The sequence below is a fragment of the Variovorax sp. OAS795 genome (assembly GCF_040546685.1).
Classification (GTDB): Bacteria; Pseudomonadota; Gammaproteobacteria; order Burkholderiales; family Burkholderiaceae_C; genus Variovorax.
In genome coordinates this window covers 4,018,004-4,074,739 of sequence record NZ_JBEPOH010000001.1, presented here as the reverse complement: position 1 = coordinate 4,074,739, position 56,736 = coordinate 4,018,004, and the positions used below count along the sequence as shown (strand labels likewise).

The window sequence follows — 56,736 nt, the reverse complement described above, 5'->3', positions numbered from 1 at the left end:
GCCGCTGGTGGTCGACTTGCTCGACGGCTGCGGCCTGTTCGGCCGCGTGGCGGGATCGGTCAACGTGGTGCGCCGCATCGAGAACAACGAGCTCGAGGGCGACCTGTTCGACGGCGAAGGCTTGCTGGGCGCGCTCGACCACTTCAACATTCCGTTCCGCGGCAAGCGGGTGCTGATCCTGGGCGCGGGCGTGAGCGCGGCGGCCATTGGCGTCGCGCTGGCCGAAGGCGGCACGGTCGATGGCGCCGAGCACATCGCCTTCTATGACACTTCCGCCGGCAGGGCCGCGGGCGTCGCAGCCAAGCTCGACGCATTCTTCGACGCCGGCGTGTCGGTGGTCGACAGCAACGCACCCGAAGGCTACGACCTCGTGATCAACGCCACGCCGCAGGGCCTGGACGAGAGCGACCCCTTGCCGGTGGACGTCGCTCGCATGGACCCCCATGCCGCCCTGTTCGACATCCTGCTGCGCAACCAGCCGACGCCGCTGGTGCGGGCGGCGCGCGCGCGGGGCCTCAACGCGCAGGCCGGCTTCGAGATGCTGATCCAGCAGATGCCGCACTACCTGGCGTACTTCGGGCATGCCGACGCGGCGCAGGGCGTGCGCGACGACGCCGGCTTCCTGCGCGAGATCGTCTATCCGCCGGCCATGCACGCGGAGATCGCAGCGCCATTGCGCTATCACTCCGACAACGTCGCCTGACAGCGCAGTCGCAACACGGCCGAGCCGAACGCATTCAACAGGAATACAAGCAATGACAAGAATCTTCTCGTGGTACCGCCGCGGACTCGAAGGGCTCATGGCGCTGATGCTGGCCATCAAGCATCCGCAGGAAGGCGTGCGGAGCACAGCATGATCACCGGCAAGACCACCCTCGTCGCGCACCTTGGCTTTCCCACCGAAAGCTTCAAGGCGCCGATGATCTACAACCCCTGGTTCGAGAAGCAGGGCATCGATGCGGTCGTCGTGCCGATGGGCGTGAAACCCGAGGACTATCCCGCGGCTTTCGCCGCGCTGTTCCGGCTCACCAACATCCGTGGCGCGCTGGTGACCATGCCGCACAAGATCACCACCATGGGCCTGGTCGACGAGGTCACGCCCACGGCCCGGATCGCCGGTGCCTGCAATGCGGTGCTCAAGCGCGCCGACGGCACGCTGCTGGGCGACCAGTTCGACGGCGCCGGCTTCGTGCGCGGCGTGCTGCGCAAGGGCTGCGCGCTCGAGGGCGCGCGCGTGCTGGTCTCCGGCAGCGGCGGCGTCGGCTCGGCCATCGCGGCGTCGCTGGCCGCCGCCGGCGTGGCGCACCTTGCGCTCTTCGATGCGCACGCGGCCTCGGCCGATGCGCTGGCCGGGCGGCTGCGCGCGCACTATCCGGCGCTGGGCGTGTCCACGGGCTCGAAGGACCCGGCGGGTTTCGACGTGATCGTCAATGCCACGCCGCTGGGCATGAAGGAAGGCGACCCGCTGCCTTTCGACGTGGAGCGCATCGCGCCCTCGGCCTTCGTCGGCGAGGTGGTGATGAAATCCGAGTACACACCGCTGCTGCGCGCCGCGCTGGACAAGGGCTGCGCGGTGCAGGTGGGCACCGACATGCTCTTCGAGATGATTCCCGCGTACCTGGAATTCTTCGGCTTCGGAACCGCGACGGCCGACGCACTGCGCGCCGCAGCGAAGATCAGCTATTGAGGCGTTCACCATGAGTATTTTCGAAGGCTTTCTCTCCACGTCCGAAACCCTCTCCGCCTTCAGCGACCACAATTTCGTCGACGCCATGCTGCGCTTCGAGGCGGCGCTGACGCGCGCACAGGCCGCGCTCGGGCTGGTGCCGGAATCGGCAGCCCATTCGATCGTCGGCAGCTGCAAGGTCGAGCTGTTCGACGTGGCCAAGATCGTGCGCGACAGCGGCCGTGCCGGCAGTGTCGCGATCCCGCTCGTCAAGGCCCTGAAGGAGGCCGTGGGCGTGTTCAATCCGCAGGCCGTGCCCTTCGTGCATTTCGGCAGCACCAGCCAGGACGTGATCGACACGGCCATGGCGCTGGTCACGCGCGAAGGCATCGCGCTGATCGAGACCGATGTCGACCGCGCCATCGAGGCGCTGCTGCAGCATGCCACCCGGCACGCAGCCACGCCGATCCTGGCACGCACGCTGATGCAGCCGGCGTCGGTCACCAGCTTCGGCCTCAAGTGCGCCGGCTGGGCCGCGCCCCTGGTCCGCAGCCGCGAGCGGCTGCGAAGCGCGGCGCGCCACGCATTGAACGTGCAGCTGGGCGGCGCCGTCGGCACGCTCGCGCAAATGAAGGGGCAGGGCCCCGCCGTGGTGCAGCGCGTGGCCGACGAACTCGGCCTCGGCAATGCCGGCGCCACCTGGCACACACAGCGCGACGAATGGGTCGCGCTCGGCTGCGAACTGGGCCTGCTCACGGGCAGCCTCGGCAAGATCGCACGCGACATCTCGCTCATGGGCCAGTACGAGGTCGGCGAGGCGGCGGAACCCACCGAGCCGGGCCGCGGCGGTTCCTCGGCGATGCCGCACAAGCGCAATCCCGTGGCCGCGATGGTGGCGCTGGCCGCAGCCCAGCGCGCGCCCCAGCGCGTGGCCGCGCTGCTGGCCGCCATGCCGCAGGAGCACGAGCGCGCCCTCGGCGGATGGCAGGCCGAACTGGCCGAATGGCCGCAACTGCTGATGTCGGCGCACGGCAGCGCACGCGCGCTGGCCGGTGCATTGCCGGGCCTGCAGATCGACGCGGCGCGCATGCGTGCCAACATCGACACCCTGCGCGCCGAACTGCCGCGCGACGCCGCCGACGAATGGTTCGACCCGGCGCTGGCCGGGCCCGCCGGCGAAACGGCGCTCCGGCAAGTGGCGGGCCTGCGCGCCCAACTGACCGCGAAAGACACCTCCCGATGACCGATCAACAGCCAGGCACCCCGCCCGCGAACGACTACGAAGCCGGCCTCGTCAACCGCCGCCGCGTGCTGGGCGACCCATGGGTCGACAAGTCGCTGGCCAACCGCAACGAGTTCAACGCCGAGTTCCAGGAACTCATCACTCGCCATGCCTGGAACGACATCTGGGGCCGGCCCGCGCTGGGCGACAAGACGCGCCGCTACATGGTGCTGTCGATGATGCTGGGCATCCACGCCTACGAAGAGTTCGCGATGCACGTGCGCGCCGCACTCGACGGCCCGCCCGAGTCGCGCCTCACGCCCGACGACATCAAGGAAGTCATCATGATGGCGGCCATCTACTGCGGCGTGCCGGTGGCCAACCATGCCTTCGGCATTGCCACCAGCATCCTGCGCGAGAAGGGCCTGCTGCCTGCGGCGGGGAAGTGACGCCGCAGGGGTTGCCCGAGCGGCGCCGGTTCGAGGCCGGCTTTGGCCTGCTGTTGCCGCTGCTGCTCGCTGCGCAGCCCGTGGCCACCGACAGCTACCTGCCGGCGCTGCCCGCCATCGCCAGCGAACTGGGCTCGGCCAGTACCAGCCTCACGCTGTTCGTGCTGGCCTTCGGCTTTGCGCAACTGCTCTGCGGTCCGCTGGCCGATCGCTTCGGCCGCCGGCCCGTGCTGCTGGCGGGCCTCGGCTGCTACGTGGCGGCCGCGCTCGGCGGTGCTCTCGCCGGCAGCGTGCCGGTGCTTGCGGGCTGGCGCACGCTGCAGGGTTTTTCGATGGCCGCCATCCTCGTCTGCGCGCGCGCCGCGGTGCGCGACCTGTACCCCGCGCACGAAGGACCGCACGTGATGGCGCGCGGGCTCACGGGGCTCGGCGTGGTGGGTCTGCTGGCGCCATTGGTGGGTGCCTGGCTGGTGCAGGGCGCCGGCTGGCGCTGGGTGATGGCGTCGATGGCGCTCTATGCGCTGGTGCTCCTTGCGCTCTGCTGGCATTCGTTCGGCGAAACGCGCCGGCCGCTGTCCGGTGACGTCTCCGCGCCGCGCGGCAGTGCACGCGCCGTGTTCGCGAGCCGCAGCTTCCGCGCCTGGGCTTCGTTGGCTGCCACCACCTACGGCGGCCTGTTCTGCTTCCTGCTGCTGTCGCCGATGGTCTATATCGGCTACCTGGGCTGGTCGCCCGCGATGTACGGCTGGATCCCTGCGGGCGGCTCGCTGGTCTACATCTTCAGCACCACGATGTGCCGGCGCCTGCTTCGCAAATACGGGCCCGTGCATACCGTCCAGCTGGGCGCCACGCTGAGCCTTGCGGGCGCAACGATCCAGGCGCTGGGCTGCTGGCTCGCGCCGCACAGCGCGGTGCCGCTGCTCGCGGGCCACGCGGTCTATTGCCTGGGCCACGGCATCCACCAGCCCTGCGGGCAGGCCGGCGCGGTAGGCGACCTGCCGCACCTGGCAGGTCGGGCCGTGTCGTGGTCGGGCTTCGGCATGATGATGGTGGCGTTCTGCGCCGGGCAACTTGCGGCACAGTTCGTCGACGAGGGTTTTTCGAACGGAGCCTGGCCGATGGTCGCGCCGCTGCTGCTCGCGGGTGGCGTGCTGCTGGCGATCGCGTTCCTCTGGCTGCCGCGTCTTCAACATCCAATCAAGAAGGAATCACCATGACCCGCCTGAATGTCGTCCGCGAAGGCAGCGGCCCCTTCGTCGTGCTGAGCCATGCGCTGGGCTGCGACCTGCACATGTGGGACGGCGTGGCCGAGCAGCTGTCGCGCGGCCATACCGTGATCCGCTACGACCACCGCAACCACGGTGGCTCCGAGGTGGTGCCCGGCGCGCTGCGTGTCGAGACGCTGGCGCAGGACGTGGCCGGGCTCATCCAGCGCGAGGCGGGCGGGGAGCCGGTGCACTTCGTCGGCCTGTCGATGGGCGGGATGACGGCCCAGGCGCTGGCGGTGCGGCATCCTGAACTGCTGCGCAGCGTGGTGATCGCGAACTCGTCGGCCCACTATCCCGACGCGTCGCCCTGGCGCGCCCGGGTCGAAACCGTTGCCGCCAAGGGCGTGGCCGCCATTGCGCCGGGCGCGGTGGCGCGCTGGCTCACGCACGGCTTCGTCACCACCGGGGAGGGCAAGGCCGCGGCCCAGGCGCTGCACGACGTGCTGGTGCGTACCGATCCGCAGGGCTACATCGAGAGTTGCAACGCCGTGGCCGCCATCGATTTTCGCGACAGCAACCGCCGCATCGCCGTGCCGACGCTGGTTATAGCCGGGCTGCAGGACGAAGCGACGCCGCCGGCGATGTCAGAAGCCATCGTGGCCGCCATTCCCGGCGCCCGCCTCGCCACCATCGACGCGGCGCACCTCAGCGCGGTGGAGCGGCCGGTGGAGTTTGCTCAGCTGCTGATCGATTACTGGCGCAGCCTCTGAAAAAGCGTGTTCCGCGACGCGGCGTCGGGCCTAGGTCTAACCCCTGTTTCGTGCGAACAATGAACGTAAGCGTTCGATGATCGAACGCGGGCGCGGCGCAAAGCATTGTGGCGGGCGGTCGGGGTTCCTACAGTCACCCCCATGCATCGCTCCATTGCCACCGTCTCCCTCAGCGGCACGCTGCGCCAGAAGCTCGAAGCCGTCGCGGCCGCGGGGTTCGACGGCATCGAGTTGTTCGAGGCCGACTTCGTCAACTTCAAGGGCACCGCTGCCGAGCTGGGCCGCATTGCCGCGGACCTGGGCCTCTCGATCGACCTGTACCAGCCGTTCCGCGATTTCGAGGCCATGCCCGAGCCGCAGTTCCGCCGCAGCCTGGAGCGCGCCGAGCGCAAGTTCGACCTGATGGAGGCGATGGGCGCACCGATGGTGCTGTGCTGCTCGAACACCTCGCCGCTGGCCATCGACGACCCGGCGCTGGCCGCGGCCCAGTTGCATGAACTGGCGGAGCGCGCCGCCCGGCGCAACCTGCGCGTGGGCTTCGAGGCGCTGGCCTGGGGCCGCTTCACCTCGCTCTACGGCCAGGCCTGGAACATCGTGCGCGAGGCCGCTCATCCGAACCTCGGCCTGATCCTCGACAGCTTCCACACGCTGTCGCTGAAGGACGATCCCGCAGGGATCGCGGCCATTCCGGGCGACAGGATCTTCTTCCTGCAGATGGCCGACGCGCCGCTGCTGGCGATGGACGTGCTGCAGTGGGCGCGCCACCACCGCTCGTTCCCGGGGCAGGGCGACCTGGATGTGATCGGCTTCTTTGCGCAGGTGCTGCGCGCCGGTTACACCGGGCCGCTGTCGCTCGAGATCTTCAACGACATCTTCCGCGAGACGCCCAACCGCCGCACCGCGGTGGATGCGATGCGCTCGCTGCTGTACCTGGAGAGCGAAGCCCGGCTTCGGGTGGCAGCGGCCGCCGCTGCCCCTGCGCATGCGCGGCCTGTCGCGCTGTTCAGCCCGCCCGCCGCGCCGGCGCTGTCGGGCCTGTCGTTCATCGAATTCGCCGCCGACGAGGCCTCGGCCCTCACGCTCGGAACGCTGCTCGGGCAACTCGGTTTCCGCCGCGCGGGCCGCCACCGCTCCAAGGCCGTGGTGCTGTACCGCCAGGGAGAGATCAACCTGATCGTCAATGCGCAGCCCGATTCGTTCGCGCGCAGCCGCTTCGACGCGCACGGCACCTCGGTCTGCGCGCTGGGCGTGCGCTGCGCCGATCCGCAGGCCGCCGTCGACCGTGCCACCGCCATGCGTTCGCAGCGCCACGACAGCCCCGTCGGCCCCGACGAATTGCGCGTGCCCGCCATCGTGGCGCCGGGCGGCAACCTCATCCATTTCGTTGCAGAGTCGCTGGGCACCAATGGGCTCCATGAGGCCGACTTCATCCTCGAGGAACAGGCACCGGATGCTGCCCCGGACGTCGGCTTGATGCGGATCGACCATGTGGCACTGGGCCTTGCGGTGGACCAGCTCGACACCTGGGTGCTGTTCACGCGTGCCGTGCTGGGGCTGGAGCCGGGCGAAAGCCTGGAGCTCGCCGATCCCTTCGGGCTCATCCGCAGCCGGGGCGTGGCCAATGCCGACCGCAGCGTGCGGCTGGTGCTCAACGTGTCGCTGAGCCAGCGCACCCGCACCGCGCGCACGCTCAGCGTGACCGGCGGCGGCGCGGTGCACCACATTGCGCTGTGCTGCGACGACATATTCGACAGCGTGGCGCGGCTGCGCGCCGCGGGCACGCGCTTCGTGCCCATTTCGGACAACTACTACGACGACCTGGCCACGCGCATCGACCTGGACCCGGCGCTGCTCGCACGACTTCGCGCATCGGGCGTGCTGTTCGACCGCTCGCCCGCGGGCGACTACCTGCACATCTACACCGAGAACATCGAAGGCGGGCTTTTCTTCGAACTCGCACAGCGCACCGCGGGCTACGACGCCTACGGCGCACTCAACGCACCTGCGCGCATGGCATCGCAGGCGCAGGCATAGATTTTTTTTCGTCAACCCTGGAGACAAACCATGGCATCCATCACGGCCCACGAGCCGAAAGGCAGGCACCAGTCGAAGAAGGCCACCGCGAGCGGCTGGATCGGCTCGGCGCTGGAGTACTACGACTTCTTCATCTACGCCACGGCGGCGGCGCTGATCTTCCCGCAGATCTTCTTCCCCAAGGGCGACCCGCAGATCGCGATCATCGCGTCGCTCGCAACCTACGGCGTGGGCTATGTCGCGCGGCCGATCGGCGCACTGCTGCTGGGCCACTGGGGCGACACGCACGGCCGCAAGACGGTGCTGATCGTCTGCATGTTCCTGATGGGCTTCTCGACCATCGCCGTGGGCCTGCTGCCGACCTACGACCAGGTCGGCCTGTGGGCGCCTGCGCTGCTGGTGGTGCTGCGCCTGATCCAGGGCTTTGCCGTGGCCGGCGAGATTTCGGGCGCAAGCTCGATGATCCTGGAGCACGCGCCTTTCGGGCGGCGCGGCTTCTTCGCGAGCTTCACGCTGCAGGGCGTGCAGGCCGGCCAGATCATGGCGGCCGCCGTGTTCCTGCCACTCGCGCACTACATGGACAAGGACGCCTTCAACGCATGGGGCTGGCGCATTCCGTTCCTGCTGAGCTTCATCGTCATCGTGGCCGGCTACATCATCCGCAAGGAAGTGGACGAGACACCGGCCTTCACCGAGGTCGACAAGAGCGGCAAGGTGCCGAAGGCGCCGGTGATCCAGGCCGTGACCGAGAGCTGGCGCGACATGCTGCGCGTGCTGCTGTGCTCGCTGATGAACGTGATCCCGGTGGTCGCGACCATCTTCGGCGCCGCCTATGCGGTGCAGCCGGGCTACGGGATCAACTTCGAGAAGGACATCTACCTCTGGATCCCGGTGATGGGCAACATCCTGGCCGTGATCGTGATCCCGTTCGTGGGCAACCTGTCGGACAAGGTCGGGCGCCGCCTGCCGATCGCCGTGGGCGCCATCGGTTCGGGCCTGCTGTCGTTCGGCTACCTGTACGCCATCAGCATCCACAACGTGCCGCTGGCCATCGTGATGTCGCTGCTCATGTGGGGCGTGGTCTACCAGGGCTACAACGCCGTGTTCCCGAGCTTCTATCCGGAAATGTTCCCCACGCGCACCCGCGTCTCGGGCATGGCGATCTCGCAGAACATCGGCACCGCGATCACCGCGCTGCTGCCGGCGCTGTTCGTGGCCGTCGCGCCCCCCGGTGCGGCCAACATCCCGCTGACCGTCGGTGCCATCACGCTGGCGATCTGCGCCATTGCCGCGGTCTCGGCCCTGACCGCGCGCGAAACCTACCGCGTGCACATGAACGACCTGGGCAAGCCCGATGCGGTGCCGGTCGACAAGCCCGAGTACGACCGGCTGCGCGAGCAGACGCTGGTGGACGCCCGCCTTGCCAAGGCAGCCGCCTGAAGACCTTGCGCGCACAAAGGGCGTCGGCGCCATGAAAAATGGCGCCCATGACTTCCCATCTCAAGATCGATTTCGTCTCCGATGTCTCCTGCCCCTGGTGTGCCGTGGGCCTCGGCTCGCTCGAGGCGGCGCTGCGGCGCGTGGCGCCCGACGTCACGGCGGAACTGCACTTCCAGCCCTTCGAGCTGAATCCGCAGATGCCGGCCGAAGGGCAGGACACCTTCGAGCACCTGAACCAGAAGTACGGCTCGACCCGCGAGCAGCAGGAACAGTCGCGCGAGATGATCCGCCAGCGCGGCGCCGAGGTGGGCTTCGAGTTCAGCCCCGAAGGCCGGCCGCGCATCTACAACACCTTCGATGCCCATCGCCTGCTGCACTGGGCCGGGCTCGAAAACCCCGCCGCGCAGGTCGCGCTCAAGAAGCTGCTGCTAAAGGCCTACTTCACCGAGCGGCAGAACCCCTCGGACCCGGAGGTGCTGGTGCGCGCAGCGGCCGAGGCGGGGCTCGATGCGGCGCGTGCCCGCGAGATCCTGGCGAGCGGCGAGTTCGCCCGTGAAACCCGCGAGCGCGAACGCATGTACACCGATGCGGGCATCCACTCGGTGCCCGCCATCATCATCAACGACCACCACCTGATCTCGGGCGGGCAGCCCGTCGAGGTGTTCGAGAGGGCGCTGCGCCAGATCGCCGGCGCGGAGCCCAGCGCTGTGGCCGCCGCCTGATCGGGGAGCGAGGGGGCGCAATGCGGAAGGGCGGGCTGAACGTCGCAAAATAGCGTTCGCGCGCACGCACACCGACAAGGAATTCATCCCATGGCATCCTCATTGCAGCACCTCCTCGGCATCGAATTGCCGCTGATCCAGTCGCCCATGGCGGGCGTTCAGGGCAGCGCCATGGCCATTGCGGTCAGCAACGCGGGTGGGCTCGGCTCGCTGCCCTGCGCCATGCTCGGCCCCGATGCGATGCGCAGCGAACTGGCGGCGATCCGCACCGCCACCGGCAAGCCCTACAACGTCAACTTCTTCTGCCACACGCCGCCCGAGCCCAGCGCCCAGCGCGAGGCGGCATGGCGCGCCGCGCTGGCGCCGTACTACGCCGAATTCGGCATCGATGCGGCGGCCATCCCCACCGGTCCGGGCCGCAACCCCTTCAGCGCCGAGGTGGCCGGGGTGCTGGCCGAATTCAGCCCGCCGGTCGTGAGCTTCCATTTCGGCCTGCCGCCCGAGCCGCTGCTGGCGCAGGTGCGCGGATGGGGCGCGAAGATCCTCGCGTCGGCCACCACGGTCGAGGAAGCCCTGTGGCTCGAGTCCCGGGGCGTGGACGCGGTCATTGCCCAGGGCCTGGAGGCGGGCGGCCATCGAGGCCACTTTCTCTCGCACGATCTCACGGCGCAGCTCGGCACCTTTGCGCTGTTGCCGCAAGTGGTGCGCGCGCTGCGGGTGCCGGTGATCGCCGCGGGCGGCATCGCCGATGCGCAAGGCGTGGCGGCCGCCATGGCCCTGGGGGCTGCCGGCGTGCAGGTTGGCACTGCCTACATGCTGTCGCGCGAAGCCACCACCAGCGCGCTGCATCGCGCCGCGCTCAAGAGCGAGGCCGCGCGCCACACCGCGTTGACCAATCTTTTCACGGGCCGGCCCGCGCGCGGCATCGTGAACCGCGTGATGCGCGAGCTCGGGCCCATCGGTCCGGCCGCGCCCGAATTCCCGCTCGCCACCTCGGGCATCGCGCCGCTGCGCGCCAAGGCCGAGGCAGCGGGCAGCGGCGATTTTTCGCCGCTGTGGTCGGGGCAGAACGCGACCGGCTGCCGGGAGCTGCCGGCCGCCGAGATCACGCGCGCGTTGGCGCAGGGCTTCAAGCCGCTTGCCGGTTGAAGACGCCATGGCGCACCAACAACTCCACCTGCCTTTCAAGTTTCTCGAGCAGCCCGCCGGCCCCGGCGTCCGCGAGCCCTGGCTGATGGTGCTGATGCACGGCGTCGGCAGCAACGAGCAGGACCTGTTCGGTCTCGCGCGTCTCATGCCGCCGCAGTTCCATGTGCTGAGCCTGCGCGCGCCCTACGTGCTCTCGCCCGATGCGTATGCGTGGTTCGAATTCCAGGTGCTGGCCGATGGCGAGCGGCGCATCGATGAAGAGCAGGAGCGCGAAAGCCGCTTCCTGGTCGGCGAGATGATCGCCTCGGCATCGCAGCAGCTGGGCGTGCCGCCGGAGCGCGTGGTGGTCGGCGGCTTCAGCCAGGGCGGCATCATGGCGCTGTCGCTGCTGCTCACGCAACCTTCCAAGGTGCGCGCTGCGATGGTGTGGCACAGCCGGTTGCTGCCGCAGGTGGTGCCGCACATCGCGCCCCCGGAGGCCTTCGAAGGCAAGGCGCTCTGGGTGAGCCACGGCAGTGCGGACAACGTGATTCCGCCGAGCGCCGCAGCGGCCTCGCGCGAGTTGGCCCGCGGCCTGCCCCTGGCGCTTTCGGGCGGCGATTTTCCCGGCGGCCACGAAATCCGGCCGGCCGAGCTGCAGGGCTCGATGGCGTGGCTGCAATCGCTTGCAGCAGGCGTTAACACGCCGTAGCGACTGGACTCCTCGCGCGCCCAGCAGGTCACAGGGCGTTACGAGGAAGCGGCCTTGGTTCGGGCTCTGGTGGTGCACCATAGCTCCTGGCCTTTCACCGCAATCCTCCGAAAAGGAAGCCGCTCCCATGTCCGACAGAGACCCGCCCGAAATCCGCGAAGTGCCCGAGTTGCGCGACGCACCCGCTTACAGGCCGCGTCGCGAATCTTCGGTTGGAACCCTCATCGTCATCGTGCTGCTGGCGATCGCGGCGGCATTCCTAGGCTGGCGCTGGTACCAGCAGCAGCACCCTCTGCACGTGGAGCAGCTACCCGTGGCCGCCAGCGCGCCCAACGACGGCCCGGTGCCTGAGCCACCGCCCGCACCGATGCCCGAGTCGCTGGAGCCGAAAAACCCCATCGATGCGATCGCGCTGCCCGCCTCCGGGCTCCCCAAGATCGCGGATTCGGACACGCGCGTGATGAAGGCGCTGGTCGACCTGATGGGCAGCAAGAACGTGGCCGACTTCCTGCAGTTCGAAGGCATCGTGCGCCGTACCGTGGCCACGGTGGACAACCTTGCGCGCGAGCAGGCGCCCGCGAGCACATGGCCGGTGCAGCCCACGCGCCAGCGCTTTACCACCGCAGGCAAGGGCGAGGCGCAAACCATCGCGCCCGCCAACGCCGCGCGCTACACGCCCCTGGTGCAGATGGCCGAGTCGATCAACCCGGCCAAGGCGGCCAAGACCTACGCCCAGCTCTATCCGCTGTTCCAGAAATCCTACGAGGAGCTGGGCTTTCCGGGCCGCTATTTCAACGACCGGCTCATCGCGGTCATCGACCACTTGTTGCAGGCGCCCGAACCCGCCGGAGCGGTGCAGGTGCGCCTCGTCCAGGTGAAAGGCAATGTGTCGTCGCAGCGGCCCTGGGTGCGCTACGAGTACGCCGATCCGCAGCTCGAATCGCTCTCGTCCGGCCAGAAGATCATGGTGCGCATGGGCTTGGAGAACGAGCGCCGGATGAAGGCCAGCCTGCGCGGCTTCCGCGAGCAGATCGCCACCGGCGAGATGCTGAAGAAGAAGCAGCAGCGCTGACCATGGCGCCGTGTAGGCGCGGGCCGATTGCGTGCGGCGCGGATGCCGGGGATGATCTGGCGGCCCGTTAGCGCGTTCCCCAAGATCCCGAGGACATCCGTATGAACCTGATGAGCGTCGACCTCTACCAAAGTGCCACCGATCCGGCGAAGTTCCTGGCGCTGCCCGCCGGGACGGATCCCACCGAGCTCATGGGTCCGATGACCTTCGACCAGGACTACGCGCAGGTGGTCAAGTACCGCGAGGCCTTCGAGTTCGATCCGTCGGAAAGCTACGCCGGGGCCAATGCCGCCAAGATCGCGGCGGACATCCTGACCACCAAGTGGGCGATGTACCGCCGCGAAGACGCCTAGTGCGGCGGCGCCGCCAAGGCCGCCCCAGGCCGCTTCAGGCCGCCTCGGCTTCCTGGTAGTCGCCCACGGGCACGCAACTGCAGAACAGGTTGCGGTCGCCGTACACGTTGTCGACCCGGCCGATGGGCGGCCAGTACTTGGCCTGCTTCAGCTCGGCCAGCGGAAACGCCCCGAGCTCACGCGAATAGGGGTGCGGCCATTCGGTGCCCAGCAGGCTCGCCGCAGTGTGCGGCGCATGCTTCAGCGGGTTGTCGTCCTTCGGCCAGACGCCTTCTTCGACGCGGCGGATTTCGCCCCGGATCGCGATCATCGCGTCGATGAAGCGGTCGAGCTCGGCCAGCGGCTCGCTCTCGGTCGGCTCGACCATCAACGTGCCGGGCACCGGGAAGCTCAGTGTCGGTGCATGGAAGCCGTAGTCGATCAGGCGCTTGGCCACGTCTTCGGCCGTGACGCCGCTGGTGTCCTTGAGCGGGCGCAGGTCCAGGATGCATTCGTGCGCGACGTGGCCGTTGGGGCTTGCGTACAGCGTGGGATAGTGGTCCTTGAGGCGCGCGCTGATGTAGTTGGCGCTCAGGATCGCGATCTCGGTGGCGGCCTGCAGGCCCTTCGCGCCCATCATGCGGCAGTACATCCAGCTGATCGGCAGCACCGCCGCATTGCCCAGCGGTGCGGCCGAGACCGCACCCACGCCGTTCGATGCAATGCCGCCCGTCGCATGGCCGGGCAGGTAGGGCACGAGGTCTTCGACCACGCACACCGGGCCCACGCCCGGGCCGCCGCCGCCGTGCGGAATGCAGAAGGTCTTGTGCAGGTTCAGGTGGCTCACGTCGCCGCCGAATTCGCCCGGCGCGGCCACGCCGACCAGCGCGTTCATGTTGGCCCCATCCACATACACGCGCCCGCCGTGTTCGTGCACCAGTTCGCAGAGTTCCTTCACGCGGGTCTCGAACACGCCGTGCGTGCTCGGGTAGGTGATCATCACGGCCGCGAGCTTGTCGCTGTGCCTCTCGCAGGCGCGCTTCAGGTCGTCCATGTCGACGTTGCCTTGCGCGTCGCAGGCCGTCACCACCACCTGCAGGCCCACCATCTGCGCGCTGGCCGGATTGGTGCCGTGCGCCGACGAAGGAATCAGGCAGATGTTGCGATGGCCCTGGCCGTTGGCTTCATGGAACGAGCGGATGGCCAGCAGGCCCGCGTACTCGCCCTGCGAACCCGCGTTCGGCTGCAGGCTGATGCCCGCGTAGCCGGTGGCCTCGCAGAGCCAGGCGCGCAGCTGCGCGTCGAGCTGCGCATAGCCCACCAGCTGCTCGGCCGGCGCAAAGGGGTGGATGTTCGCGAACTCGGGCCAGGTGATCGGGATCATCTCGCTGGTGGCGTTGAGCTTCATCGTGCAGCTGCCGAGCGGAATCATGCTGCGGTCGAGCGCCAGGTCCTTGTCCGACAGGCTGCGGATGTAGCGCAGCATCGCGGTTTCGCTCTTGTGCGTGTTGAACACCGGGTGCGTGAGAAAGGCGCTGGTGCGGCGCAGGTCTTCCGGCAGCCGGGGCGCGGTATTGGCCAGGTCGTCGAAGCGCGGCATCGGCGTGCCCGCGGGCACGAACAGCGCCCACAGCGTCTCGATGTCGGCGCGCGTGGTGGTTTCGTCGAGAGAAATGCCCAGGTGCTGCTGCAGCCGCTGGCGCAGGTTGACGCCCGCGGCCTGCGCGCGTTCGATGATCTTCTGCGTGTCTTCGCCGGTGCGGATGGTCAGCGAATCGAAGGCCGTGGCATTGACCGGCTCGCGGCCCATCTGCGCCAGGCCCTGCGCGAGGATGGCCGTGAGCGCGGCCACGCGCTGCGCGATGCGGGTGAGGCCGTCGGGCCCGTGGTACACGGCGTACATGCTGGCCACGACCGCCGGCAGCACCTGCGCGGTGCAGATGTTGGAGGTGGCTTTCTCGCGACGGATGTGCTGCTCGCGCGTCTGCAGTGCGAGGCGGTAGGCCGGCTGGCCGTGGGTGTCGACGCTCACGCCGACGAGGCGGCCCGGCAGCGAGCGCTTGAATTCGTCGCGGCAGGCCAGGTAGGCGGCGTGCGGGCCGCCGTTGCACAGCGGCATGCCGAAGCGCTGCGTGGTGCCGCAGACGATGTCCGCGTCCCACTCGCCCGGCGGCGCAAGCAGGGTGAGCGCCAGCAGGTCGGCGGCCACGCAGAAGGCCGCGTCGCACTGGTGCGCATGGCCCGCGAGCGGGCGCAGGTCGTGCACATGGCCGGTGGTGGCGGGGTACTGCGCGAGCACGCCGAAGAATTCGCAGCTCGCCATCAGGTGCGGCAGCGTTTCAGAGACGGTGCTGACCCGGACCTCGATGCCCAGCGGCGCTGCGCGCGTCCTGATGACCTCGATGGTCTGCGGATGGCAGTCGCCCGACACCAGGAACACGTTGCTCTTGCTCTTGACGCTGCGCTTGGCGAGCGTCATGGCCTCGGCCGCGGCCGTGGCTTCGTCGAGCATCGAGGCGTTGGCGATGGCCATGCCCGTGAGGTCGCACACCATGGTCTGGAAATTGAGCAGCGCTTCCATGCGGCCCTGCGAAATCTCGGCCTGGTAGGGCGTGTAGGCCGTGTACCAGGCGGGGTTCTCGAGCACGTTGCGCAAGATGACGCCGGGCGTGTGCGTGCCGTAGTAGCCCTGCCCGATGAAGCTCTTGAACACCTTGTTCTTCGCCGCGATGGCCTTCAGCTCAGCCAGCGCGTCGGCCTCGCTGACGGGCGCCGGCAATCGCATCCGCCGGGCCCGGCGGATGGCCGCGGGCACGATGCCGTCGATGAGTTCCGCGCGCGTTTCCGAGCCGATCACCGGCAGCATGCGTGCCTCGTCCGCCGCATCGATGCCGATGTGGCGGGCGAGGAATTCTTCGGCGTTCTCGAGTTCTTGCAGGGAGGGGAGGGCGTGGCTGGACATGGCGAAGGTGAAGGGCGAACAGGGGACGGTGGCGGAGCGGAAGTCCGTTTTCAGCAGCGCATCAAGACTCGGCCGCGAACTTGTCGTAGCTGGCGGCGTCGAGCAATGCGTCCAGCTGCGCGGGCTCGCTGAGCTTGACCTTGAAGAACCAGCCGGTGGCCAGCGGGTCGGTGTTGGCGAGCGAAGGGTCGGCGCGCAGGGCTTCGTTCACTTCGGTGATCTCGCCCGAGACGGGCATGAACACATCGGCCGCGGCCTTGACCGATTCGACGACACCGGCCACTTCGCCCTGGGCGAAGGTCTTGCCGACTTCCGGCAGGTCGACGAACACCACGTCGCCCAGCGCGTCCTGCGCGTGCACGGTGATGCCGACAGTGGCCGCGCCGCCTTCGGCCGAGACCCATTCATGGTCCTTGGTGTACTTGATGCTCATGGTGAAAAACTCCTCGTGGAAAAAATGGATCTGAGGCCGGAGGGCCTAGCCGCGGTAGTAGCGCGTGGGCACGAAAGGCAGGGTCGAGACTTCCATCGGAACCGGCTTGCCGCGCACGATGGCCTGCACGCGGGTGCCGGGTTCCGAAAATGCCGTTGCCACATAGCCCATGGCGATCGGACGGTCGGCCGTGGGACCGAGCAGGCCGCTGGTGACGATGCCGATGTCCTGGCCTTCGAACGATTGCAGCACGGTGCCGTCGCGCACCGGAATGCGTTCCAGCGCCACCAGGCCGACGCGCTTGCGCTTCAGCGTGTCGTGGTCGGTGCGGCCCGCGGCGCCGGCGGTGGCGGCGCCGAGCTGGGCCAGCACCTTGGCTGCGCCCGGAAAGCCGCCTTCGCGCGCGCCGCCGGCGCGGCGCACTTTCTGGATCGCCCAGTTGAGCGAAGCCTCGACCGGCGTGGTGGTGGTGTCGATGTCGTTGCCGTAGAGGCAGAGCCCGGCTTCCAGGCGCAGCGAATTGCGTGCGCCCAGGCCAATGGGCTTGACCTCCGGCTGGGCCAGCAGCAGGCGGGCGAGGGCGTCGGGCGTCCTTGCCAGCCACCGAGATCTCGAAGCCGTCTTCGCCGGTGTAGCCGCTGCGGGTGGCAAAGGCCGCGATGCCGCCGATCTGCACCGCCCCGCCGGTCATGAACACGAAGCGCTCGATGCCGGGCGACAGCCGCGCCAGCGTGGCGGCGGCCTGCGGCCCCTGCAGCGCAAGCAGCGCGTGATCGGGCATGGGCTGCACGTCGCAGCGCGCGCCGATCTTCTGCTGGATGTGCGCCAGGTCGGCCACCTTGCAGGCACCGTTGACGATCACGAAGAGCGAGCCGTGTCCTTCGTTGAAGAACATCAGGTCGTCGAGGATGCCGCCCTCGTCGTTCAGCAGCAGGCCGTAGCGCTGCTTGCCGGGTGCAAGGTCGATCACGTCGACCGGCATCAGGGTCTCGAAGGCGGCCGCGGCGTCGGGCCCGACCAGGCGCAGCTGGCCCATGTGCGAGATGTCGAACAGCCCGGCCGCGTCGCGCGTGTGCTTGTGCTCGGCCATGAGCCCGGCGGGGTACTGCACGGGCATGGAATAGCCGGCAAAAGGCACCATGCGGGCGCCCAGTTCCACGTGCAGGTCGTGCAGCGGCGTCTTGAGCAATGGTGCGTCGGATGATGAAGCGGAAGCGGCCACGGGGCACTCCAAAGGGGCAGTCGAATTCCATGGCGCAAAGCCATGGGCCACCCCTGCTGTCCGCTTTACCTGAGAGATTCGCCCCACGATCGGGGTTTGCTCCTTCGGTGGGCCGCCGCGCGCATCGGTGCGGGCAGGGGCCTCTCTCCAGCAAGGAAACGCCGGCATCCGCCAGCGCCTTGTCAGTCCTTTTGCCTGAGCGTTCGGGAAACCCCTGCGCCTTCGGCGGCCTCGCATGGCGAAGCTCTCTCCTGACCCTGGCAAGTGTAGTGGATCGCGGCGCCACGGTCCGCCCGCCGATGCGGCTGCCGGCTCAGTGCACGGTCTCGGAGGCGTGCGGGAGCAACCTGGCGATACGCGCGCGCAGCGATTCGGCCCGTTCGGCGCCGGCGCTTTTCTCGACCTCCGAGAGCATCAGCGCAGCAATCGTCAGCATGGCCTCGCGGTCGCGGGCTTCACGCAGTGCGTCGCGCATCTGTTGCGCAAACCGGGGGTCGCGCCGGACGAACATGCGTTCGCAGATATCGAACAGGAACATGCGCGTGGTGGCCAGGGAACGCTTTCCGTCGAAATGATCCGCCGATGCGGCAGCCGGCGGCGGCTCCGCGATGCGGTCGACGGGCGCTGCGGGGGCGGATGGCACGTCCGCCGCCGGACAGTGCAGGTAGCCGCGGTTCAGCAACCCCTGCAAGGCCTGCTCGGCTTCGCCGGGGCTCGCGAACAGCGGGCTGAAGTCGCGCAGCGAGCGTCGGCCGTCCGCCATCAGCAGCAATGCACGCTCGCGCTGGCTGAGCGTGCGCTGCCCGCCCTGGAGTTCGTCGCGGGCCTTGTCGGTCTTGGTGGGAAACATGGCGCAACAGCTTTTTTCAGAAGATCGAGGACCGGAGCATCGTTGCAGCCGGTGACATCTTCGTGAAACCTTTGCACTACACGTCCCCCAACGAAAACGGGCAGCCGATGAGGCTGCCCGTCTTGTCGTTGGCGTCCGCGGCTACTTGGCGTAGACCAGGTCGCGCAGCGCCAGCGAGATCCAGGGCACGTAGGTGATCACCATCAGGCAGGCGAGGATCACCAGCACGAAGGGCACCAGGTACGTCACGATCCGGTCGAGCGAGATGCGCGCCACCGTGCAGGCCGCGAACAGGTTCACGCCGAAGGGCGGGGTGATCATGCCCAGCGCGAGGTTCACCACCATGATGAGCCCGAAGTGCACCGGGTCGATGCCGAAGTGCACCGCCACCGGCGCGAGGATGGGCGCGAGCACGATGATGGCTGCGCTGGTCTCGATGAACATGCCGATGATGAACAGCGCCGCGTTCACACCCAGGAGGAACATCGCGGGCGACTTCAGCACCTCCTGCAGCCAGTGGCCGATGGCGTCGGGCACGCCCGCGCGCGTGATCAGGAACGCGAACAGGCCCGCGTTGGCGATGATGAACATGATCACCGCCGACGACAGCACCGACTTGCGCAGGATGAGGTACAGGTCCTTGGGCTTGATCTCGCGGTAGATCACCACGCCCACCACCAGCGCATAGAACACCGCCACGGCCGAAGCCTCGGTGGGGGTGAAGATGCCGCCGTAGATGCCCCCCAGGATGATGACGGGCATCAGCAGCGCCCAGCCCGCCTGCCACGCCGCCTTGCCGAAAGGCATGCGGCCCTCGCCGTCGTTCTTGCCCCATCCCCGCCACTTGCAGTAGACCCAGACGAACAGCATCAGCGCCAGGCTGATGAGAATGCCGGGGCCGAAACCCGCAATGAAGAGCTCGCCGATCGACACCTCGGCGCTCACGCCGTAAAGGATCATCGGGATCGAAGGCGGGATGATCACGCCCAGCTCGGCGCTCGTGGCCTGCAGCGCCGCCGCGTAGGCGGTGGGGTAGCCGTGCTTGATGAGCGCGGGGATCAGGATGGCGCCGATGGCGAAGGTGGTGGCCACCGACGAACCCGACACCGCCGCGAAGATCATGCAGGTGAGCACGCAGGTCATCGGCAGGCCGCCCTGCACGCCGCCCACGATGCTCTTGGCAAACTCGACCAGCCGGCGCGAGATGCCGCCGGTTTCCATCAGGTTGCCGGCCAGGATGAAGAACGGGATGGCCGCCAGCGGAAACTTGTTGATCGAATTGAACATCTCCTTCACGGAAATGAGCATGTTGACGTTGGCGACCTGGATGCCCAGGATCGACGCGAGCCCGATGGACACGGCCACCGAAACCGACAGTGCGAAACACAGCACCATCGTTGCAACCATGACTGGGGTCATTGCGCGGTCTCCAGCTCAAGCCGCTTGGGATCGAGAAAATTACCAACGATGCCGAACAGGCAGAAAACCGAGCCGACCGGCATCGCGAGGTACGACCACATCATCGACAGGCTTTCGAGCCCGGCCATCGATTGCACCCGGCCACGCATGGCGTAGTCCCAGCCCCACCACAGGATGACCAGCATCAGCGCCAGCGCCGCAAGGCTGACCACGGCGTCGAGCACGCGCTTGACGCCCGGCGGGCTCCAGCGGTAGAGCACGTCCACGCTCACCATCGCGCCCTGCCGGAAGGCCATTGGGATGCCGAGGAACACCATCCAGATCAGGCTCATGCGGATCAGGATCTCACTCCATTCGGCGGGCTGCTCGAGCACGAAGCGCGTGACGATCTGGAACACGCCCAGGCCCGATGCAATGACCAGCATCACGCAGGCGGCGATCATCGAGAAGCCGGTGGTCCAGCGCTCGATGCCGAGGAATTTTTCTTTCATCTGCACCTGACTTCAAAACAAAAAAGCCCGCCGGGCCGATCCGGGCGGGCGCAAGCAAGCCGTCGATCGGACGGCAGCCGGATCACTTGTACTCGCGGATCTTGTCGAGGTTGGCCTTGCCGAAGTCCTTCTCGAACTGCGCGTTGACGGGTGCCAGCGCGGCCACGAACTTGGACTTGTCGACGTTGTCGATCACGGTCATGCCCTTGGCGCGCAGGTCGGCCACGCCCTTGGCATCGTCTTCGTCCACACGGGCGCGGTTGGCCTTGGTGCCTTCCTTCGCGGCTTCGAGGAAGGCCTGCTTGTCGGCCGCGCTGAGCTTGTCGAACGACGCCTTGTTCATCAGGAAGATGCAGGGCGAGTAGACATGGCCGGTGAGCGACAGGTGCTTTTGCACCTGGTCGAACTTGGCGGCGATGATGACCGACAGCGGGTTTTCCTGCCCGTCGACCGTGCCCTGCTGCAGGGCGGTGAACACTTCGGGGAAGGCCATGGGCGTGGTGACGATGCCGAACGACTTGTAGGCCGCGATGTGCACCGGGTTTTCCATGGTGCGCATCTTCAGGCCCTTGAGGTCTTCGGGCGCCTTGACGTCGCGCTTGCTGTTGGTCATGTGGCGGAAGCCGTTCTCGGCCCAGGCCAGCGCCTTGAACCCCTTGGCGTCGAACTTGGTCAGGAGATCCTGGCCGATGGGGCCGTCGAGCACGGCGCGCGCATGCGCCTTGTCGCGGAACAGGAACGGCACGTCGAGGATCTTCGTCTCCGGCACGAAGTTGGGCACCGGACCGGTCGAGGAGAGCGCCAGCTCCTGGGTGCCGAGCTGCACGGCCTCGATCGACTCGCGCTCGCCGCCGAGCGCGCCGTTATAGAAGGTCTGGACCTTGTAGCGGCCCCCGGTGCGCTTTTCGACTTCCTTGGCAAAGACGTCGATCGCCACGCCCTGGTGCGAGTTCTGCGCGGTCGAAATGCTGATCTTCATGGTGGTCTGCGCAAAAGCCGCGCAGGCCATGCCCATGCCCAGAACCAGGCCGGCGGCCAGTCGGGTCAATTTCATTGTGTTGTCTCCAGAGAAAAGAAGGCGCGAAGCCGAAGCCAAAAATGGCACTCCGCAGGTAGTCGCTTGACTATGCCGTAACCGGAAGCTTCACGGCGTCGGGATTTTCACGGACGTAATCGCGAATCACCGTCTCGAAATCGGCATCGGCCGACCGTCCCAGGCGCCCGGCACGCGCAGCACGGCGCCCGCTCAGGCGACACTCGCGGCTCGCGCACTCAAGGAGCCGGACGACCGGAAAGCGATGAACCTGCGATTCGTTGAAGCCTTTCACTGGGCCGTGGCGCTCAAGAGCGTCACCCGTGCGGCCGAGAAGCTGCACATCACGCAGTCGGCGCTCTCCAGCCGCATTGCCGCGCTCGAGCGGGAGCTGGGCGTGCTGCTGCTGGACCGTCGCGACAAGCAGTTCCGCCTCACGGTGGCGGGGCAGCGCTTCCATGCCTTTGCGCAGAAGCTGCTCGAGATGCAGATGCACATCAAGGCGGAGATGGGTTCGGGCGCCGTGCGCGAGGCGGTGCTGCGCGTGGGTGCGATCGAATCGGTGGTGCACAGCTGGCTCACCGGCTGGCTCAAGCACATGCAGGCGACGCACCCCGACTTCGAGCTGGAGCTCACGGTCGAAACCACGCCGGTGCTGGTCGACCAGCTCCAGCGCGGCAAGCAGGACCTGGTGTTCGCCGCGTTGCCCGCGGCCGGCGACGGCGTGCGCACGCGCGCCGTGCCGCCCATGCCCATGTGCTTCGTCGGCCACCGCGAGTTGCACCTGAAACGGCGCTACCGGCTGCCGGACCTGCTCTCGCTGGACCTGCTGACCTTCCAGCGCGGCTCGCAGCCGCACGTGGCGCTGCTGGAGCTGTTCCGCGACGCCGGCAGCCCGCCGCCGCGGGTGCATGCGATCTCGTCGATCTCGGCCATGGCGCAGCTGGTGGAAGCGGGCTTCGGCGTGGCCACGCTGCCGCGTGCGGTGGTCGAGCCGCTGGCCCGGCGCCTGCCGCTGCGCGTGCTGCCTTGCGACGATGCGATGGAGCCCCTGCCCATCTATGCCAGCTACCGCGACGATCCCTCTTCCCCGTTGCCCGAGGCTGCGCTCGGCTCCGCCGTGGTGCATGCCTCGCACCGCGCGGGCTCATCGAAAAAATCGATGAGCTGAGAAAGAAACTTTGCGTTGGCGTTCGTGAGCCCGGATTCTCACAATCCGGCGCATCACCACAGCGATGCATCCGGCATCCAAAACGCCAAATGTCAAACCGCCCCTCCTTCGTAGAACAGCCCGGCGCAGGCAGCAGCGCGCTGGACGTGCGCCATGCCTGCCGCAATGGCTCTCTCTCGAGCCACACCAGCGGGCTCGCAAACGCCCACGTCCAGGGCAACCTGGTGATCCTGCCGAAGGCGCATTCGATCGACTTCCTGCGTTTCTGCAAGGCCAATCCCAAGCCGTGCCCGCTGCTCGGCGTGTCCGAAGCCGGCGACCCTGCGATGCCGGCGCTCGGGGATGACATCGACATCCGCAGCGACCTGCCGCGCTACCGCGTGTGGCGCGACGGCGTGCTGGTGGACGAGCCCACCGACATCCGCGCGCTCTGGACCGGTGACCTGGTCAGCTTCGTCATCGGCTGCTCCTTCACCTTCGAGCATGCGCTGATGGCCGAGGGCATACCGCTGCGCCATGTGGAGCAAGGCCGCAATGTGGCGATGTACCGCACCACCGTGGCGACGACGCCGGCGGGTCCTTTCCACGGTCCGATGGTGGTGTCGATGCGCCCGCTGCGCGCCGTCGATGCCATTCGCGCGGTGCAGATCACCTCGCGCTTTCCGGCGGTGCACGGCGCGCCGGTGCACATCGGCGATCCGGAGCTGATCGGCATCCGGTCGATTGCCGATCCCGACTACGGCGATTCCGTCGAAGTCATGCCCGACGAAGTACCTGTGTTCTGGGCTTGCGGCGTCACGCCCCAGGCCGCGTTGGCCGCCGCCAGGCTGCCGTTCGCCATCACCCATGCGCCGGGTTCGATGCTGGTCACCGACCTGCTCCACCACAGCCTGGCCGCGTTCTAGCGCTCCGAATTCCAAATAAAGACAGGAGACAAAGCATGAAAACCACCCTCGACGCCACGCAGGCGGTCGACGACACACCGGCCGAAGGCAGCTGGCTGCGCACGCTCGATCCCAACGAGAAGCGCACGCTCACCGCTTCCTTCAGCGGCTATGCGGTCGATGCCTTCGACTACTACACGCTGCCGCTGGTCACGCCCATCCTGCTGTCGCTGTGGGGCATGAGCAAGACCGAGGTGGGACTGATCGGCACCGCCACGCTGGTGGCTTCCGCCTTCGGCGGCTGGGGCGCCGGGATCCTGGCCGACAAGTACGGCCGCGTGCGCATCCTGCAGCTCACCATCCTGGTGTTCGCGATCTTCACCTTTGCCTGCGGCCTGGCCCAGACACCCGAGCAACTGCTGATCGCCCGCACGCTGCAGGGCCTGGGCTTCGGCGGCGAATGGGCCGTGGGCTCGGTGCTCATCGCCGAGATGATCCGGCCCGCCTACCGCGGAAAGGCGGTGGGCCTGGTCCAGAGCAGCTGGGCCATCGGCTGGGGGGCGGCGGTGCTGGTGTCGATGGCACTGTTCTCCTTCCTGCCGCCGGAGTATTCGTGGCGCGTCATGTTCATGCTGGGCCTGCTGCCGGCACTGCTGATCGTCTTCATCCGCCGCTCGATCCGCGACCCCGAGATCTACGTTCAAAGCCGCGCCGCCGTCGAGCGCGGCGAACGCAGCGGCAACTTCCTTGCAATCTTCAAGCCCGGCATGCTGCGCACCACCGTGCTCGCGAGCCTGCTGTTCACCGGCATGCAGGGCGGCTACTACGCCATCGGCGTCTGGCTGCCGACCTTCCTGAAGAACGAGCGCCATCTCACGGTGCTGGGCTCGGGCGGCTACCAGTTCATGTTCATCGCAGGTGCGTTCATCGGCTACCTGTGCGGCGCCTACCTGTCGGACCGCCTGGGCCGCCGCCGCGCCTTCATGCTCTTTGCCGTGGGCGCAGGGTCGCTGGTGTACGCCTACACGCTGCTGCCCATCACCGACGGCCTGATGCTGGTGCTCGGCTTCCCCCTCGGCTTCTTCATGTCGGGCATCTTCAGCGGCGCGGGCGCCTTCCTCGCGGAGCTTTTCCCCAATGAGCTGCGCGGCTCGGGGCAGGGCTTTTGCTACAACTTCGGACGCGGCATCGGGGCCACCTTCCCGGCGCTGGTCGGGGTGCTGAGCGACCGCATGCACCTTCCGCTCGGCACCGCAATCGGCGTGTGCGCGGCGGTGGCCTACGCGATGGTCGTCGTGGTCGCCTTCTGTCTTCCGGAGACGCGCGGACGCGATCTGCGCCAGAACTGAGCCGGACCCACTTTCCCTTGCCTCAACCCGTCAGCATCTTCAACAGGTACATCCAATGAAAAACATCGTGCTCTGCCTTTCCGCTGTCGCCTTTGCCGGGGTCGCCTCGGCCCAGACCAAGTGGGACCTGCCCACCGGCTACGCCGCCAACAGCTTCCAGACCCAGAACGTGCAGCAGTTCGCCAACGAGGTGGACCAGCTCACGGGCGGCAAGCTCAAGATCACGCTGCATCCGGGCGCCTCGCTCTACAAGGCCAACGAGATCAAGCGTGCGGTGCAGACCGGCCAGGTGCCCGTGGCCGAGTTCATCCTTTCGGGTGCGGCCAACGAGAATCCACTGTTCGGTGCCGACTCCATCCCCTTCCTGGCCACCAGCTATCCCGCGGCCAGGCGGCTGTACGAAGCTGCCAAGCCGGCGCAGGACAAGCTGCTCGCCTCGCAGGGCATGAAGCTGCTGTTCTCCGTGCCATGGCCGGGGCAGTCGCTGTATTCGATCAAGGCCGTCAACACCCCTGCCGATCTGGTGGGTACCAAGATGCGCACCTACAACCCCGCCACGGCGCGCATCGCGCAATTGCTCAAGGCGCAGCCGGTGACCATCCAGTTGGCCGAACTGGGGCAGGCCCTGGCGACCGGCGGGGTGCAGAACTTCCTCACTTCGAGCGCCAGCGGCGTGGAGAGCAAGCTGTACGAGCAAGTGAAGTATCTGTATCCGGTCAATGCCTGGCTGCCGCGCAATGCGACGGTGGTGAGCCAGAAGGCTTTCGATGCGCTCGACAAGCCGACGCAGGACGCCGTGCTGAAAGCCGCCGCCGCGGCCGAGGTCCGCGGCTGGGCCACCAGCGAGAAAGCGGACGGCGAGTACATCAAGGAACTGGCCGCCAAGGGAATGACGATCGCCGCGCCGTCGGACAGCATCAAGGCCGCACTGGCCGCCATCGGCGAGACCATGACGGCCGAATGGCTCAAGACCGCGGGTCCCGAAGGCCAGGCCGTGATCGACGCCTACCGCAAGCCTTAAGTCCGCTCCCCGGCGGCGGGACGGTCGCTCCCGCTGCCTTTTCGCCTTTTTTCGTTGTGATCCCGAACCAGGAGCGTACGGTGGACAAGCTCGTTCTGAATTTCTACAAACTGCTGATGGCGCTGGCCTGCGTGGCCATGCTGGCCGCGTTCATCACCGTGCTGCTGGGCGTGGTGGCCCGCGAGGCCCACTGGGATATCCAGGGCCTCGATGCCTACGCCGGGTACGCCATTGCCGCGGCCCTGTTCCTCGCGCTGCCGGCCACGCTCCAGCACGGCGACCACATCCGTGTGACGCTGCTGCTGGACCGCATGCCGCCCAGGCTGCGCAACGCGCTCGAATGGTGGTGCCTGGCCGCGGCCTTCGGGCTCTCGGCGTACATCGCCTGGTATGCGGGCCGGCTGGTCTGGGTGTCCTACATGACCCATGACATCTCGCCATCCGCCGATGCCTCACCGCTGTGGATTCCGCAGATCAGCATGGCCCTGGGCTGCATCGGATTCGCGCTGTCCTTCGGCCATGCGCTGCTGCAGCGCGGGCGCGGCGAGAGCTTCATCAAGGCCACCGACGAAACGGCCCACGTCGAGTAAACAAGAACCAAAGAGACAAAAAATGGACCTCGTTATTGCATTTGCCCTCATCGTGCTGCTGTTCGCGGTACTGGGCTCGGGCCTGTGGATCGGCCTGTCGCTGCTGGCGGTGGCGCTGGTCGGCATGGAGGTGTTCACCCAGCGGCCGGTGGGTGACAGCATGATGCTCACCATCTGGGGCTCCACGTCGAGCTGGACGCTCACCGCCTTGCCGCTCTTCCTGTGGATGGGCGAGATCCTGTTCCGCAGCAAGCTCTCCGACGACATGTTCAAGGGCCTCGCGCCCTGGCTTGACCGGCTGCCGGGCCGCCTGCTGCACACCAACGTGGTCGGCTGCACCATCTTCGCGGCCATTTCGGGCTCCAGCGCGGCCACCTGCGCCACCATCGGCAAGATCACGCTGCCCGAGCTCAAGAAGCGTGGCTACCCTGACGACATCTCGGTCGGCACGCTGGCCGGTGCGGGCACGCTGGGCCTGCTGATACCGCCTTCGATCATCATGATCGTCTACGGCGTGGCGGCCAACGTGTCGATCGCCAAGCTGTTCCTGGCCGGTGTGATTCCCGGCCTGATGCTGGCGGCGCTGTTCATGGGCTACATCATCGTGTGGGCCCTGTTCAACAAGGACAAGGTGCCTGCCGCCGACGCGGCGATGACTTTCAAGCAGAAGCTGTATGCCTCGCGCCACCTGATTCCCGTGGTGTCGCTGATCGCGCTGGTGCTTGGCGGCATCTACAGCGGGATCGCGACCGCCACCGAAGCCGCCGCGCTGGGTGTCGGCGGTGCGCTGGTGCTGGCGAAGATCGAAGGGTCCCTCGACTGGGCGCGCTTCAAGGACGGGCTGGTCGCCGCCTGCCGCGTCTACTGCATGATCGGCCTGATCCTCGCGGGGGCAGCGTTCCTCACGCTGGCCATGGGCTTCATCGGCCTGCCGCGGCACCTGGCGGAGTTCATTGGCGCGCTGCACCTGGCGCCGTTCAACCTGATGCTGCTGCTGATCGTCTTCTTCATCATCCTCGGCTGCTTCCTCGACGGCATCTCGATGGTGGTGCTGACGATCGCGGTGCTGCTGCCCACCGTGGAGGCCGCGGGCTTCGACCTGATCTGGTTCGGCATCTTCATCGTGCTGGTGGTCGAGATGGCGCAGATCACGCCCCCCGTGGGCTTCAACCTGTTCGTGCTGCAGGGCATGACCAAGCGCGAGGTGACCTGGATCGCACGCACCGCGATGCCGCTGTTCTTCCTGATGATCGCGGCCGTGATCGCGACCTACTTCTTCCCCGAGATCGTGCTGTGGCTGCCGCGCCGCATGCAGGGCTGAGGCCCGGGAACGACCGTTTGCGTCCACGCAGGAGATTTCCCATGAAGCACCTGTTGCTCGCCCTGTTGCTTGCGGCTGCTTCGGCGCAGGCCGAGACCAAGTGGCAGCTGGCCACCGGCTACCGCGCCGAGTCCTTCCACACGCAGAACATCGCGTGGTTCGCCGCGGAGATCGAGCGGACCACGGCGGGGGCGCTGCGCATCGAGGTCCGACCCAACAACACACTGTTCAAGCTGGCCGACATCCGCGAGGCGGTGCAGACAGGGCAGGTGCAGGCGGGCGAGACCATCATGAGCAGCCTGGTCGAAGCCATTCCCATTGCCGGTGCCGACGCCATTCCCTTCGTGGTGGGCAACTATGCCGACGCAAGGCGGCTGTGGGACCTGCAGCGGCCCCTGATCGACAAGCACTTCGCGGCGCGGGGACTGAAGGCCCTTTACGCTGTGCCCTGGCCGCCCCAGGGCCTGTACACGGTCGCGCCGGTGCGATCGGCGGCCGACTTCAAGGGCACGCGCATGCGCACCTACAACCAGGCCACCGTGCGCATCGCAGAGATGATGGGCGCCACGCCCGTGGACGTGCCGATGGTGGACGTCAGGAAGGCATTGGCCGCGGGCCAGCTCGACAGCATGATCACCTCGGCCGTGACCGGGGTGGAGAACCAGGTCTGGGGGCAGTTCCGCCACTATCACGAGATCAATGCCTGGTTCCCGAAGAACATCGTGTTCGTCAACCTGAAGGCCTTCGATGCGCTGCCGCCCGCGGCGCGGCAAGCCGTGCTGACCGCTGCAGGCGAGGCCGAGCTGCGCGGCTGGGCAAAGAGCCAGGAAGAGGCCGACAGCGCCACCCGGAAGCTCAAGGCCGAGGGCATGCAGGTGGACCGCGTCCCGTCCAGCTTCGACGCTGAACTGAAGCGATACGGCGAGCGCTTCTCGCGCGAATGGGTGCGCTCCGTCGGCAACGAGGCCAACAGCATCTTCGTGCCGTATTACTTCCAGCGCTGACTTACTTCCAGGTGCCGCTCCGCACGTGCGGAGCAGGCGATATTCAATCAAACCAGAACTGATACACCATGAAAGACAACATCTCTCCGCCGCGCTGGCAATTCTGGATCGACCGCGGCGGCACGTTCACCGACCTGGTCGGCCGTGACCCCCAGGGCCGGCTGCACACGCTCAAGCTGCTGTCCGAGAACCCCGAGCAGTACAAGGACGCCGCCGTCGAGGGCATCCGCCGCCTGCTGAAGCTCGCGCCCGGCGAGCCCGTCACTCCCGAGCGCGTCGAATGCGTGAAGATGGGCACCACGGTGGCCACCAACGCGCTGCTGGAGCGCAAGGGCGAACCCACGGTGCTGGTCACCACCACTGGTTTTCGCGATGCGTTGCGCATCGCCACGCAGGCGCGGCCGCGGCTGTTCGACCGCCGCATCGTGCTGCCCGAGCTGCTCTACCAGCGCGTGATCGAGGCCGACGAGCGCATGGATGCGCACGGCGGCGTGGTGCAGGCGCTGGACGAGGGCGCCTTGCGCGCCGCGCTGCAAGAGGCCTTCGATGCGGGCCTGCGCGCATGCGCCATCGTCTTCATGCACGGCTGGCGCTACACCGCGCACGAGCTTGCGGCCGAACGCATCGCACGCGCCATCGGCTTCACGCAGGTGTCGGTGTCGCACAAGACAAGTCCGCTCATGAAGCTGGTGCCGCGCGGCGACACCACCGTGGTCGACGCCTACCTGAGCCCGATCCTTCGGCGCTATGTAGAGCAGGTGTCGCGGCAGATGCCGGGCGTGCCGCTGTTCTTCATGCAGAGTTCGGGCGGGCTCACGCAGGCCGACCGCTTCCAGGGCAAGGACGCGATTCTCTCGGGACCGGCGGGCGGCATCGTCGGCATGGTGCGCACCGCGCTCGATGCCGGCCATGCGCGCGTGATCGGCTTCGACATGGGCGGCACCTCGACCGACGTGTCGCACTACGCCGGCGAGTTCGAGCGCTCGTTCGAAACCCAGGTGGCCGGCGTGCGCATGCGCGCGCCGATGATGAGCATCCACACGGTGGCGGCGGGCGGCGGATCGGTCATCGCATTCGACGGCGCGCGGCTGCGTGTCGGGCCGGAGTCGGCCGGCGCCAACCCGGGCCCAGCCAGCTACCGGCGCGGCGGTCCGCTCACCACCACCGATGCGAACGTGCTGCTCGGCAAGATCCAGCCCTCGTACTTTCCCCCTGTCTTCGGCCCCGACGGCGACGAACCGCTCGACCTGGCTGCTGCGCGGCGGGGCTTCGAAGCCATGGCGCAGCGCATGTCGGAGGCCACGGGCCGCGCTGTGAGCGCTGAAGAAGTTGCGAGCGGCGCGCTGCGCATCGCGGTGGCCAGCATGGCCAATGCGGTCAAGCGCATTTCGGTGGCGCGCGGCTACGACGTCACACAGTACACGCTGCAGTGCTTCGGCGGCGCGGGCGGGCAGCACGCCTGCCTGGTGGCCGATGCACTGGGCATGCGCAGCGTCTACCTGCATCCACTCGCGGGCGTGCTCTCGGCCTTCGGCATGGGGTTGGCCGACCAGCTGGCCATGCGCGAACTGGCGCTGGAACGCAGGCTCGACGGGGCCGGGCTGGCTGGCGCGCGCAAGGCCGCGGACGCGCTCGCGGCAGAGGCCAAGGGAGAACTGCGCGAGCAGGGCGTGGCGGATGCGGTCATCGCCGCGGTGTACCGCGTGCAGCTTCGCTACGAAGGAACCGATACCGCGCTGGCTTGCACGCTCCCCATGGAGGGCTCGGCCGACGAGGCGATCGCCGCGATGCGCGGCGAGTTCGAAAACGCCTACCGCCGCCGCTTCGCCTTCCTGATGGCCGATCGCCAACTCGTGCTCGAAGCGGTCACGGTCGAAGCCGTGGGCGCCGGCGAGCGCGCCGCACCGCCGGCCGCGCCGGCCGATACCGTTCCCCATGCGCCCGAGCCGCTGGCCCGGGTGCGCATGTACTGCGAGGCCGACGAAGAAGCCGCCGGCTGGCGCCATGCCGCGCTGTTCGACGAAGCGGCCCTCCGGCCGGGCGCCGCGGTCGACGGCCCCGCCATCCTTGCGGGCCGCAACGCCACCACGGTGATCGAGCCCGGCTGGCAGGCCCGCACCACCGCCACCGGCATCGAGCTGCACCGCGTGCGCCCGCGCGTCGCCACGCAGGCCATGGGCACGAGCGCCGACCCGGTGATGCTCGAGGTGTTCAACAACCTCTTCATGAACATTGCCGAGCAGATGGGCCTGCGCCTGCAGAACACGGCCTACTCGGTCAACATCAAGGAGCGGCTCGACTTTTCCTGCGCGCTGTTCGACGTGCAGGGCAACCTGATCGCCAATGCGCCGCACATGCCGGTGCACCTGGGCTCGATGAGCGAATCGATCAAGACCGTGATCGACGGCAACCCCGGCATGAAGCCCGGCGACGTCTTCGTGCTGAACGACCCCTACCACGGCGGCACGCACCTGCCCGACATCACGGTGGTGACGCCGGTGTACCTCGAGGCGCGCGATGCACGGCCTTCGTTCTACGTGGCTTCGCGCGGCCACCATGCCGATGTCGGCGGCATCACGCCGGGCTCGATGCCGCCGTTCTCCAGCACCATCGGCGACGAAGGCGTGCTGATCGACAACTTCAAGCTCGTGGAGGGCGGCCGCCTGCGCGAAGCCGAGCTGCGCGCACTGCTGGGCGGCGGGGCGCACCCGTCGCGCAACATCGAGCAGAACCTGGCCGACCTGCGCGCGCAGATCGCCGCCAACGAGAAGGGCGTGCAGGAGCTGCAGGCCATGGTCGCGCAGTTCGGCCGCGAGACGGTGGCTGCCTACATGGGCCACGTGCAGGACAACGCCGAGGAGTCGGTGCGCCGCGTGATCACGGCGCTCAAGAACGGCGAGTTCACGCTGCCGCTGGACAACGGCGCGCAGATCCGCGTGCGGGTCGAGGTCGATCCGGTGGCGCGCTCGGCCACGGTCGATTTCACCGGCACCAGCGCGCAGCTGCCCAACAACTTCAACGCCCCGCGCGCCATCACCATGGCGGCCGTGCTCTACGTGTTCCGCACGCTGGTGGACGACGACATTCCGCTCAATGCGGGCTGCCTGAAGCCGATCAAGGTGATCGTGCCCGACGGCTGCATGCTCAACCCGTTGCCGCCGGCCGCGGTGGTGGCGGGCAATGTCGAAACCTCGAGCTGCGTGACCAATGCGCTCTACGGTGCGCTGGGCGTGATGGCTGCCAGCCAGTGCACCATGAACAACTTCACCTTCGGCGACGGCGCGCACCAGTACTACGAAACCATTTCGGGCGGCTCGGGCGCGGGCCCCGGCTTCGACGGTACGAGCGTGGTCCAGACCCACATGACCAACTCGCGCCTGACCGACCCCGAGGTGCTGGAGTTCCGCTACCCGGTGCGGCTCGACAGTTATCGCCTGCGCACCGGTTCGGGTGGGGCGGGGCGTTGGCATGGCGGCGACGGCGGTGTGCGGCGCGTGCGCTTCCTGGCACCGATGACGGCATCGATCCTCAGCAATGGCCGACTCTACGGGGCGTTCGGCGGTGCGGGTGGCGAGGCCGGTGCCGTGGGCGTCAACCGTGTCGAGCGGGCCGATGGGACGGTCGAGGCGCTGGACCACATCGGGCAGGTGCAGATGGCGCCAGGGGACGTGTTCGTGATCGAGACGCCTGGTGGGGGAGGGTGGGGCGAGGGCTGAGCGTCGGGTCCTGTGGGGCGGGGCGCGATCCCGCCGACGGCGTGCTCTGCTCCGCGAATGTCCCCCGGCGCGGCCTAGGGCCGCAGGCCGCCTCCTTTATTTCGCTGCGCAGAGACCGCGAATTACATCCCCACGTAGTTAGGCCCGCCGCCCCCTTCAGGCGTGACCCACACGATGTTCTGCGTCGGGTCCTTGATGTCGCAAGTCTTGCAATGCACGCAATTCTGCGCATTGATCTGCAGGCGCTCCTTGCCGCCTTCGGTGGCCACGAACTCGTAGACACCGGCGGGGCAATAGCGGCTTTCGGGCCCCGCGAACTTCGACAGGTTGATGTTCACCGGCACCGACGCATCCTTGAGCGTCAGGTGGGCCGGCTGCTGTTCCTCGTGGTTGGTGTTGCTGATGAACACGCTCGAGAGGCGGTCGAAAGTGAGCTTGCCGTCCGGCTTGGGGTACGTGATGGGCTTGCACTCCGCTGCCGGCTTGAGGTACAGGTGGTCCGGCTTGCTCCGGTGCAGGGTCCATGGAATGTGGCCCTTGAGCAGCCATTGCTCGATGCCGTTCATGAAGGTCGCGATTCCCAGGCCCTTCTTGAACCACGCCTTGAAGTTGCGGGCCTTGTTCAGCTCCGTGTAGAGCCAGCTCTTCTCGAAGGCGGCCGGATACGCCGTGAGCTCGTCATGCTGGCGGCCGGCCTGCAGTGCATCGAACGCCGCTTCGGCGGCCAGCATGCCGGTCTTGATCGCGGCGTGGCTGCCCTTGATGCGGCTCACGTTCAGGTAGCCCGCTTCGCAGCCGACCAGCGCGCCGCCCGGGAACACCGTCTTGGGCAGCGACATCAGGCCGCCCGCCGTGATGGCGCGCGCGCCGTAGCCGATGCGCTTGGCCGGCTTGATGCCCTTGGCTTCGTCGCCTTCCAGGTACCAGCGGATGTTCGGGTGCAGCTTCCAGCGCTGCATTTCCTCGAACGGGCTCAGGTACGGGTTGCTGTAGTCCAGCCCGGTGATGAAGCCCATGGAGATCTTGTTGTCCTCCATGTGATAGAGAAAGGCGCCGCCGTAGGTGTCGCTGTTCATCGGCCAGCCGGCGGTGTGCAGCACGAAGCCGGGCTGGTGGCGCTTGGGGTCGATCTCCCACACTTCCTTCACGCCGAGGCCGTAGGTCTGCGGGTCCTTGCCTTCGTCCAGCTTGAAGCGGCTGATGAGCTGCCGGCCGAGGTGGCCGCGCGCGCCTTCGGCAAACACCGTGTACTTGCCCAGGAGCTCCATGCCGAGCTGGAAGTTCTCGGTGGGTTCGCCGTCCTTGCCCACGCCCAGGTTGCCGGTGGCGACGCCGCGCACCGAACCGTTCTCGTTGTAGAGCACTTCGGCCGCCGGGAAGCCGGGGAAGATTTCGACGCCCAGGTTCTCGGCCTGCTGCGCGAGCCACTTGGTGAAGGCGCCGAGGCTGATGATGTAGTTGCCGTGGTTCTGGAAGCAGGCCGGCAGGAAGGCATTGGGCGTGCGCAGGCCCGATTTTTCGCCCAGGAACACCATCGCGTCGTCGGTCACGGGCTGGTTCAGCGGGGCGCCTTGTTCCTTCCAGTCGGGCAGCAGCTCGTTGAGGGCGCGCGGGTCCATGATTGCGCCCGAGAGGATGTGCGCGCCGGGCTCGGAGCCCTTCTCGAGCACCACCACCGAGATTTCCTTTTCGTGCTGGGCCGCGAGCTGCTTGAGCCGGATGGCGGTCGAGAGGCCGGCCGGGCCGCCGCCGACGACCACCACGTCATATTCCATGGATTCGCGGGGGCCGAACTGGGCGAGGATTTCGTCGTGGGTCATGTGGGTCTCGTCGATAATGATTTGAGGCTCGGACGCTTCGAGGGCGCGAAACATTTTATGTGGAGTGCCGGGCGTCGCCTCGGCGACTCGGAAACGACCCAACAGGACCCCTTCCATGGCTTACAGCATCGACCTTTCGGGCCGCGTGGCCTTCGTCACCGGCGCTTCCAGCGGGCTGGGCGCGCAATTTGCCAAGACGCTGGCGCGCGCCGGCACCGCGGTGGTGCTGGCGAGCCGCCGGATCGAGAAGCTCAAGGAGCTGCGCGCGCGCATCGAGGGCGAGGGCGGCGACGCGCATGCCGTCGAGCTCGACGTCACCGACATCGGCAGCATCAAGGCCGCGGTGGCGCGCGCCGAGACCGAGGTCGGCCCGATCGACATCCTGGTCAACAACTCGGGCGTGAGCACCACCCAGCGCCTCGCGGATGTCACGCCCGACGACTACGACTACATCTTCGACACCAACGTCAAGGGCTCGTTCTTCGTGGCGCAGGAGGTGGGCAAGCGCATGCTGGCGCGCGCCAGCGGTTCGGCGCCGGGCACCTACATCGGCGGGCGCATCATCAACATCGCATCCGTGGCGGCGCTCAAGGTGCTGCCGCAGATCGGCACCTACTGCATGAGCAAGGCCGCGGTGGTGCAGATGACCAAGGCGATGGCGCTCGAATGGGGCCGCCACGGCATCAACGTGAACGCGCTGTGCCCCGGCTACATCTCGACCGAGCTCAACCAGGACCATTGGCTTTCCGAAGGCGGCGCCAAGCTCGTGAACATGCTGCCGCGCAAGCGCGTGGGCCAGCCCGAGGACCTCGATGGCCTGATCGTGCTGCTGGCCAGTGGCCAGAGCCATTTCGTGAACGGTGCCGTGATTGCCGCGGACGACGGCTTCGCGCTCTGACCTGCCCATTGCACAAGACCGACCGATGAGAATCGAAATTCCCGAGAAGAAGAAGTTCGTCTTCGAGATGTCCATCCCCATACGCTGGGGCGACATGGACGCCATGGGCCACCTGAACAACGGCACTTACTTTCGCTACCTGGAAACCGCGCGCATCGACTGGATCCGGTCGCTCGGCATCGAGCCCGCGCCGGGCGGCGAAGGCATGGTGATCGTCAATGCCTTCTGCAACTTCTACCGCCAGATCGAGTATCCCGGCGACGTGCTGCTCAAGATGTACGTGAGCGACCCGGCCCGCACCACGTTCGAAAGCTGGGCCACCATGGCGCGCGCCGAAGCGCCCGAGGTGATCTGCGCGGCGGGCGGTGCGACCACGATCTGGGTCGATTTTCCGAAGCAGAAGGCGCTGCCGTTGCCGGACTGGCTGCGCGCGGTCGTGAGCGACTGAGCGGCCCGCGCCTCGTCCCTGGCGCGGCGCCTCAGGCCGGCCGCAGCACGATGCGCGCCTCGAACCCGCTGGCGGCCCCTGCCGGGGGCGATGCCAGTTCGAGCTTCGCGCCGTGTTTCTCGACGATGGTGCCCACGATGGACAAACCCAGGCCGTAGCCTGCGCGATCGGAGCTGTGCCGCACATGGCGCTGCTGCAGCGTGGCGAGCTGCTCTGCGCTGACGCCCGGGCCGAAGTCGCGCACCGCGAGCGTGCAGGCCGCCATCACCTCGATCACCACGCGGCCGCTCCCGCCATAGCGCAGGGCGTTTTCCACCAGGTTGCGCAGCGCGATGGCCAGCGCATCGACGTCGCCCGAGGCCACGGGCGCGATGGCGTCGGGCACCTTGAGCGCGAGGCGCTCGCTGATCTGCGGGTCTTTCCAGAATTCCTGCACCACCGCGCCCGCGAGTTGCACCAGGTCGACCCGCGAGCGCGCGAGCGAGGCGCCCGATTCGGCGCGCGAGAGCTGCAGCAGCTTTTCGGTGCGGTGGCTCAGGATCTGCAGCGCGTCGAGCGCAGCCTGCACATCGTTGCGCTGCAGGTCGTGCTCGAGCGCCGTCTGCAGCCGCAGCCGCGCGGCCGCCAGCGGGGTTCGCAGTTCGTGCGCCGCATTGGCGGCCAGCGCGCGCTCGACGTCCAGCGACTGCGACAGGCGCTCCAGCAGGCTGTTGACGTGGTCGCCCACGGATCGCAGCTCGCGCGGCAGGCCGGGCAGCGTGATGGGCCGCAGGTCGGCGCCGCTGCGTTTCTCGATCTCGCCCGCGAGCTCCTGCAGCACGCGCAGTTCGGCGCGCGCCACGTTGCGCAGCACGAGCGCCAGCAGCGGCAGCACGGCGCCCAGCGGAATGATCAGGCCGTACAGCGTCCGGTTCAGCGCGGTGCGCCGTTCGTCCAGCGGATCGGCCACCTGGAAGTACAGGCCGCGCGCGGGATGCCGCACGGTATAGACGCGCCAGGTCTGGTTGTTGGCGAAGCCCGCGGCCAGCGGCACGTCGAAGGCCGCGTTGGGCGCTTCGGCCGAGCGCAGCAGCACATGCTCGTGGATGTCGACGATCTGGTAGTTGACGGCGTCTTCCGAGAACAGCTGCTTGGGCGCGACCATCGGCAGGGCGCCGGGCGTGGCCCCCTGCGGCTGGAGCTTGTCGAGTTCCTGCACCGCCATGTCGAACATGCGGTGCGACACCTCGACCAGTTCGTTGTCGAAGTTGTGGTTGATCTCGCGGTCCACATACCAGACCACGGCCAGCACGCACAGCATCCACACGCCGCCGACCCAGACGATCAGCGTGCGGGTCAGGCGGCCGGCCAGCGTGTCGGGGCCGGTCTGCTTGGCGACGAAGGCGCTCATTCGTCGTCGTCGGCCGAAGTGGACAGGCGATAGCCGAGGCCGCGCAGTGTCTGGATATGGCTCTTGCCCAGCTTGCGCCGCAGCCGGCTGATGAACACCTCGAGCGTGTTGCTGTCGGCTTCGTCGCCGAAGCCGTAGAGCGCGTCGGCCAGGTTCTCGCGGGTGTGGATCCGTTCGGGCCGCGTGGCCATGACACGCAGCAGCGCCCATTCCTTCTGGGTGAGGACGACCGGGTTGCCGTCCTTGCGCACGCGGTCCTGCGCGAGGTCGATCTCCAGCGTGCCGAGCTGCAGCACCGGCGCCGTGCCGGCGCTTCGCCGCCGCTCGACCGCGCGCAGCCGTGCCAGCAGTTCGGCCGGGTCGTAGGGCTTGATGAGGTAGTCGTCGGCGCCGGCATCGAGTCCGCGGATGCGGTCGGTCACCTGGTCGCGCGCGGTCAGCACGATGACGATGGGAGGCTCTCGCAGTGCGCGCACCTGCGGCAGCAGCGACAGGCCGTCGCCGTCGCCCAAGTGCAGGTCGAGCAGCACGGCGGCATATTGGACCGAATGCAGCGCACCCCGGGCTTCGGCCAGGCTGGACGCCACATCGACCACGAAGGCCTTCGCCAGCAGGTAGCTGCAGACGGCGTCTGCCAACGCACTGTCATCTTCGACGAGCAATATGCGCACGCGAGGTCTTCTTTCTTGCAAAAAACCGAGTCTAGCGCCGCGCGCCGCATGGGCAGGGGGGTCAGCTGTCGTTCAGGGCCGCTTCAGGCTCGGTTCAGACCGGGAACGTAGGCTTGCGGAGTTCCCGGATTTGCTTTTCCTGCCTGTTTCCTGCCCATGACGCGTGTCCCGAATCTGCCGGCTGTCTCGAATCTTCGCCTCGGAGTGCTGACTCTTTCGGCCTTGCTGCTCCTGCTGGGATGGGACGCCACCGGCGGCGACCTCGCCCTGGCGCGCCTCGCGGGCACGCCCGTGGGATTCCCCTGGCGCGAGAACCCTTTCCTGGTCCATGTGATGCATGAAAGCGCCAAGAACCTGAGCTGGCTGCTCGTCATCGCGCTGTTCGCGGGCATCCGCTGGCCACTGGGCATCCTGCGCCGGCTGCCGGTTCGCGCGCGGGCGCAGCTGGCCTGCACCGTGCTGCTGTCGGTCATCGCGGTCAGCGTGCTCAAGCATGCGAGCCACACGAGCTGCCCGTGGGACCTCAAGGAGTTCGGCGGCGTGGCCAGCCACGTGTCGCACTGGGCGTGGAAGGTGTATGACGGCGGCCCGGGCGGGTGCTTCCCGGCCGGCCATGCCTCCGCCGCCTTTGCCTACGTGGGCGGCTATTTCGTGCTGCGCCGGGTGGCGCCGCGCGCGGCGCTCGTGTGGCTCGGCGTGGCACTGGCCGCCGGCCTGGCGCTGGGGCTCTCGCAGCAGCTGCGGGGTGCGCACTACATGAGCCACACGCTGTGGACGGCGTGGATCTGCTGGGTGGTGGGCTTTGCCATCGACCTGGCCGCCGCACCCCGGGTTTCCCATTTGCCGCCGGCCCAGCCCGCCGTCCAGCATGCAGGCCCTTGATGCCGCGCTGTTCGAACTGATCAACGCCAGCGCCTCGGCGCCGGCGTGGAGCATTCATTTCGCGCGCTTTGCCTCCGAAGTGCTGCCGGGCCTGCTGGCTGCGGCCATTCTCCTTGGCGCACTCGTCGACCGCCGCCTGCGCTATGCGTGTTTCACCGCGCTGGTGAGCGTGCTTGCCGTCTGGCTCTTCGTGAACGTGTTTCGCTCGGTCATGCCGTTCCATCGGCCCGCGTTCTACGGGTTGGGGATCCAGTGGGCCCCGCAGGGCGCACGGCCGGGCTTTCCCAGCCTGCATGCCGCCTGCACCTACGCGGCGGCGTTCTCGCTCTGGTGCCTGCCCTGGCGCGCGCCCATGCGCGCGGCGCTGGTGCTGGCCGCGGTGGTCGGATGGAGCCGCATCTTCCTGGGGCTGCACTTCCCGTTCGACGTGGTGGTCGGCGCCATGCTCGGCGCCCTGGTGTCGATCGCCGTGGAGCGCCGCGTCAGCCGGCCGCTGAACCTGGCGCTCAGGGCCTACATGCGGCCCAGGCTGCGGGCCAGGAGGGCACGAGCCTGAACGCCGGCTGAACGCGCAATTCAGGCTTCCTTCAGTTGCGCTTCCTACAGTTGACGGATGTCTTTTTCGCGAATCGAACCCGCCCCCGTGCGGCGCATCGGGCCGGCGGGTGCCGGGTCGTCTCACCTGGCGCCTGCGCGTGCTCTCTGGGTGCGCTTCGATCTATGGCTCGCGCGGCCGCGTTCCGCGCAAAAGCTCGTCGTCTGGCTGGCCGTCTACCTGGCCGTGGCCGCCAACTGGCCCCTGTGGAACGAGCTCGCGCGCATCGGCGGCGCCCCCAGCACCTACCTGCCCACCATCGCCGCCATGGGGGTGCTCATGGTGTGCGCCACCGTCGCGCTGCTGTCCTTCACCGCCTGGTCGCGCTGGATGAAGCCGCTGTGGTTCGCGGTGGTGCTTCTCGCCGCATTCGTGCAGCACTACATGCTCGAGTATCGCGTGGTCATGGACCCGACCATGATCGCCAACGTGCTGCAGACCGACCCGAACGAGGCGCGCGACCTCATGAGCTGGCGCATGGCTTTCCATGTGCTGCTGGTGGCGGTGCTGCCGGGCCTGGCGCTCTGGCGCGCACGCATCGTGCCGATGCGCTTCGTCTCCAAGCTCTGGCGCAATGCGGCGCTGCTCTTGCTGGCGGCGGCGCTGGCGCTGGTCGCCGCGGTGTCGATGAACCGGCAGCTGGCGCCGCTGATGCGCAACAACATCCACCTGCGCTACATGATGAATCCGGTGGCCAGCCTGTATTCGGCCGGCTCGGTGCTCATCAAGCCGATGTTCAAGCGCAGCCGCAAGCTGATTCCGATCACCGCCGGTACGACGCTGGGCGTGAGCTACGCGGGCCAGGCGCGTCCGCCGATGTTCGTCATGGTGGTGGGCGAGACGGCCCGGGCCGACCACTTCGGCCTGAACGGCTATGCGCGCGACACCACGCCGGAGCTCGCCGCGCGCGGCGTGCTGAGCTATCGCGACGTGCATTCATGCGGCACCAACACGCTGGCCTCCGTGCCGTGCATGTTCTCGCCGCTCGGCAAAGAGGGCTACGAATCGCGCAAGGACGACTACGAGAACCTGGTCGACGTGCTGCAGGCCGCGGGGCTTGCCGTGCTGTGGCTCGACAATCAGGCCGGTTGCAAGGACGTCTGCACGCGCGTTCCCAACGCCTCCGCGTTCGACTCGCTTTCACCGGCGCAGAAGAGCGCGCTGTGCGACGGCGAGGAATGCCTGGACGACGTGATGCTCCAGGGCCTCGACGAGCGCATTGCGGCCCTGCCGGCCGAGCGCCGCGCCAAGGGCGTGGTGCTGGTCATGCACCAGATGGGCAGCCACGGGCCGGCCTACTACAAGCGTTCCGCACCGGACGTGAAGCGCTTTCTGCCCGAGTGCAAGACCAACGCGCTGGCCGAGTGCGGCCACGCGGAGCTGCAGAACGTGTATGACAACTCGATCGCCCAGACCGACCGTTTCCTGGCACGGACCATCGACTGGCTCAAGGCGCAGTCGGGCCGCTATGACCCCGCCTTGCTCTACGTGAGCGACCATGGCGAATCGCTCGGCGAGTACGGCCTGTTCCTGCACGGCGTGCCCTACAGCTTTGCGCCCGAGGCGCAGAAGCACGTGCCCATGGTCACCTGGTTCAGCGACGGCATGAGCCAGCGCCGCAAGCTTTCGCGCCCCTGCATGGAAGCGGGGCTCGATACGCCGCTCACGCACGACAACCTCTTTCACACCGTGCTGGGGCTGATGGACGTGGGCAACGCCACCTACAAGCCAGCCCTGGATGCGCTCGCGTCCTGCCGCAACAAGGCCTGAGGGCGCGGCCTGCTACTTCTTCTCGCGGGGCAACCGTCCCATCAGGAAGAACTCGGGGTTCGGCTGCATGCCGCTGAAGCTCGCAAGCCGGTTGCTGAGGCCGAAGAAGGCGGTGATCGCGGCGATGTCCCAGATGTCCTCGTCGTCGAAGCCGTGGGCGTGCAGCGCGCCGAAGTCCGCGTCCTCGACCTCGTGCGAGCGATCGCAGACCTTCATCGCAAAGTCGAGCATCGCGCGCTGGCGCGGCGTGATGTCGGCCTTGCGGTAGTTCACCGCCACCTGGTCGGCCACCAGCGGCTTCTTCTCGTAGATGCGCAGCAGCGCGCCGTGCGCCACCACGCAATAGAGGCACTGGTTGGCCGCGCTGGTGGTGGTGACGATCATCTCGCGGTCGCCCTTGGTGAGCGAGCCTTCCTCCTTGAGCATCAGCGCGTCGTGGTAGGCGAAGAAGGCGCGCCACTCGGCCGGGCGTCGCGCCAGCGCAAGGAACACATTGGGCACGAAGCCGGCCTTTTCCTGCACCGCAAGAATGGCGGTGCGGATGTCTTCGGGCAGTTCTTCGAGTTCGGCAAGAGGGTAGCGGTCGGCCATTTTTTCGTCTCCTGGTTGGATTGCCAGGAATCGATCATAGGCAAGCGCCGCCCCGTCGCGCCGCACCGGGGCTTCTGCGCCTACTTGAGGGCCTTGCCCTGTGCCGCACCCAGCGGGGTATGCAATTGCGACGTCACCCACTGGCCGAGGTTGTCGTCGCGGCCCTGCAGCAGGTAGCGCGTGTCGGGCTTGCCGTAGTTCTGCACCGCCATCGCCGAGAACCTGCCGATGTCGGTCTTCGGGTCGCGCAGCCGGTTCACGATCAACACCTTCTTCGTGTCGGCGAAGTCGGCCATCATGTTCTGGTCGCCCTCGCTGTCGCCGGCGATGAAGCTGGGGCCGTAGCCATACTTGCTCACCAGGAAGCGCTGGATGTTCCGGGTCTTGCCGGGGCCCTGCGTCTGGTCGTAGCCGCGCCGGTACTCGGGCTGGATCACGCCGTTGGCATCCCGCTCCAGTTCCATGGCCAGCACGCGCTCGGCCGGGTTGTCGTAGCCGAACGCGGGGTTCGACGAGATCTCCTTGATCACGTCGACGAAGGAGGCCGAGCACACCCACACGTCGAAACCCGCGTTGCGAAAGACGGCATACAGCTCCTGCATCTCCGGCTGCAGCCGGAGGCCGTTCTTCCAGCTGACCGACACCACGCCCGCCTGCCCCGGCAGCGCGGCCGGCGAGGTCCACTTGACCTTGGCGACGGGTTCCTTCAGCTGCCACGCCACCGTCTCGGCCGTGAGCTTGCGGACCTGCGGTTCGGTCATGCCGACAAAGAGGTAGGTCACCCAGGGGTAGGCCGTGTCGTGGTCGAAGGTATCGCCGATCGCTTCGTAGAGGTAACGCACCTTGGTGGTGAAGGCGATGTAGTGCGGGTTCAGCTTCACCGCGGCCAACGGCTGGCTGCCCTTGAGGCCGCTGTAGTTCTGGTAGAGCCAGGTGTAGCTGGCCACGATGTCGGGCACCAGGAGATCGATGTTCACGGCCTTGCCCGCCGCGTTGTTGTAGGCCGGCAGGAAGTCCTTCTTCGGGATGTTCTTGCGTAGCGCCACCTCGAGCTGCGCGGGCGTGGCGCCGAACACCAGGTTCTCGAGCTGGTAGATCAGCGAGGCTTCCTCGATGTCGAGGAACACGCTGGTGTTGTCCCAGTCGAAGACCACGTAAGGCGGCTTCGCGGCGCTGTAGCCCGGACTCGCCTTGCCGAGGCTGGCGACCAGGCCTTCGATCTGTGCCCGGTTGAACGCGTCCCAGTGGCCGGGCGATAGTGTCGTGGATGCAGACGGCGCCAGGCTGGCGCAGCCCGTGGCGGTGAGCGCGGCAGCAAGTGGCGTGAGAAGAAGCAGGCGGCGTTGCATGGGTTTCCTGTTGTTGTGTACGTTGATGGAAAGCCGAGCGTAGAGAACGCCCGTGACACTTCGACAGGGACCTACGCATCAGCCATGCCAGGCCGCGGCCAAGCCGGACCGGCCCCGGACTAGGAACGGATGCGCTCGTACTGCTGCTCGATGAAGGCCGCAACCCGGCGCACGAGTGCACGGTTGCCCCCAGCCGCCTCGACACCGGCGGCAGCCTGCACGGAAACGGTTTCTTCGATGCGGCGGATGATCTCGTCCGCCTCTGTGGCCGCCAAGCCGAAATGGGGCGCCGCCGTGCGTGCGAGTTCGAGGCTCGATGCATGCTGCCCCGGCAAGATGGCGAGCTCCTGGTAGCCCATGTGGCCGCCCAGCTGCATGACCAGGTCGAAGGCCGGCGCCAGGCGCCAGCGCCCGTCCGCCTGCCGCAAGGCGCCGTGGTTCTTGACGTGGTCGTCGCTGTTGCCCACGGCAAGGTTGAACACCAGGCGGCGGAACAGTTCGGCCAGGTCTTCCTGAGGCTGACCCGAAATGCGCCGCAGCAGCTGCGCCAGCTCGACATAGCTGCCGCCGCTGGAGTCATAGGGCACATCGAGCAGTGCCGACGCCGAGAGATAGTGAAGGCGCTGCTCGTCGCTGACGGGGCCGACCCGGTCGAATCGCTCCACCAGCAAGGCGTGGCCGGAGGCCAGCGGCTGCAGCAGGAACGCGGGCACGTGAATGCCGCAGGCGCTGGCCATCCACAGGGTCGCCGCCTCGATCACCTCCACATCGTGGTCGTCGCCGCGCGACGAGAACTTGGCGATGAAGCGCCGGCCCTCGTGCGCAAACGCCGCCTTGGGGCGCGCGCCGCCCAGGCTGCCGCCCCGCAGGAGCTGGTGCATCTCGGGTCCGATCTCCATGCCGGCCTCGACGCGATGGGACGCTTCGGCGAGCTCCTCGAGCGACCAGAGCATCGAGGGCGGTTCCTCGCTCCGGATGGGCAGCGATTCGGCGAAGACCATGGCGCCGATGCGGTCCTCGTTGGTCAACAGCAGCGCGTCGATATCGGGCAGCGGCCTGCCATGGCGGATCTCGAGCACCTTGCGGCCCCAGCTGTCCGGCAGCCCGTCGCGCAGCGTGAGCGGCATGGCGCCGCCGTCCCGGATGCGCCGCTGCGCAAGCACGAAGGCGGCGTCGCGCAGCGGCAGGTGCCCGGGGTTGAGCGGCATGGCCGCGGAATCTTCGAGGTAGCGCCGGCCGTAGGCGAACTCGCCCGACTCCACAACGCCGCGGCGAACGAGCTTCATCAGGCCTGCGGGCTGCACCTCATCGCCCGTGTGGCGCGCGAGACCGACATAGATGCGGCGTTCGTCCGGAGCTTCGTCAGAACTCACGTTCGTCCTCCGCGATGACTCCGGCGGCAGGCCGGGCAGCGGACCTGCGGACGCGGCGTCCGGCCGCAAGGCCCGCGGGTGCGGGCGCCAAGGCGTCGAGCGAATCGATCTCGCCGAAGAGCCACAGTGCGTGGGCCAGCAAGCCGATGCTGGTGCCGGGCCCGCCCGATTCGAGCGATCGCAAGGTGGTCGGCGAGCACAGCAGGCGTTCGGCAGCCTCGGCGATCGTCCAGCCGCGGTGAACGCGGTGCGCACGAAGGCGCAAGCCGAGATTTCTCAACGGCTCAGTGGTCTGCTGGGGCAGGGCGGAAAGGCTGTTGCCGCTTCTTGGCATCAATAAAATGGCTGTTAAACCGGTTAACAACCATTCTATTGACTAATTTGATGAAAGAAAAGCCGGCTACCCTGGCAGGGAAGGCGCCGACCGGCCCGTCTCGAGCACCGCGAGATCGCTCTCGTCCTTGAGCCCGACGCCGGTCAGTCCCCGTTGCAGCGCCTCCCGCATCAGCCACGCCAGCTTGAACGCGGCGGCTTCGCAGGGCAGGCCTTCGGGGCGCACGTTGGAGATGCAGTTGCGCTCGGCATCGTGCCGGCCACGCCGGGGCGAATGGGTGAGGTAGATGCCCAGGCTGTCGGGCGAGCTGAGGCCCGGACGTTCGCCGATCAGCATGACCGAAAGCGTGGCGCCGAACAGTTCGCCGACCTCGTCGGCCAGCGCCACGCGTGCCTGCGTGGCAATGACGACGGGACCGAAGCGCGTCTCGGCCGGCAACTGCGAGCGCAGCGCCGCCAGCAGGGGCGCGGCATGGCGCGCGACGGCGAGCGAGGACAGGCCGTCGCCGATCACGAGGCAGACGTCGCAACCGGGGCTCGCCGCCGCGCGCAGGCGCTCCGCGTCGGCGGGATCGAGCTGGCGCCCGAGGTCGGGGCGGCGCAGGTAGGTGGTGCGGTCCTCGGCGCGGCTGCGCGCCCGCATCACCTGCCAGTGCTGTGCCTGCAGCGGGGCTTCGAGCGCGTCGACGTCGAGCGCCGCATGGATGGCGTCGCGCGCCATGGCGTGGGCCCAGCCGAAGCGCAGCGTCTCGTCGGTCGGCATGCCCGCACCGGCGCGGCCGAGCGCCAGGCGCGCGGGCGTGGCCACACGCCATTGCGCCCAGGGGTTCGGCGTGACGGAGTCGTTGTTGCCGTTGCTCATTTCCCGAATGCGGTGAGCCCGCTCATATCTGCCAGCAGGCGGTTGGCCGAGGGCGGTGCGAGTTGACCGGCCGCATCGGTAATCTGCATCCGTTGTAGCCAGCCCTCGAATTCGGGTGCGCGTTTCAGGCCCAGCGTCTGCCGCAGGAACAGCGCGTCGTGGAACGAGGTGCTCTGGTAGTTCAGCATCACGTCGTCGGCACCCGGAACACCCATGATGAAGTTGATGCCCGCGGTGCCGAGCAGCACGAGCAGGTTGTCCATGTCGTCCTGGTCGGCCTCGGCATGGTTGGTGTAGCAGATGTCGCAGCCGAGGGGCAGCCCCAGCAGCTTGCCGCAGCAATGGTCTTCGAGCCCGGCGCGGATGATCTGCTTGCCATCGAAAAGATACTCGGGCCCGATGAAGCCGACCACCGTGTTGATGAGCAGCGGCTTGTAGCGGCGCGCCAGCGCATAGGCGCGCACCTCGCAGGTCTGCTGGTCGACACCGAAGTTGGCGTTGGCGGAGAGCGCGCTGCCCTGGCCGGTCTCGAAGTACATCACGTTGTTGCCGACGGTGCCGCGGTTCAGCGCCAGCGCCGCGGCATAGGCCTCGTCGAGCAGCTCGGGCGTGATGCCGAACGACAGATTCGCCTTCTCTGTGCCCGCGATCGACTGGAACACCAGGTCCACCGGCGCGCCGGCCTCGGCGAGCTTGAGCGTGTTGGTCACATGCGTCAGCACGCAGCTTTGCGTGGGAATCTCGAAGCGCTGGATCACTTCGTCCAGCATGTGCAGCAGCCGGCCCAGCACCTGCATACTGTCGGATACCGGGTTGAGCCCGATCACCGCATCGCCCGCGCCGTAAAGCAGGCCGTCGAGCGTGGAGGCCGCCACGCCGCGCAGGTCGTCGGTCGGGTGGTTGGGCTGCAGCCGCACGGCCAGGTGCCCGGGCAGGCCGATGGTGTCGCGGAACCGCGTGACCACGCTGCACTTCCTGGCGACCGAGACCAGGTCCTGGTTGCGCATGAGCTTCGACGCGGCCGCCACCATCTCTGGCGTGAGGCCCGGTGCCAGCGCGGCCAGCGCCTCGGTGGACGCCTGTTCCGACAGCAGCCAGTTGCGGAAGTCGCCCACCGTGAGGTGCGACACCGGTGCGAAAGCCTCGGCGTCATGGCTGTCGATGATGAGCCGCGTGATGTTGTCGCTCTCGTAGGGAATCAGCGCCTCGGTCAGGAACTGCTTGAGCGGCGTCTCCGCCAGCACGTGGCGCGCGGCCATGCGCTGCTGCGCGGTGGCCGCGCCGATCTCCGCCAGGTAGTCGCCCGAACGCGCCGGGCTGGCCACGGCCATGACCTGCTTCAGGTCTTCGAAGGCGAAGACCTGGCCGGCGATGGTGGTGCGGTAGCGCATCTTTCCTTTTTCTTCATGCGATGGGGGTCGAGGACAGCATCTCGTCGGGCGCCGCCGCCTTGCGCTGCGCGGACGTCAGGAGAAAGTAGCCGTACGCCGCCGCCATCAGCACGATGAAAAGCAGCGTGAGCATGGCGTTGAACCACACCATGGCGCCAAGGCAGACAATGCCCAACCCGAGCGCGATGGCCGGAAACACCGGGTAGAACGGCGCGCGGTAGGTGCGCAGCAGATCCGGCTCGCTCTTGCGCAGCTTGAAGAGCGCCGCCATCGAGATCAGGTACATGACGATGGCGCCGAGCACCGCCATGGTCACGATGTTGGCGGTGAGCGTCTGGCCGCCGAACTGCACCCACTCATCGCTGAAGATGGCCACCACGCCGATCACGCCGCCGGCCACCAATGCGCGGTGCGGCGTGTCGAAGCGCGGGCTCAGGCCGGCAAAGTAGCGCGGCAGGTAGCCCGCGCGCGCCAGCGCGAAAATCTGGCGCGAATAGCCCATGATGATCCCGTGGAACGAGGCAATCAGCCCGAAGAGGCCGATCCACACCAGCATGTGCAGCCAGCCGCTGTTGTCGCCCACCACTGCCTTCATGGCCTGCGGCAGCGGGTCGTTGATGTTGGCGAGCTTGCGCCAGTCGCCCACGCCGCCCGCGAAGATCATCACGCCGAAGGCCAGCACCACCAGAGTGACGATGCCGGTGGTGTAGGCGATGGGAATGGTGCGGTGCGGGTCGCGTGCTTCTTCGGCCGCCATGGCCGCGCCCTCGATGGCCAGGAAGAACCAGATGGCGAACGGAATCGACGCGAAGATGCCCGAGATGGCTGCGCCGTTCAGCACGCTGCCGCCGGCCCAGCCGTTGGCGACGAAGTTGGCCATCGTCCAGCCCGGCGTGACCACGCCCATGAAGACCAGCAGTTCGAAAATGGCGAGCACCGTCACGAAGAGCTCGAACGCCGCCGCGATGCCGACGCCGATCCAGTTGAGCCCGATGAAGATCACGTAGGCACCCAGCGCGAACCACTTCGGGTTGATGCCCGGAAACTGCACGTTGAGATAAGCGCCGATGGCCAGCGCGATGGCCGGCGGCGCAAAGACGAATTCGACCAGCGTGGCAAATCCCGCCACGAAGCCGCCGGTGGGCCCGAAGGCGCGCCGCGCATAGGCGAAGGGTCCGCCCGCATGCGGGATGGCGGTCGAGAGCTCGGTGAAGCTGAAGATGAACGTGGTGTACATGGTGGCCACCAGCACCGTGGCAACCAGGAAGCCCAGCGTGCCGGCCGTGTTCCAGCCGTAGCTCCAACCAAAGTATTCACCCGATATGACCAGGCCCACCGCAATGCCCCAGAGCTGGATGGGGCCGAGCACCTTCTTGAGGTGGCCGGTGCCGGCCGGAACGGCGAGTGCGGCCGGGGTGGCTTCGATGGAGTGCATGGAGCTTCCTCTTTTTGCGGATGTTGACAGTGCACATGCTGCAAAGCAAGGGCTGTTCCACGCTCGCCATAATCATTGCTTTCCCCATCCTCCGAGGTATTCCAGTGAAGTCTTCTTCGTCTGTCTTCTGTGCCGCTTTCCTGTCGCTGTGCGCGGTGTCCGCCGCATGGGCCCAATCCGCGCCCGTCACCACGCCGAGCGGCCTCGTCTACCAGTCGCTGAAGGAAGGCACCGGCGCATCGCCCGCGGCGACCGACGTGGTCAAGGTGCACTACCGCGGCACCTTTCCCGAGAGCGGCAAGGAATTCGACAGTTCCTACAGCCGCGGCGAGCCGACCGAGTTTCCGCTCAACGGCGTGATCCCGTGCTGGACCGAAGGCGTGCAGAAGATGAAGCCGGGCGGCAAAGCCAAGCTGACCTGCCCGCCGGCCATTGCCTACGGTGCGCGCGGCGCGGGGGGCGTCATCCCGCCCAACGCGACGCTCAACTTCGAGGTCGAGCTGGTGTCGGTGAAGAAGCGCTGATCAACCCGGCTGGTACTGGTACAGCCAGGTCTCGGTGAGCGTCTTGTCGCCGGTCTTCAGGTAGAGCCGCATGTCGACGGGCTCGTTGCCTTCGGGCGTGTAGTCGAACTGCGCACGCCAGTGGCCCGGCACGCCGTTGGGCACGGCCTCGGCAAAGATGTAGGAGAACTTGCCGCGCGGCGCGGTCAGCACCAGCTCGGGCTTCACGCCGAAGGGCACGGTGGTGAGCGGCTGGCCGACGAACTCGACCATGAACTTGCGCACGCCCGGCGGACGCGGCTGGCCCGGCTGTCCGCCGCGGCCGATGCGCGTGGCCACGCAGCGCGCGAGCGGTGACGGAAAGGGCTCCTGGTCGGTCCAGTGCAGGCGGTACTGCAGGCTGTAGCTCGCGCCCGCCTTGGCATCGGCCTTGGGCACCCAGAAGGCCACGGTGTTGTCGTGGATCTCGTCGTCCGTCGGTATCTCGATCAGCTGCACCGAGCCTTCGCCCCAATCGCCCAGCGGCTCGATCCAGAGGCTCGGGCGCTTCTCGTAGTTGACGCCGTCCTGGTAGTGGTCGAAGGCGCGGTCGCGCTGCAGCAGCCCGAAGCCGCGCGGCTTGGTGTCGGCGAAAGCCGAGGCGCGCGTTTGCGTCGGGTTGTTGAGCGGACGCCAGATGCGTTCGCCCGCGCCGTTCCAGATCGCGAGGCCGTCGGAGTCGTGCACCTCGGGCCGCCAGTCGATGGCGGTGGGCTTGATGGTCTCCGAGTACCAGTACATCGAGGTGAGCGGCACCAGCCCGAGGCGCGACACGTCGCGGCGCAGGAAGAGGCGCGAATCGATGTCCATGATCACCGCCTTGCCGCGCTGCATCACGAACTTGAACACGCCCGTGACACTCGGCCCCTCGAGCAGCGCGTAGACCGTCATCGAAGTCGTGTTGGTGGCGGCCGGCGTCTCGAAGTAGTAGCGCGTGAAGGTCGGAAACTCCTCGGGCTTGTCGGGCACGGCCACGTCGAGCGCAAGGCCGCGCGCCGACAGGCCGTACTGGTACAGCTCGCCGATGGCGCGGAAATATGACGCACCGAGGAACGCGACCCAGTCGTTCTTCTGCCAGTCGAGCTTGGCCTGGTCGCCCAGCCGGCTCTCTTGCAGGCGGAAGCCTGCAAAGCCCGCGCCGGGCGGCAGCGCACGCGCCGGGCTGTCGGGCGGCATCGAAAAATATGAAGGGCTGTAGAGCACCTCGCGCGCAAACGCGTCGCCGTCGGAATTCTCGAGCACGTGCATGCGCACCGGCGTCTGGAAGAAGCGGCCGAGGTGGAAGAAGGTGACGGGAAAGGCGCCGGGCCCATCGCGGAAGAGCGCGTTGACGGGGTCGAACTTGATCTTGCCGTGGGCGTCGTAGTCGATGCGCTCGAGCACGTCGGGCGCGAGCGGAGCGGCGGCGGCATAGGGCTGCGATGCCAGGCGCTTGGCCTGGGCCACGAGCCGGTCGAACGAGAAGGGCGCAGGCTGGCTCAGCTGCAGGCCGTTGGCGGCCAACGCCTCTTCAGGCAGTCCAAGGGCGGCGAGTGCGGCGGCGGCACCACCTGCGGCAAGGAAGGATCGGCGATCAAGCATGTGTTTCTTGAGGGTTGCGAGTCTTGGGAATACGTTGGGAGACGCAAGGAATGCACCGGATGGCGCGGCATCACGGCTGCGTGTGCTTCGAAGAAAACGATCCTAGCGCAGCCCGCGCCAGGATTTCCGCGCAGAGAGCGCCGAGCATGCCTTGGCAGGGGCCCGTCTTGCGTCAGCCAACCCGCGCACTCCGGGCCGGACAACGCCGGGAAATGAGCCCGCGAAGAGAAATTTGTGCGTTTATGTATCGGCCTTGTCCGCTGCGCGCAGCGCATAGACGGCATAGAGCGGCACGCCCAGCATCATCAGCACCAGCGGCGCGAACACGGTATAGGCCAGGCCGATGCCTTGGAGCACCCGGTAGGTGCTGTCGAGATGCAGGCGCGGATGGCCTTGCGTCAGTTCCGTGGATCTGCGCAGCCCCCATCGAAACTCCGCGCCGGTGGCCCGTACCGACGGATGCTGCGACGCGCGGCCCACCCCGAGCCAGCACATCGCATCGAAGGCCAGCACCGAACCCGCGGGCGCGCGCTCGCCGAAGGTGGCGAGCACGGCCTGCACCTGCGGCGGCTCCAGGTACATCAGCACGCCTTCGGCAAAGAGAAAGACCGGTCGATCCTCGCGCGTTCGGGGCAGGTCGAGCCGATCCCACCAGTGGGGCGACGTGAGGTCGAGGGCGCGCACATCGTGCCGGTTGTTGGTCTCGGGAATGAGTTCGCGGCGCAGCGCAAGCACTTCGGGCAGGTCGGCGTCCGTCATGCGGCACTGGCCGTCGTCGAGCCACTGGAAATAATGGCTCAGGCCGCAGCCCATGTTCACCACGCGTGCCCCCGGGTGCTGCTCCAGGAACCGCTGCGCAAGCGCACAGAAGCGCCGGGTGCGGCTCAGGATGCTGTAGATGGTGGTGCGGTCCTCGGGCAGGGCGCGGCCGTCGTCGCGAATCTTTTCGAGAATCGACGCGGCGTATGCATCCCGCACGGCCATGTGCGGAAACATCGCGTCGCCCGAGGCGCGCGCAGCCAGCGGAATCCGCAAGGTGGAGGGAACGGCGGACAGGTGGCGCGCGGGCTTCTTGCTTGTTGTCATGGGCGCAGGCACAGGGTCATGCGCAAGTCTGGCTGCTCCCGCATCGCGGGGCAAGTCAGCTTTTCGTTAACTCCGTGTGCGTGCGTGAACGACCGTGTTTTCCGGCGGCGCCCGGCGGCACCCGTCGCCGCCGGCGCTCGCCGCTTACTTCGCAGTGGGCATCACGAACTCGGCGCCCTTGCCGATGCTCTCGGGCCAGCGCTGCATGATCGACTTCTGCTTGGTGTAGAAGCGCACGCCTTCCTCACCGTAGGCATGCATGTCGCCGAACAGCGAGCGCTTCCAGCCGCCGAAGCTGTGCCATGCCATGGGCACGGGGATGGGCACGTTGATGCCGACCATGCCCACCTGGATGCGCCGGCTGAACTCGCGCGCCACGTTGCCGTCGCGCGTGAAGCAGCTCACCCCGTTGCCGAACTCGTGGTCGTTGACCAGGTCGACCGCATCCTTGAAGCTGGCCACGCGCACGCAGGAGAGCACCGGGCCGAAGATCTCTTCCTTGTAGATGCGCATCTCGGGCGTGACGTGGTCGAACAGCGTGCCGCCCATCCAGAAGCCGTCGCCGCAACCCTCGCCGGCCTTGCCGCCGTCGAACTGCCGGCCGTCGACCAGGAGCTTCGCGCCTTCCTTCTCGCCCTGGGCGATGTAGCCCATGATGCGTTCATGCGCCGCGCGCGTGACGATCGGGCCCATCTCGGCCGCGAGGTTCTCGCCGTCGAGCACCTGGAGCGTACGGGTGCGCTCGACCAGCTTGGGGATGATCTTGTCCGCCACGTCGCCCACCAGCACCGCCACGCTGATCGCCATGCAGCGTTCGCCAGCGGAGCCGTAGCCCGCACCGATGAGTGCATCCACCGTCTGGTCGATGTCCGCGTCGGGCATCACCACCATGTGGTTCTTCGCGCCGCCGAGCGCCTGCACGCGCTTGCCGTGGCGGGCGCCGGTTTCATAGATGTAGTTGGCAATTGGCGTCGAGCCCACGAAGCTCACGGCCTTGACGTCGGGGTGCTCGAGCAGTGCGTCGACCGCGGCCTTGTCGCCCTGCACCACGTTGAACACGCCGTCGGGCAGGCCCGCTTCCTTCAGCAGTTCGGCCATGCGCAGCGACGGGGTCGGGTCGGTCGGGCTGGGCTTGAGAATGAAGGTGTTGCCCGCGGCAATGGCCACCGGGAACATCCACATGGGCACCATCACCGGGAAGTTGAAAGGCGTGATGCCCGCCACCACGCCGAGCGGCTGACGCAGCGTCCAGTTGTCGATGCCGGTGGAAACCTGGTCGGTGAAGTCGCCCTTGAGCAGCTGCGGAATGCCGCAGGCGAACTCGACGATGTCGATGCCGCGGCTGACTTCGCCTTGCGCGTCGGTGAACACCTTGCCGTGCTCGGCGGTGATCATGTGCGCGAGCTCGTCCTTGTGCAGGTTGAGCAACTCGAGAAACTTGAACATCACGCGGGCGCGGCGGATCGGCGGCGTGTCGGCCCACTTAGGGAACGCGGCCTGTGCGGCGGCCACGGCGGCATCGACGTCGGCCGCGGCGGCGAGCACCACCTTGCCCGTGACCTTGCCGGTCGCCGGGTTGGTGACGTCCTGCGTGCGGGTGGAACCGCCGGCGGCGTGCTGGCCGCCGATGAAATGGGCAATCTGCTGGGTCATGGATACCGCCAAGGATGAAAGGATGGCCAAAGTCTAGGCAAGGGAAGACCCCCTGCCTAGGCCTGGAAATTGAACTGTTTGTTCGCCATGGTGAACAATGCGGCCATGGATCTGCAAAAAGCCGAATCTCTCTGGGCCCACCTGCACTGGCTGATCGTGCTCGGCCAGCAGGGCAGCTACACCGCCGCCGCCGCGCGCCTGGGCGTGAGCAAGGCCGCCATGAGCCAGCGCATCGCCGAGCTGGAACGCGCGGTGGGCGTCACCCTGGTGCGCCGCACCACGCGCAGCATGCGGCTGACCGAGGCGGGCCAGCAACTGGTCGACCAGACCCGCGATCCCTTCGAGCAGATCGCCCACAGCTTCCTTCAGGCGCAGGACCAGGCCGGCGAACCGCGTGGACTGATCCGTGTCACCGCGCCGGTCGCATTGGGGCGACAGCAACTGCTGCCCAGGCTGGCCGAATTCCTGCTGGCGCATCCGTCGATCCGCGTCGAGATGGAGCTCTCCGATCGGCTGAGTTCGCTGGCCACCGAAGGCTTCGACCTGGCGGTTCGGCATGCGGCATCGCCGCCCGATACGCACGTGGCCTGGCGGCTGTGCGACACGCGAACGGTCCTGGTGGCCAGCCGCGCCTACCTGCGCCGCAAGGGCACGCCGCTGGCACCGCCCATGCTGGCCGAGCACGATTGCCTGCACTACCCGCGCGGGCAGGAAACCAACGTGTGGTCGTTCGAGCGCCGCACCGGACGGGCACGCTTGGCGGAACGGGTCACCGTGCCCATCGCCGGTCCGCTGGCGGCCAACAACAGCGAAGCCTTGCGCGACGCCGCCCAGGCCGGCCTGGGCATCGCCTTGCTGCCCGACTTCAGCGCGCAGTCGGCGCTGCAGGCGGGCAAGCTGGTCGAGGTGCTGCCCGACTGGCAGCCCACAGGCGCCTTCGCCGACCAGATCTACGCCATACGGCCCTATTCGCTGCACATACCGCGCGCGGTCAATCTCTTCGTGAGCCACTTGAGGGACACTCTCAAGTCCGGATTCCAGCTGCCGTGACGCCACGCGCCGCGGCCCGCTTCACACACTCTCAACGACAACAGGACAAGGAAAAGCAATGAGCACACTCGACATCGTCGGCCTCTGCGGCAGCCTTCGCAGCGCTTCGGTCAACCGCGCGGCACTCAGGCTCGCCGGTTCGCTGATGCCCGATTCCATGCACATGGAGGTGGTCGAATGGCGCGAGGTGCCGCCGTTCGACGCCGACCTCATGGCCCAGGGATATCCGCACTCGGTGCAGGCACTGCGCGAGCGGATCCGCCGTGCCGACGGGCTGCTCATTGCCACGCCCGAATACAACTTCTCGATCCCCGGCGTGTTCAAGAACGTGATCGACTGGGTCAGCCGCGGCGAAGACCAGCCCTTCGCCAACAAGCCCGTGGCCATTCTCTCGGCGGCCCCGGGGCCGCTGGGTGGCGCGCGCGTGCAGTACGACCTGCGCCGCGTGATGCTGTTCGTGAACGCCATGGTACTGGTGAAGCCCGAGATCTTCATCGGCGGCGCGGGCGGCAAGTTCGATGCGGAAGGCAACTGCACCGACGAGACCACCCGCAAGTTCGTCGGCGACCAGATGAAATCGTTCGAGAAGTGGATCGCTTCGGTCAAGCGAATGGCCTGAAGCGCGCTTCGCTTCAGGTCGACGATGCGAGCAGCTGCGCCACCAGCAGCTGCGCCGCCGGCGACAGGGTTTCGCCGGTCTTGGTGGCCATCAGCAGCCGGCGGACGGCCCATGCGTCCTTGAGCCGCACCACCTTGAGCCCGAGCGCGCTCACCTGCGCCTTGCAGGCCGCGAGCGGCACCACGCCGATGCCCAGGTTGGCCGCGATCATGTGGCACATCGCATCGAAGCTGCGCACCTGCACGCGCAGGCGCATCGGGATGCCGGCCTGCTCCGCCGCGCGTGAAGTGAGCTCCAGCAGCGAACTGCTGCGGTTCAGGCCCACGAACTCGTGTGCAAGGCAGCTCTTGAAATCCGTCCGGCGCGTGCGCGCCAGCGGGTGCTGGCGCGCGCACAGCACCACCAGCTCGTCGGTCTGGAACGGCGCCACGTCGAGCCCGTAGGCCGGCGTGTTCTCGGCGAACACGCCCACGTCGGCCAGCCCGTCGACCAGCGCGCGCACGATGTCGCCGCTCAACTGTTCCTCGACCTCGACGCGGATGTCCGGGTGCTGGCCCAGGAACGCGGCCAGCGTGGCCGGCAGGAACTCGGTGAGCGCCGACATGTTGGCCCACAGCCGCACATGGCCGCGCACGCCGCTGGAGTAGTCGCCGAGTTCGTTGCTGAACTGCTCGAAGCCCTGGAAGAGCCGCATCGCATGCTGCACGGCCACGTGGCCGGCGGGCGTGAGCGCAATGCCCTGGGAGCTGCGCTCCATCAGCTTCGATCCGGTGGCGGCCTCGAAATCGGACAGCCGCCGGCTCGCGGCCGAGAGCGCGAGGTGGCAGGCCTCCGCCCCCTTGGTGATGCTGCCCGACTGGGCCACGGCGCAGAACAGGCGCAGCGTGACGAAGTCGATGCGCGCGGGGTTGATGGGAGCGGCCATGCGGCCATTCTAGAAACCCTTCGCGTTTTGCGAAGGGCCCCTGCAATCAAAGCAATTCCGCTCGTCGCGCTTCGTTCATAGAGTGAGGGCATTCCACAGGAGACACGCAGACATGAATGCACTCGAAGGCCTCAAGGTGCTGGAGCTCGGCCAGCTCATCGCGGGCCCGTTCGCGGGCAAGACGCTGGCGGAGTTCGGCGCCGACGTGATCAAGGTCGAACCCGCGGGCGTCGGCGATCCGCTGCGCAAGTGGCGGCTGCTGCGCGAAGGCACTTCGGTGTGGTGGGAGGTGCAGTCGCGCAACAAGCGCTCGGTGTGCCTGGACCTGCGCAGCCCCGAAGGCCAGGAGGCGGTGCGCACGCTGGCGCTCGAGGCCGACGTGCTGATCGAGAATTTCAAGCCCGGCACGCTCGAAGGCTGGGGCCTGGGCTGGGAGCGGCTGCATGCGCTCAACCCGCGGCTCATCATGCTGCGCATCTCGGGCTACGGGCAGACCGGACCCTACCGCGACAAGCCGGGCTTCGGCGTGCTCGGCGAGTCGATGGGCGGGCTGCGCCACCTGAGCGGCGAGCCCGGCCGGGTGCCGGTGCGCGTGGGCGTCTCGCTCGGCGACACGCTGGCCGCGCTGCACGGCGTGATCGGCGTGCTGACGGCGTTGCACCACCGCACGGCCCATGGCGGGGAAGGGCAGTTCATCGACGTGGCGCTCTACGAGTCGGTCTTCAACGTGATGGAGAGCCTGCTGCCCGAGTATGACGCGTTCGGCGTGGTGCGCGAGCGCGCAGGCAGCGCGCTGCCGGGCATCGCGCCCAGCAACGCCTACAAGTGCCTCGACGGCCACCACGTGCTGGTGGCGGGCAATGGCGACAGCATCTTCCGCCGCCTGATGCGGGCCATCGAACGCACGGACCTGGAGAACGACCCCGGGCTGGTGCACAACGACGGCCGCGTGCGGCGCGTGGAAGAGATCGATGCCGCCATCGAAGCCTGGACGCTGCAGCGCAGCCGCGACGAGGTGCTGGCGGTGCTCGACGCCGCCGGCGTGCCGGTCGGGCGCATCTATTCGGTGGCCGACATCGCGGCCGATCCGCAGTACCTGGCGCGGCAGATGATCGTGGAGACGACCACCGCCGATGGAGAGATGCTCAAGGTGCCCGGCGTGGTGCCCAAGCTCAGCGCCACGCCGGGGCGCATCGCGCGTCCCGCGCCGCGGCTCGGCGAACACACCGGCGACCTGCAGGATGCGGGCTG

General features: G+C 67.8%; 50 protein-coding genes, 2 pseudogenes and 2 riboswitches (2 of these 54 only partly in view). Of the genes and pseudogenes, 30 read left to right on the top strand and 22 right to left on the bottom strand.

The genetic code is table 11. The features are described from left to right. The 13 genes from ABID97_RS19720 to ABID97_RS19660 form a co-directional block, all read left to right on the top strand. On the top strand, positions 1-703 hold the 3' portion of the coding sequence (locus tag ABID97_RS19720) for a shikimate dehydrogenase family protein (protein ID WP_354400180.1). Its footprint begins 221 nt before the window's first position; only the last 703 of its 924 coding nucleotides appear in the window; its start codon lies off the left edge, out of view; it ends in the stop codon at positions 701-703. Positions 704-853: 150 nt separating this feature from the next. Then, the gene (locus tag ABID97_RS19715) at positions 854-1,687 is read left to right on the top strand and encodes a shikimate dehydrogenase family protein (protein WP_354400178.1); all 834 of its coding nucleotides are present in this window, start codon (positions 854-856) and stop codon (positions 1,685-1,687) included. Positions 1,688-1,697: 10 nt separating this feature from the next. Continuing rightward, positions 1,698-2,909: a 3-carboxy-cis,cis-muconate cycloisomerase gene (gene pcaB, locus ABID97_RS19710; RefSeq protein ID WP_354400177.1), complete on the top strand. Its 1,212-nt coding sequence runs from the start codon at positions 1,698-1,700 to the stop codon at positions 2,907-2,909. Further along, on the top strand, positions 2,906-3,337 hold the full coding sequence (locus tag ABID97_RS19705; protein ID WP_354400176.1) for a carboxymuconolactone decarboxylase family protein: 432 nt from the start codon (positions 2,906-2,908) through the stop codon (positions 3,335-3,337). Before pcaB ends, ABID97_RS19705 begins: the two co-directional genes overlap by 4 nt. Then, a complete protein-coding gene (locus ABID97_RS19700) occupies positions 3,334-4,554 on the top strand; it encodes an MFS transporter (protein ID WP_354400175.1) in 1,221 nt (406 codons plus the stop codon). The genes ABID97_RS19705 and ABID97_RS19700 overlap by 4 nt, the downstream gene beginning before the upstream one ends. Continuing rightward, positions 4,551-5,315, top strand: coding sequence for an alpha/beta fold hydrolase (locus ABID97_RS19695; RefSeq protein WP_354400173.1), 765 nt, complete (start codon positions 4,551-4,553; stop codon positions 5,313-5,315). The genes ABID97_RS19700 and ABID97_RS19695 overlap by 4 nt, the downstream gene beginning before the upstream one ends. Positions 5,316-5,456: 141 nt before the next feature. Continuing rightward, positions 5,457-7,349, top strand: coding sequence for a bifunctional sugar phosphate isomerase/epimerase/4-hydroxyphenylpyruvate dioxygenase family protein (locus ABID97_RS19690; protein ID WP_354400172.1), 1,893 nt, complete (start codon positions 5,457-5,459; stop codon positions 7,347-7,349). Between the two features lie 30 nt (positions 7,350-7,379). Further along, positions 7,380-8,789, top strand: coding sequence for an MFS transporter (locus ABID97_RS19685; RefSeq protein ID WP_354400170.1), 1,410 nt, complete (start codon positions 7,380-7,382; stop codon positions 8,787-8,789). A 38-nt stretch (positions 8,790-8,827) separates the two neighbouring features. Next, complete coding sequence (locus tag ABID97_RS19680; RefSeq protein ID WP_354400169.1) at positions 8,828-9,511, top strand: DsbA family oxidoreductase; 684 nt, start codon at positions 8,828-8,830, stop codon at positions 9,509-9,511. A 90-nt stretch (positions 9,512-9,601) separates the two neighbouring features. Further along, positions 9,602-10,660 carry an NAD(P)H-dependent flavin oxidoreductase gene (locus ABID97_RS19675; RefSeq protein WP_354400168.1) on the top strand — a complete coding sequence of 353 codons (1,059 nt, stop codon included), beginning with the start codon at positions 9,602-9,604 and terminating at the stop codon, positions 10,658-10,660. 7 nt (positions 10,661-10,667) lie between these two features. Next, a complete protein-coding gene (locus tag ABID97_RS19670; RefSeq protein ID WP_354400167.1) occupies positions 10,668-11,351 on the top strand; it encodes an alpha/beta hydrolase in 684 nt (227 codons plus the stop codon). 127 nt (positions 11,352-11,478) lie between these two features. Further along, complete coding sequence (locus tag ABID97_RS19665) at positions 11,479-12,423, top strand: DUF3014 domain-containing protein (RefSeq protein WP_354400165.1); 945 nt, start codon at positions 11,479-11,481, stop codon at positions 12,421-12,423. 101 nt (positions 12,424-12,524) lie between these two features. Further along, positions 12,525-12,776 (top strand): hypothetical protein, encoded by a 252-nt coding sequence (locus ABID97_RS19660; RefSeq protein WP_354400163.1) that lies wholly within the window; start codon positions 12,525-12,527, stop codon positions 12,774-12,776. 34 nt (positions 12,777-12,810) lie between these two features. On the opposite strand, the gene gcvP is transcribed toward ABID97_RS19660, so the two are convergent. The 8 genes and pseudogenes from gcvP to ABID97_RS19620 all read right to left on the bottom strand — a co-directional run. Further along, the gene (gene gcvP / locus ABID97_RS19655) at positions 12,811-15,717 is read right to left on the bottom strand and encodes an aminomethyl-transferring glycine dehydrogenase (RefSeq protein WP_354400161.1); all 2,907 of its coding nucleotides are present in this window, start codon (positions 15,715-15,717) and stop codon (positions 12,811-12,813) included. A gap of 61 nt (positions 15,718-15,778) precedes the next feature. Then, complete coding sequence (gene gcvH / locus ABID97_RS19650) at positions 15,779-16,150, bottom strand: glycine cleavage system protein GcvH (RefSeq protein ID WP_354400160.1); 372 nt, start codon at positions 16,148-16,150, stop codon at positions 15,779-15,781. 45 nt (positions 16,151-16,195) lie between these two features. After that, positions 16,196-17,291 (bottom strand): annotated as a pseudogene (gcvT, locus tag ABID97_RS19645) (glycine cleavage system aminomethyltransferase GcvT). 127 nt (positions 17,292-17,418) lie between these two features. Continuing rightward, a riboswitch (glycine riboswitch) is annotated at positions 17,419-17,533 on the bottom strand. A 12-nt stretch (positions 17,534-17,545) separates the two neighbouring features. Continuing rightward, positions 17,546-17,636, bottom strand: a riboswitch (glycine riboswitch). Positions 17,637-17,685: 49 nt separating this feature from the next. Then, positions 17,686-18,222: a hypothetical protein gene (locus tag ABID97_RS19640; protein ID WP_354400159.1), complete on the bottom strand. Its 537-nt coding sequence runs from the start codon at positions 18,220-18,222 to the stop codon at positions 17,686-17,688. Between the two features lie 141 nt (positions 18,223-18,363). Beyond that, on the bottom strand, positions 18,364-19,641 hold the full coding sequence (locus ABID97_RS19635) for a TRAP transporter large permease (RefSeq protein ID WP_307576371.1): 1,278 nt from the start codon (positions 19,639-19,641) through the stop codon (positions 18,364-18,366). Beyond that, on the bottom strand, positions 19,638-20,132 hold the full coding sequence (locus ABID97_RS19630) for a TRAP transporter small permease (protein ID WP_354400156.1): 495 nt from the start codon (positions 20,130-20,132) through the stop codon (positions 19,638-19,640). The genes ABID97_RS19635 and ABID97_RS19630 overlap by 4 nt, the downstream gene beginning before the upstream one ends. Before the next feature lie 82 nt (positions 20,133-20,214). Further along, positions 20,215-21,186, bottom strand: a complete 972-nt coding sequence (locus tag ABID97_RS19625; RefSeq protein WP_354400155.1) for a TRAP transporter substrate-binding protein — start codon at positions 21,184-21,186, stop codon at positions 20,215-20,217. A gap of 70 nt (positions 21,187-21,256) precedes the next feature. Beyond that, positions 21,257-21,361: pseudogene (locus tag ABID97_RS19620) on the bottom strand (NAD-dependent epimerase); the annotation flags it as partial. A 69-nt stretch (positions 21,362-21,430) separates the two neighbouring features. Here ABID97_RS19620 and ABID97_RS19615 point away from each other — a divergent pair. The 8 genes from ABID97_RS19615 (at position 21,431) to ABID97_RS19580 (ending at position 32,221) form a co-directional block, all read left to right on the top strand. Further along, entirely contained in the window at positions 21,431-22,336 is a 906-nt protein-coding gene (locus ABID97_RS19615; RefSeq protein WP_354400154.1) for a LysR family transcriptional regulator, read from the top strand. 89 nt (positions 22,337-22,425) lie between these two features. Continuing rightward, positions 22,426-23,241 (top strand): putative hydro-lyase, encoded by an 816-nt coding sequence (locus tag ABID97_RS19610; RefSeq protein WP_354400153.1) that lies wholly within the window; start codon positions 22,426-22,428, stop codon positions 23,239-23,241. A gap of 35 nt (positions 23,242-23,276) precedes the next feature. Beyond that, on the top strand, positions 23,277-24,569 hold the full coding sequence (locus ABID97_RS19605; protein ID WP_354400152.1) for an MFS transporter: 1,293 nt from the start codon (positions 23,277-23,279) through the stop codon (positions 24,567-24,569). A gap of 55 nt (positions 24,570-24,624) precedes the next feature. Next, positions 24,625-25,590: a TRAP transporter substrate-binding protein gene (locus tag ABID97_RS19600; protein ID WP_354400151.1), complete on the top strand. Its 966-nt coding sequence runs from the start codon at positions 24,625-24,627 to the stop codon at positions 25,588-25,590. An 80-nt stretch (positions 25,591-25,670) separates the two neighbouring features. Continuing rightward, positions 25,671-26,180, top strand: coding sequence for a TRAP transporter small permease (locus ABID97_RS19595; RefSeq protein WP_354400150.1), 510 nt, complete (start codon positions 25,671-25,673; stop codon positions 26,178-26,180). A 22-nt stretch (positions 26,181-26,202) separates the two neighbouring features. Beyond that, on the top strand, positions 26,203-27,501 hold the full coding sequence (locus ABID97_RS19590; protein WP_354400149.1) for a TRAP transporter large permease: 1,299 nt from the start codon (positions 26,203-26,205) through the stop codon (positions 27,499-27,501). 41 nt (positions 27,502-27,542) lie between these two features. Continuing rightward, positions 27,543-28,505, top strand: a complete 963-nt coding sequence (locus ABID97_RS19585) for a TRAP transporter substrate-binding protein (RefSeq protein WP_354400148.1) — start codon at positions 27,543-27,545, stop codon at positions 28,503-28,505. Positions 28,506-28,573: 68 nt separating this feature from the next. Continuing rightward, positions 28,574-32,221, top strand: coding sequence for a hydantoinase B/oxoprolinase family protein (locus ABID97_RS19580; protein WP_354400146.1), 3,648 nt, complete (start codon positions 28,574-28,576; stop codon positions 32,219-32,221). Positions 32,222-32,343: 122 nt separating this feature from the next. Here ABID97_RS19580 and ABID97_RS19575 read toward each other — a convergent pair whose 3' ends face one another. Then, entirely contained in the window at positions 32,344-34,041 is a 1,698-nt protein-coding gene (locus tag ABID97_RS19575; protein WP_354400145.1) for an electron transfer flavoprotein-ubiquinone oxidoreductase, read from the bottom strand. A gap of 115 nt (positions 34,042-34,156) precedes the next feature. Between ABID97_RS19575 and ABID97_RS19570 the strand changes: the two genes are divergently transcribed. After that, a complete protein-coding gene (locus tag ABID97_RS19570; RefSeq protein WP_354400144.1) occupies positions 34,157-34,939 on the top strand; it encodes an SDR family oxidoreductase in 783 nt (260 codons plus the stop codon). Positions 34,940-34,964: 25 nt separating this feature from the next. Next, positions 34,965-35,387 (top strand): acyl-CoA thioesterase, encoded by a 423-nt coding sequence (locus ABID97_RS19565; protein WP_354400142.1) that lies wholly within the window; start codon positions 34,965-34,967, stop codon positions 35,385-35,387. A gap of 31 nt (positions 35,388-35,418) precedes the next feature. Here the strand turns inward: ABID97_RS19565 and ABID97_RS19560 are convergent, their stop codons facing one another. Together ABID97_RS19560 and ABID97_RS19555 are read right to left on the bottom strand one after the other, a co-directional pair. Beyond that, entirely contained in the window at positions 35,419-36,777 is a 1,359-nt protein-coding gene (locus ABID97_RS19560) for a sensor histidine kinase (protein WP_354400141.1), read from the bottom strand. Next, positions 36,774-37,448 carry a response regulator gene (locus tag ABID97_RS19555; protein ID WP_354400140.1) on the bottom strand — a complete coding sequence of 225 codons (675 nt, stop codon included), beginning with the start codon at positions 37,446-37,448 and terminating at the stop codon, positions 36,774-36,776. Before ABID97_RS19555 ends, ABID97_RS19560 begins: the two co-directional genes overlap by 4 nt. A 156-nt stretch (positions 37,449-37,604) precedes the next feature. On the opposite strand from ABID97_RS19555, the gene ABID97_RS19550 reads away from it, so the two are divergent. From ABID97_RS19550 to ABID97_RS19540, 3 genes are read left to right on the top strand one after another with little or no spacing between them, the layout of a single operon-like run. Next, on the top strand, positions 37,605-38,330 hold the full coding sequence (locus ABID97_RS19550; RefSeq protein ID WP_503012783.1) for a phosphatase PAP2 family protein: 726 nt from the start codon (positions 37,605-37,607) through the stop codon (positions 38,328-38,330). Continuing rightward, positions 38,317-38,886 carry a phosphatase PAP2 family protein gene (locus ABID97_RS19545; protein WP_354400137.1) on the top strand — a complete coding sequence of 190 codons (570 nt, stop codon included), beginning with the start codon at positions 38,317-38,319 and terminating at the stop codon, positions 38,884-38,886. The genes ABID97_RS19550 and ABID97_RS19545 overlap by 14 nt, the downstream gene beginning before the upstream one ends. A gap of 57 nt (positions 38,887-38,943) precedes the next feature. Next, complete coding sequence (locus tag ABID97_RS19540) at positions 38,944-40,695, top strand: phosphoethanolamine transferase (protein WP_354400136.1); 1,752 nt, start codon at positions 38,944-38,946, stop codon at positions 40,693-40,695. A 12-nt stretch (positions 40,696-40,707) separates the two neighbouring features. Here ABID97_RS19540 and ABID97_RS19535 read toward each other — a convergent pair whose 3' ends face one another. From ABID97_RS19535 to eat, 7 genes are all read right to left on the bottom strand, one after another. After that, the gene (locus ABID97_RS19535) at positions 40,708-41,286 is read right to left on the bottom strand and encodes a peroxidase-related enzyme (RefSeq protein WP_354400135.1); all 579 of its coding nucleotides are present in this window, start codon (positions 41,284-41,286) and stop codon (positions 40,708-40,710) included. A gap of 80 nt (positions 41,287-41,366) precedes the next feature. Continuing rightward, positions 41,367-42,635 carry a haloacid dehalogenase-like hydrolase gene (locus ABID97_RS19530; protein WP_354400134.1) on the bottom strand — a complete coding sequence of 423 codons (1,269 nt, stop codon included), beginning with the start codon at positions 42,633-42,635 and terminating at the stop codon, positions 41,367-41,369. Positions 42,636-42,754: 119 nt separating this feature from the next. Then, positions 42,755-44,008: a type II toxin-antitoxin system HipA family toxin gene (locus ABID97_RS19525; protein ID WP_354400133.1), complete on the bottom strand. Its 1,254-nt coding sequence runs from the start codon at positions 44,006-44,008 to the stop codon at positions 42,755-42,757. Continuing rightward, positions 43,998-44,273, bottom strand: a complete 276-nt coding sequence (locus ABID97_RS19520; RefSeq protein WP_354400131.1) for a helix-turn-helix domain-containing protein — start codon at positions 44,271-44,273, stop codon at positions 43,998-44,000. Before ABID97_RS19520 ends, ABID97_RS19525 begins: the two co-directional genes overlap by 11 nt. Before the next feature lie 135 nt (positions 44,274-44,408). After that, the gene (eutC, locus tag ABID97_RS19515) at positions 44,409-45,203 is read right to left on the bottom strand and encodes an ethanolamine ammonia-lyase subunit EutC (RefSeq protein WP_354400129.1); all 795 of its coding nucleotides are present in this window, start codon (positions 45,201-45,203) and stop codon (positions 44,409-44,411) included. Further along, on the bottom strand, positions 45,200-46,594 hold the full coding sequence (locus tag ABID97_RS19510; protein WP_354400127.1) for an ethanolamine ammonia-lyase subunit EutB: 1,395 nt from the start codon (positions 46,592-46,594) through the stop codon (positions 45,200-45,202). Before ABID97_RS19510 ends, eutC begins: the two co-directional genes overlap by 4 nt. Positions 46,595-46,607: 13 nt before the next feature. Continuing rightward, positions 46,608-48,029 carry an ethanolamine permease gene (eat, locus tag ABID97_RS19505; RefSeq protein ID WP_354400125.1) on the bottom strand — a complete coding sequence of 474 codons (1,422 nt, stop codon included), beginning with the start codon at positions 48,027-48,029 and terminating at the stop codon, positions 46,608-46,610. A gap of 104 nt (positions 48,030-48,133) precedes the next feature. Between eat and ABID97_RS19500 the strand changes: the two genes are divergently transcribed. Continuing rightward, on the top strand, positions 48,134-48,553 hold the full coding sequence (locus ABID97_RS19500) for an FKBP-type peptidyl-prolyl cis-trans isomerase (RefSeq protein WP_354400123.1): 420 nt from the start codon (positions 48,134-48,136) through the stop codon (positions 48,551-48,553). Here the strand turns inward: ABID97_RS19500 and ABID97_RS19495 are convergent, their stop codons facing one another. The 3 genes from ABID97_RS19495 to ABID97_RS19485 all read right to left on the bottom strand — a co-directional run bounded on the left by ABID97_RS19495 (position 48,554) and on the right by ABID97_RS19485 (position 52,891). Continuing rightward, positions 48,554-50,152, bottom strand: a complete 1,599-nt coding sequence (locus ABID97_RS19495) for an OpgD/OpgG family glucan biosynthesis protein (RefSeq protein ID WP_354400121.1) — start codon at positions 50,150-50,152, stop codon at positions 48,554-48,556. 240 nt (positions 50,153-50,392) lie between these two features. Continuing rightward, entirely contained in the window at positions 50,393-51,238 is an 846-nt protein-coding gene (locus ABID97_RS19490) for a class I SAM-dependent methyltransferase (RefSeq protein ID WP_354400119.1), read from the bottom strand. A 144-nt stretch (positions 51,239-51,382) separates the two neighbouring features. Continuing rightward, a complete protein-coding gene (locus ABID97_RS19485) occupies positions 51,383-52,891 on the bottom strand; it encodes a CoA-acylating methylmalonate-semialdehyde dehydrogenase (protein ID WP_354400117.1) in 1,509 nt (502 codons plus the stop codon). A gap of 105 nt (positions 52,892-52,996) precedes the next feature. On the opposite strand from ABID97_RS19485, the gene ABID97_RS19480 reads away from it, so the two are divergent. Together ABID97_RS19480 and ABID97_RS19475 are read left to right on the top strand one after the other, a co-directional pair. After that, positions 52,997-53,941, top strand: coding sequence for a LysR family transcriptional regulator (locus ABID97_RS19480; RefSeq protein ID WP_354400115.1), 945 nt, complete (start codon positions 52,997-52,999; stop codon positions 53,939-53,941). Between the two features lie 58 nt (positions 53,942-53,999). Further along, a complete protein-coding gene (locus tag ABID97_RS19475) occupies positions 54,000-54,560 on the top strand; it encodes an NADPH-dependent FMN reductase (protein ID WP_354400113.1) in 561 nt (186 codons plus the stop codon). Positions 54,561-54,573: 13 nt separating this feature from the next. Here ABID97_RS19475 and ABID97_RS19470 read toward each other — a convergent pair whose 3' ends face one another. Next, complete coding sequence (locus ABID97_RS19470) at positions 54,574-55,485, bottom strand: LysR family transcriptional regulator (protein ID WP_354400111.1); 912 nt, start codon at positions 55,483-55,485, stop codon at positions 54,574-54,576. Between the two features lie 112 nt (positions 55,486-55,597). On the opposite strand from ABID97_RS19470, the gene ABID97_RS19465 reads away from it, so the two are divergent. Next, positions 55,598-56,736 carry the 5' portion of a CaiB/BaiF CoA transferase family protein gene (locus ABID97_RS19465; RefSeq protein WP_354400109.1) on the top strand. It continues 37 nt past the right edge of the window, so the window shows 1,139 of its 1,176 coding nt (coding positions 1-1,139); its start codon is at positions 55,598-55,600; its stop codon lies off the right edge, out of view.

Coding starts and splice junctions, on each gene's coding strand:
- ABID97_RS19685 (WP_354400170.1), top strand. CDS start 7,380: ATGGCATCCATCACGGCCCACGAGCCGAAAGGCAGGCACCAGTCGAAG.
- ABID97_RS19490 (WP_354400119.1), bottom strand. CDS start 51,238: ATGACAACAAGCAAGAAGCCCGCGCGCCACCTGTCCGCCGTTCCCTCC.
- eutC (WP_354400129.1), bottom strand. CDS start 45,203: ATGAGCAACGGCAACAACGACTCCGTCACGCCGAACCCCTGGGCGCAA.
- ABID97_RS19590 (WP_354400149.1), top strand. CDS start 26,203: ATGGACCTCGTTATTGCATTTGCCCTCATCGTGCTGCTGTTCGCGGTA.
- ABID97_RS19665 (WP_354400165.1), top strand. CDS start 11,479: ATGTCCGACAGAGACCCGCCCGAAATCCGCGAAGTGCCCGAGTTGCGC.
- ABID97_RS19675 (WP_354400168.1), top strand. CDS start 9,602: ATGGCATCCTCATTGCAGCACCTCCTCGGCATCGAATTGCCGCTGATC.
- ABID97_RS19670 (WP_354400167.1), top strand. CDS start 10,668: ATGGCGCACCAACAACTCCACCTGCCTTTCAAGTTTCTCGAGCAGCCC.
- ABID97_RS19570 (WP_354400144.1), top strand. CDS start 34,157: ATGGCTTACAGCATCGACCTTTCGGGCCGCGTGGCCTTCGTCACCGGC.
- gcvH (WP_354400160.1), bottom strand. CDS start 16,150: ATGAGCATCAAGTACACCAAGGACCATGAATGGGTCTCGGCCGAAGGC.
- ABID97_RS19610 (WP_354400153.1), top strand. CDS start 22,426: ATGTCAAACCGCCCCTCCTTCGTAGAACAGCCCGGCGCAGGCAGCAGC.
- ABID97_RS19635 (WP_307576371.1), bottom strand. CDS start 19,641: ATGACCCCAGTCATGGTTGCAACGATGGTGCTGTGTTTCGCACTGTCG.
- ABID97_RS19530 (WP_354400134.1), bottom strand. CDS start 42,635: ATGCAACGCCGCCTGCTTCTTCTCACGCCACTTGCTGCCGCGCTCACC.
- ABID97_RS19545 (WP_354400137.1), top strand. CDS start 38,317: ATGCAGGCCCTTGATGCCGCGCTGTTCGAACTGATCAACGCCAGCGCC.
- ABID97_RS19585 (WP_354400148.1), top strand. CDS start 27,543: ATGAAGCACCTGTTGCTCGCCCTGTTGCTTGCGGCTGCTTCGGCGCAG.
- ABID97_RS19470 (WP_354400111.1), bottom strand. CDS start 55,485: ATGGCCGCTCCCATCAACCCCGCGCGCATCGACTTCGTCACGCTGCGC.
- ABID97_RS19640 (WP_354400159.1), bottom strand. CDS start 18,222: ATGTTTCCCACCAAGACCGACAAGGCCCGCGACGAACTCCAGGGCGGG.
- ABID97_RS19560 (WP_354400141.1), bottom strand. CDS start 36,777: ATGAGCGCCTTCGTCGCCAAGCAGACCGGCCCCGACACGCTGGCCGGC.
- ABID97_RS19510 (WP_354400127.1), bottom strand. CDS start 46,594: ATGCGCTACCGCACCACCATCGCCGGCCAGGTCTTCGCCTTCGAAGAC.
- ABID97_RS19565 (WP_354400142.1), top strand. CDS start 34,965: ATGAGAATCGAAATTCCCGAGAAGAAGAAGTTCGTCTTCGAGATGTCC.
- ABID97_RS19615 (WP_354400154.1), top strand. CDS start 21,431: ATGAACCTGCGATTCGTTGAAGCCTTTCACTGGGCCGTGGCGCTCAAG.
- ABID97_RS19475 (WP_354400113.1), top strand. CDS start 54,000: ATGAGCACACTCGACATCGTCGGCCTCTGCGGCAGCCTTCGCAGCGCT.
- gcvP (WP_354400161.1), bottom strand. CDS start 15,717: ATGTCCAGCCACGCCCTCCCCTCCCTGCAAGAACTCGAGAACGCCGAA.
- ABID97_RS19605 (WP_354400152.1), top strand. CDS start 23,277: ATGAAAACCACCCTCGACGCCACGCAGGCGGTCGACGACACACCGGCC.
- ABID97_RS19630 (WP_354400156.1), bottom strand. CDS start 20,132: ATGAAAGAAAAATTCCTCGGCATCGAGCGCTGGACCACCGGCTTCTCG.
- ABID97_RS19705 (WP_354400176.1), top strand. CDS start 2,906: ATGACCGATCAACAGCCAGGCACCCCGCCCGCGAACGACTACGAAGCC.
- ABID97_RS19550 (WP_503012783.1), top strand. CDS start 37,605: ATGACGCGTGTCCCGAATCTGCCGGCTGTCTCGAATCTTCGCCTCGGA.
- ABID97_RS19480 (WP_354400115.1), top strand. CDS start 52,997: ATGGATCTGCAAAAAGCCGAATCTCTCTGGGCCCACCTGCACTGGCTG.
- ABID97_RS19495 (WP_354400121.1), bottom strand. CDS start 50,152: ATGCTTGATCGCCGATCCTTCCTTGCCGCAGGTGGTGCCGCCGCCGCA.
- ABID97_RS19690 (WP_354400172.1), top strand. CDS start 5,457: ATGCATCGCTCCATTGCCACCGTCTCCCTCAGCGGCACGCTGCGCCAG.
- pcaB (WP_354400177.1), top strand. CDS start 1,698: ATGAGTATTTTCGAAGGCTTTCTCTCCACGTCCGAAACCCTCTCCGCC.
- ABID97_RS19680 (WP_354400169.1), top strand. CDS start 8,828: ATGGCGCCCATGACTTCCCATCTCAAGATCGATTTCGTCTCCGATGTC.
- ABID97_RS19695 (WP_354400173.1), top strand. CDS start 4,551: ATGACCCGCCTGAATGTCGTCCGCGAAGGCAGCGGCCCCTTCGTCGTG.
- ABID97_RS19580 (WP_354400146.1), top strand. CDS start 28,574: ATGAAAGACAACATCTCTCCGCCGCGCTGGCAATTCTGGATCGACCGC.
- ABID97_RS19625 (WP_354400155.1), bottom strand. CDS start 21,186: ATGAAATTGACCCGACTGGCCGCCGGCCTGGTTCTGGGCATGGGCATG.
- ABID97_RS19575 (WP_354400145.1), bottom strand. CDS start 34,041: ATGACCCACGACGAAATCCTCGCCCAGTTCGGCCCCCGCGAATCCATG.
- ABID97_RS19660 (WP_354400163.1), top strand. CDS start 12,525: ATGAACCTGATGAGCGTCGACCTCTACCAAAGTGCCACCGATCCGGCG.
- eat (WP_354400125.1), bottom strand. CDS start 48,029: ATGCACTCCATCGAAGCCACCCCGGCCGCACTCGCCGTTCCGGCCGGC.
- ABID97_RS19600 (WP_354400151.1), top strand. CDS start 24,625: ATGAAAAACATCGTGCTCTGCCTTTCCGCTGTCGCCTTTGCCGGGGTC.
- ABID97_RS19485 (WP_354400117.1), bottom strand. CDS start 52,891: ATGACCCAGCAGATTGCCCATTTCATCGGCGGCCAGCACGCCGCCGGC.
- ABID97_RS19535 (WP_354400135.1), bottom strand. CDS start 41,286: ATGGCCGACCGCTACCCTCTTGCCGAACTCGAAGAACTGCCCGAAGAC.
- ABID97_RS19540 (WP_354400136.1), top strand. CDS start 38,944: ATGTCTTTTTCGCGAATCGAACCCGCCCCCGTGCGGCGCATCGGGCCG.
- ABID97_RS19715 (WP_354400178.1), top strand. CDS start 854: ATGATCACCGGCAAGACCACCCTCGTCGCGCACCTTGGCTTTCCCACC.